At 34.6% G+C, this 57,671-nt stretch carries 55 protein-coding genes (1 of these 55 cut by a window edge); 22 read left to right on the top strand and 33 right to left on the bottom strand.

The features are described 5' to 3' along the window. From ACK2WI_RS06065 to ACK2WI_RS06035, 7 genes are all read left to right on the top strand, one after another. A protein-coding gene (locus ACK2WI_RS06065) for an HlyD family secretion protein (RefSeq protein WP_409150075.1) crosses the window boundary here: on the top strand, nt 1–809 show its 3' portion. 139 nt of this gene lie to the left of the window's left edge; the window shows 809 of its 948 coding nt (coding positions 140–948); the start codon falls outside the window, past its left edge; it ends in the stop codon at nt 807–809. A gap of 3 nt (nt 810–812) precedes the next feature. Continuing rightward, nucleotides 813–1,946: an ABC transporter permease gene (locus tag ACK2WI_RS06060; RefSeq protein ID WP_409150074.1), complete on the top strand. Its 1,134-nt coding sequence runs from the start codon at nt 813–815 to the stop codon at nt 1,944–1,946. Nucleotide 1,947: 1 nt separating this feature from the next. Beyond that, nucleotides 1,948–3,225, top strand: coding sequence for a TolC family protein (locus tag ACK2WI_RS06055; RefSeq protein ID WP_409150073.1), 1,278 nt, complete (start codon nt 1,948–1,950; stop codon nt 3,223–3,225). Between the two features lie 119 nt (nt 3,226–3,344). Beyond that, complete coding sequence (locus ACK2WI_RS06050) at nt 3,345–3,968, top strand: hypothetical protein (protein ID WP_312696771.1); 624 nt, start codon at nt 3,345–3,347, stop codon at nt 3,966–3,968. A gap of 361 nt (nt 3,969–4,329) precedes the next feature. After that, nucleotides 4,330–5,004 carry a DNA alkylation repair protein gene (locus ACK2WI_RS06045; RefSeq protein ID WP_313367824.1) on the top strand — a complete coding sequence of 225 codons (675 nt, stop codon included), beginning with the start codon at nt 4,330–4,332 and terminating at the stop codon, nt 5,002–5,004. A gap of 176 nt (nt 5,005–5,180) precedes the next feature. Continuing rightward, nucleotides 5,181–5,819: a hypothetical protein gene (locus tag ACK2WI_RS06040; RefSeq protein ID WP_409150072.1), complete on the top strand. Its 639-nt coding sequence runs from the start codon at nt 5,181–5,183 to the stop codon at nt 5,817–5,819. Nucleotides 5,820–5,821: 2 nt separating this feature from the next. Next, nucleotides 5,822–6,679 carry a hypothetical protein gene (locus ACK2WI_RS06035; protein ID WP_409150071.1) on the top strand — a complete coding sequence of 286 codons (858 nt, stop codon included), beginning with the start codon at nt 5,822–5,824 and terminating at the stop codon, nt 6,677–6,679. Here ACK2WI_RS06035 and ACK2WI_RS06030 read toward each other — a convergent pair. Then, nucleotides 6,676–7,197 carry a hypothetical protein gene (locus ACK2WI_RS06030; protein WP_093096990.1) on the bottom strand — a complete coding sequence of 174 codons (522 nt, stop codon included), beginning with the start codon at nt 7,195–7,197 and terminating at the stop codon, nt 6,676–6,678. The two genes, ACK2WI_RS06035 and ACK2WI_RS06030, sit on opposite strands and share 4 nt — an antisense overlap. A 454-nt stretch (nt 7,198–7,651) precedes the next feature. After that, entirely contained in the window at nt 7,652–8,524 is an 873-nt protein-coding gene (locus tag ACK2WI_RS06025) for a ChbG/HpnK family deacetylase (RefSeq protein WP_409150070.1), read from the bottom strand. 293 nt (nt 8,525–8,817) lie between these two features. Between ACK2WI_RS06025 and ACK2WI_RS06020 the strand changes: the two genes are divergently transcribed. From ACK2WI_RS06020 to ACK2WI_RS06010, 3 genes are read left to right on the top strand one after another with little or no spacing between them, the layout of a single operon-like run. Next, on the top strand, nt 8,818–9,663 hold the full coding sequence (locus ACK2WI_RS06020) for an alpha/beta fold hydrolase (RefSeq protein WP_197700929.1): 846 nt from the start codon (nt 8,818–8,820) through the stop codon (nt 9,661–9,663). Then, on the top strand, nt 9,663–10,133 hold the full coding sequence (locus ACK2WI_RS06015; protein ID WP_409150069.1) for an RNA polymerase sigma factor: 471 nt from the start codon (nt 9,663–9,665) through the stop codon (nt 10,131–10,133). The genes ACK2WI_RS06020 and ACK2WI_RS06015 overlap by 1 nt, the downstream gene beginning before the upstream one ends. Further along, nucleotides 10,123–10,716 carry a hypothetical protein gene (locus ACK2WI_RS06010; RefSeq protein ID WP_409150068.1) on the top strand — a complete coding sequence of 198 codons (594 nt, stop codon included), beginning with the start codon at nt 10,123–10,125 and terminating at the stop codon, nt 10,714–10,716. The genes ACK2WI_RS06015 and ACK2WI_RS06010 overlap by 11 nt, the downstream gene beginning before the upstream one ends. A 55-nt stretch (nt 10,717–10,771) precedes the next feature. Here the strand turns inward: ACK2WI_RS06010 and ACK2WI_RS06005 are convergent, their stop codons facing one another. From ACK2WI_RS06005 to ACK2WI_RS05880, 26 genes are all read right to left on the bottom strand, one after another. Then, nucleotides 10,772–13,162 carry a polysaccharide biosynthesis tyrosine autokinase gene (locus tag ACK2WI_RS06005; RefSeq protein ID WP_236736465.1) on the bottom strand — a complete coding sequence of 797 codons (2,391 nt, stop codon included), beginning with the start codon at nt 13,160–13,162 and terminating at the stop codon, nt 10,772–10,774. A 22-nt stretch (nt 13,163–13,184) separates the two neighbouring features. Then, entirely contained in the window at nt 13,185–13,985 is an 801-nt protein-coding gene (locus ACK2WI_RS06000) for a polysaccharide biosynthesis/export family protein (RefSeq protein WP_093097004.1), read from the bottom strand. Continuing rightward, entirely contained in the window at nt 13,978–14,892 is a 915-nt protein-coding gene (locus ACK2WI_RS05995) for a hypothetical protein (RefSeq protein WP_093097007.1), read from the bottom strand. The genes ACK2WI_RS06000 and ACK2WI_RS05995 overlap by 8 nt, the downstream gene beginning before the upstream one ends. Nucleotides 14,893–14,914: 22 nt before the next feature. Further along, nucleotides 14,915–16,540: an ABC transporter ATP-binding protein gene (locus ACK2WI_RS05990; RefSeq protein WP_409150067.1), complete on the bottom strand. Its 1,626-nt coding sequence runs from the start codon at nt 16,538–16,540 to the stop codon at nt 14,915–14,917. Nucleotides 16,541–16,544: 4 nt separating this feature from the next. Then, nucleotides 16,545–17,642 carry a nucleotidyltransferase family protein gene (locus ACK2WI_RS05985; RefSeq protein WP_409150066.1) on the bottom strand — a complete coding sequence of 366 codons (1,098 nt, stop codon included), beginning with the start codon at nt 17,640–17,642 and terminating at the stop codon, nt 16,545–16,547. A gap of 4 nt (nt 17,643–17,646) precedes the next feature. Next, a complete protein-coding gene (locus ACK2WI_RS05980) occupies nt 17,647–17,916 on the bottom strand; it encodes a PqqD family protein (RefSeq protein WP_093097015.1) in 270 nt (89 codons plus the stop codon). Between the two features lie 3 nt (nt 17,917–17,919). Beyond that, nucleotides 17,920–18,369 carry a S24/S26 family peptidase gene (locus tag ACK2WI_RS05975; RefSeq protein ID WP_093097018.1) on the bottom strand — a complete coding sequence of 150 codons (450 nt, stop codon included), beginning with the start codon at nt 18,367–18,369 and terminating at the stop codon, nt 17,920–17,922. A gap of 138 nt (nt 18,370–18,507) precedes the next feature. After that, nucleotides 18,508–19,623, bottom strand: coding sequence for a glycosyltransferase (locus ACK2WI_RS05970; protein WP_409150065.1), 1,116 nt, complete (start codon nt 19,621–19,623; stop codon nt 18,508–18,510). A gap of 20 nt (nt 19,624–19,643) precedes the next feature. After that, nucleotides 19,644–20,747, bottom strand: coding sequence for a glycosyltransferase family 4 protein (locus ACK2WI_RS05965; RefSeq protein WP_409150064.1), 1,104 nt, complete (start codon nt 20,745–20,747; stop codon nt 19,644–19,646). Further along, complete coding sequence (locus ACK2WI_RS05960) at nt 20,747–21,835, bottom strand: glycosyltransferase family 4 protein (RefSeq protein ID WP_409150063.1); 1,089 nt, start codon at nt 21,833–21,835, stop codon at nt 20,747–20,749. The genes ACK2WI_RS05965 and ACK2WI_RS05960 overlap by 1 nt, the downstream gene beginning before the upstream one ends. A gap of 10 nt (nt 21,836–21,845) precedes the next feature. Further along, on the bottom strand, nt 21,846–23,003 hold the full coding sequence (locus tag ACK2WI_RS05955; protein ID WP_409150062.1) for a hypothetical protein: 1,158 nt from the start codon (nt 23,001–23,003) through the stop codon (nt 21,846–21,848). A gap of 144 nt (nt 23,004–23,147) precedes the next feature. Then, nucleotides 23,148–24,134 carry a glycosyltransferase family 2 protein gene (locus ACK2WI_RS05950; protein ID WP_409150061.1) on the bottom strand — a complete coding sequence of 329 codons (987 nt, stop codon included), beginning with the start codon at nt 24,132–24,134 and terminating at the stop codon, nt 23,148–23,150. 70 nt (nt 24,135–24,204) lie between these two features. Continuing rightward, the gene (locus ACK2WI_RS05945) at nt 24,205–25,074 is read right to left on the bottom strand and encodes a beta-1,6-N-acetylglucosaminyltransferase (RefSeq protein WP_409150060.1); all 870 of its coding nucleotides are present in this window, start codon (nt 25,072–25,074) and stop codon (nt 24,205–24,207) included. 42 nt (nt 25,075–25,116) lie between these two features. Next, on the bottom strand, nt 25,117–26,112 hold the full coding sequence (locus ACK2WI_RS05940) for a glycosyltransferase family 2 protein (RefSeq protein ID WP_409150059.1): 996 nt from the start codon (nt 26,110–26,112) through the stop codon (nt 25,117–25,119). Between the two features lie 45 nt (nt 26,113–26,157). Next, on the bottom strand, nt 26,158–27,024 hold the full coding sequence (locus ACK2WI_RS05935) for a beta-1,6-N-acetylglucosaminyltransferase (RefSeq protein WP_409150058.1): 867 nt from the start codon (nt 27,022–27,024) through the stop codon (nt 26,158–26,160). Nucleotides 27,025–27,030: 6 nt separating this feature from the next. After that, nucleotides 27,031–27,951, bottom strand: coding sequence for a glycosyltransferase family 8 protein (locus ACK2WI_RS05930; RefSeq protein WP_409150057.1), 921 nt, complete (start codon nt 27,949–27,951; stop codon nt 27,031–27,033). A gap of 33 nt (nt 27,952–27,984) precedes the next feature. Beyond that, nucleotides 27,985–28,938, bottom strand: a complete 954-nt coding sequence (locus ACK2WI_RS05925; RefSeq protein ID WP_409150056.1) for a glycosyltransferase family 32 protein — start codon at nt 28,936–28,938, stop codon at nt 27,985–27,987. Nucleotides 28,939–28,955: 17 nt separating this feature from the next. Continuing rightward, nucleotides 28,956–29,894, bottom strand: a complete 939-nt coding sequence (locus tag ACK2WI_RS05920) for a glycosyltransferase family 2 protein (protein ID WP_409150055.1) — start codon at nt 29,892–29,894, stop codon at nt 28,956–28,958. Nucleotides 29,895–29,951: 57 nt separating this feature from the next. Further along, nucleotides 29,952–30,674, bottom strand: coding sequence for a WbqC family protein (locus ACK2WI_RS05915; protein WP_409150054.1), 723 nt, complete (start codon nt 30,672–30,674; stop codon nt 29,952–29,954). 121 nt (nt 30,675–30,795) lie between these two features. After that, a complete protein-coding gene (locus ACK2WI_RS05910) occupies nt 30,796–31,443 on the bottom strand; it encodes a NeuD/PglB/VioB family sugar acetyltransferase (protein WP_409150053.1) in 648 nt (215 codons plus the stop codon). After that, nucleotides 31,444–32,529 carry a DegT/DnrJ/EryC1/StrS family aminotransferase gene (locus ACK2WI_RS05905; RefSeq protein WP_312696796.1) on the bottom strand — a complete coding sequence of 362 codons (1,086 nt, stop codon included), beginning with the start codon at nt 32,527–32,529 and terminating at the stop codon, nt 31,444–31,446. Between the two features lie 37 nt (nt 32,530–32,566). After that, entirely contained in the window at nt 32,567–33,487 is a 921-nt protein-coding gene (locus tag ACK2WI_RS05900; protein ID WP_409150052.1) for a glycosyltransferase family 2 protein, read from the bottom strand. A gap of 9 nt (nt 33,488–33,496) precedes the next feature. Continuing rightward, nucleotides 33,497–35,023 carry a lipopolysaccharide biosynthesis protein gene (locus ACK2WI_RS05895; protein ID WP_409150051.1) on the bottom strand — a complete coding sequence of 509 codons (1,527 nt, stop codon included), beginning with the start codon at nt 35,021–35,023 and terminating at the stop codon, nt 33,497–33,499. Between the two features lie 6 nt (nt 35,024–35,029). Further along, on the bottom strand, nt 35,030–35,989 hold the full coding sequence (locus tag ACK2WI_RS05890) for an NAD-dependent epimerase/dehydratase family protein (protein WP_312696799.1): 960 nt from the start codon (nt 35,987–35,989) through the stop codon (nt 35,030–35,032). A gap of 14 nt (nt 35,990–36,003) precedes the next feature. Beyond that, nucleotides 36,004–37,233, bottom strand: a complete 1,230-nt coding sequence (locus ACK2WI_RS05885) for an MraY family glycosyltransferase (RefSeq protein ID WP_409150050.1) — start codon at nt 37,231–37,233, stop codon at nt 36,004–36,006. 397 nt (nt 37,234–37,630) lie between these two features. Next, the gene (locus ACK2WI_RS05880) at nt 37,631–38,056 is read right to left on the bottom strand and encodes a BT0820 family HAD-type phosphatase (protein ID WP_312696801.1); all 426 of its coding nucleotides are present in this window, start codon (nt 38,054–38,056) and stop codon (nt 37,631–37,633) included. Nucleotides 38,057–38,414: 358 nt separating this feature from the next. On the opposite strand from ACK2WI_RS05880, the gene ACK2WI_RS05875 reads away from it, so the two are divergent. Together ACK2WI_RS05875 and ACK2WI_RS05870 are read left to right on the top strand one after the other, a co-directional pair. Further along, nucleotides 38,415–39,314 (top strand): DUF3078 domain-containing protein, encoded by a 900-nt coding sequence (locus ACK2WI_RS05875; RefSeq protein WP_409150049.1) that lies wholly within the window; start codon nt 38,415–38,417, stop codon nt 39,312–39,314. Between the two features lie 738 nt (nt 39,315–40,052). After that, nucleotides 40,053–41,789 (top strand): thiamine pyrophosphate-dependent enzyme, encoded by a 1,737-nt coding sequence (locus tag ACK2WI_RS05870; RefSeq protein ID WP_409150048.1) that lies wholly within the window; start codon nt 40,053–40,055, stop codon nt 41,787–41,789. Nucleotides 41,790–41,877: 88 nt separating this feature from the next. Here the strand turns inward: ACK2WI_RS05870 and ACK2WI_RS05865 are convergent, their stop codons facing one another. After that, on the bottom strand, nt 41,878–43,542 hold the full coding sequence (locus tag ACK2WI_RS05865; protein WP_093097085.1) for an AarF/ABC1/UbiB kinase family protein: 1,665 nt from the start codon (nt 43,540–43,542) through the stop codon (nt 41,878–41,880). 49 nt (nt 43,543–43,591) lie between these two features. Next, nucleotides 43,592–44,248: a suppressor of fused domain protein gene (locus ACK2WI_RS05860; RefSeq protein WP_409150047.1), complete on the bottom strand. Its 657-nt coding sequence runs from the start codon at nt 44,246–44,248 to the stop codon at nt 43,592–43,594. Between the two features lie 283 nt (nt 44,249–44,531). Here ACK2WI_RS05860 and ACK2WI_RS05855 point away from each other — a divergent pair, with 283 nt between their 5' ends. Next, on the top strand, nt 44,532–45,173 hold the full coding sequence (locus ACK2WI_RS05855) for a hypothetical protein (RefSeq protein WP_409150046.1): 642 nt from the start codon (nt 44,532–44,534) through the stop codon (nt 45,171–45,173). On the opposite strand, the gene ACK2WI_RS05850 is transcribed toward ACK2WI_RS05855, so the two are convergent. After that, nucleotides 45,174–45,761 carry an ankyrin repeat domain-containing protein gene (locus ACK2WI_RS05850; RefSeq protein ID WP_093097093.1) on the bottom strand — a complete coding sequence of 196 codons (588 nt, stop codon included), beginning with the start codon at nt 45,759–45,761 and terminating at the stop codon, nt 45,174–45,176. A 350-nt stretch (nt 45,762–46,111) separates the two neighbouring features. On the opposite strand from ACK2WI_RS05850, the gene ACK2WI_RS05845 reads away from it, so the two are divergent. Both ACK2WI_RS05845 and ACK2WI_RS05840 read left to right on the top strand, forming a co-directional pair. After that, on the top strand, nt 46,112–46,702 hold the full coding sequence (locus tag ACK2WI_RS05845) for a YceI family protein (RefSeq protein WP_409150045.1): 591 nt from the start codon (nt 46,112–46,114) through the stop codon (nt 46,700–46,702). A gap of 148 nt (nt 46,703–46,850) precedes the next feature. Then, complete coding sequence (locus tag ACK2WI_RS05840) at nt 46,851–47,309, top strand: DUF1572 domain-containing protein (protein WP_409150044.1); 459 nt, start codon at nt 46,851–46,853, stop codon at nt 47,307–47,309. 4 nt (nt 47,310–47,313) lie between these two features. Here the strand turns inward: ACK2WI_RS05840 and ACK2WI_RS05835 are convergent, their stop codons facing one another. Together ACK2WI_RS05835 and ACK2WI_RS05830 are read right to left on the bottom strand one after the other, a co-directional pair. After that, a complete protein-coding gene (locus ACK2WI_RS05835; protein WP_093097100.1) occupies nt 47,314–48,171 on the bottom strand; it encodes an aminotransferase class IV in 858 nt (285 codons plus the stop codon). A 15-nt stretch (nt 48,172–48,186) separates the two neighbouring features. After that, complete coding sequence (locus ACK2WI_RS05830) at nt 48,187–49,218, bottom strand: RluA family pseudouridine synthase (protein WP_409150043.1); 1,032 nt, start codon at nt 49,216–49,218, stop codon at nt 48,187–48,189. A gap of 64 nt (nt 49,219–49,282) precedes the next feature. Between ACK2WI_RS05830 and ACK2WI_RS05825 the strand changes: the two genes are divergently transcribed. From ACK2WI_RS05825 to ACK2WI_RS05795, 7 genes are all read left to right on the top strand, one after another. Further along, complete coding sequence (locus ACK2WI_RS05825; protein ID WP_409150042.1) at nt 49,283–50,173, top strand: 1-aminocyclopropane-1-carboxylate deaminase/D-cysteine desulfhydrase; 891 nt, start codon at nt 49,283–49,285, stop codon at nt 50,171–50,173. Nucleotides 50,174–50,272: 99 nt separating this feature from the next. Then, nucleotides 50,273–51,562, top strand: coding sequence for a BamA/TamA family outer membrane protein (locus ACK2WI_RS05820; RefSeq protein WP_093097108.1), 1,290 nt, complete (start codon nt 50,273–50,275; stop codon nt 51,560–51,562). Nucleotides 51,563–51,600: 38 nt separating this feature from the next. Beyond that, nucleotides 51,601–53,685, top strand: coding sequence for a TonB-dependent receptor (locus ACK2WI_RS05815; protein WP_409150041.1), 2,085 nt, complete (start codon nt 51,601–51,603; stop codon nt 53,683–53,685). 61 nt (nt 53,686–53,746) lie between these two features. Then, the gene (locus tag ACK2WI_RS05810) at nt 53,747–54,418 is read left to right on the top strand and encodes a response regulator transcription factor (protein ID WP_409150040.1); all 672 of its coding nucleotides are present in this window, start codon (nt 53,747–53,749) and stop codon (nt 54,416–54,418) included. Next, on the top strand, nt 54,418–55,701 hold the full coding sequence (locus tag ACK2WI_RS05805) for a sensor histidine kinase (RefSeq protein WP_409150039.1): 1,284 nt from the start codon (nt 54,418–54,420) through the stop codon (nt 55,699–55,701). Before ACK2WI_RS05810 ends, ACK2WI_RS05805 begins: the two co-directional genes overlap by 1 nt. Before the next feature lie 76 nt (nt 55,702–55,777). Then, nucleotides 55,778–56,221, top strand: a complete 444-nt coding sequence (locus tag ACK2WI_RS05800; RefSeq protein WP_409150038.1) for a PepSY-like domain-containing protein — start codon at nt 55,778–55,780, stop codon at nt 56,219–56,221. A 36-nt stretch (nt 56,222–56,257) separates the two neighbouring features. Beyond that, the gene (locus ACK2WI_RS05795) at nt 56,258–56,707 is read left to right on the top strand and encodes a PepSY-like domain-containing protein (RefSeq protein WP_093097121.1); all 450 of its coding nucleotides are present in this window, start codon (nt 56,258–56,260) and stop codon (nt 56,705–56,707) included. Nucleotides 56,708–57,671 lie beyond the last annotated feature (964 nt).

The following is a 57,671-nucleotide window of genomic DNA, read 5'->3' as shown; positions in this document are numbered from 1 at the left end:
TTGGCAAAGTAATACCAGAGGACGGTTGGGTTCAGATCAGTTCGCCAGTCAGTGCAGAAATCAAAGAAATAAGGGTTAAGGAAGGCGATGAAGTTGAACAGGGACAAGTCTTAATGAGCTTAAAAGAGAATAGCGAAGAATTAGATGTTGCTCAGTCCCAAGCGCAATTAGAGAGTTTGAAAGCAGCGCATCAAACTAATCTCAGCGATCTGGCGAAGCAGGATATCATATTACAAGAATTAAAATCTAAATATGAGACTTCTAAGGCTCTTTTTGCCAAAAATGCGGAAACTAAAGAAAAAGTTGAAAACGATCTTTCCAACCTAAAACAACAGGAGGAACTTATTTCAGGTTTGAGGAGCCAGATAAAAGCCAATAAAGCTTCAGAAAAGGAGCAATCTATTTTAATTTCCAAGAACAAGCAAAGTTTACAGGATTATCTGATTACAGCTATCAAGAAAGGCGTCATCGCTGAATTAAATGTTCAATTGGGCCAAACTATTAATGGTACTGAAGAATTGGGTAAAATTGTGGACAAAGATAATATCATTATTGAAGCAGAGGTTGATGAGTTATTTGCAGACAGCGTGAAAATTGGACAATCCGTCGACATCAATTTTGTGGGTAAACCAACTGTCATTGGTAAAGGAAAGATTGTTTATGTCAGTCCTACCTTGATGAATAAATCTATTTTATTTGAAACAGCAAATGAAGCTGAAGATCGAAGAGTAAGGAGGATACGGATTGAACCAGAGAAAAATCCTTCTTTATTGATCAATTCGAAAGTAGAATGTAAGGTAAAATTATAAGGTATGTTGGGATTAGCTTGGAAATTCATTCGCTTTGATCGAGCAAAGAGCTTTGGAATAATTACTGCCATCGTAATCAGTGTATTTCTAATTGGCCAACAATTAAGCCTCTTATTCTTTTTAATGGGATTAATGGGGAATTTGGTAAACAATGCGCCGGTAGAAAAGAATGATTTATGGATTATAGAATCCCAAAGCAGGAATGTGAATTCCATCAATAGCATAGACCAACGAGCTGTCCAGGAAATAGGCAGTTTGGAAGGCATTGAAAAAACGACGCCAATTATCCTTGCCAATGCCCAAGCTACCTTTTTGGATGGCAAGACTGCTGCCGTAACCTTAGTTGGGGCCCCTGCCCCTGCATTTATGATGGGTCCAGAAGTTAATAAAATTGATAGCGGGTCTGTTCAGGATCTTTTACAGCCTTATGCTGTCAGTGCTGAATATTTCAATGCAAGAAGTTGGGAAACTTCTCTTTATTTAAATAAACCAATAGAGATCAATGGTAAGAGTGCCAAATTAGCGGTCATCACAAAAAACGCGCAAGCATTTGGGGCCAGTTTTATGTATACCACGCTGGAAAATGCGACTTATTTCGGAAACTTCCCCAAAGATAAGGTCAGTTTAATCATTGCCAAGCTTACTGATGGACAGGACAAAAAAGAGATGATTGAAGTAATCAATCAGAATTTTCCTCATTTAAGGGCATGGGATGCTGAAAAGCTAAGATCATCAACGGTTAAGGAAATCTTGATTTCATCAAATATGGGGATGAGCTTTGGAACTCTCGTAGTATTCGCCATGATTTCTGGTTTTTTTATAATTGGCTTAACTCTATATTCATCTGCTTTAGACAGGATCAAGGATTACGGTACATTAAAGGCAATTGGAGCCAAAAACAAATTTGTCAATCGGTTGATCATTGCGCAAGCCTTTCTATATGCATCAATTGGTTATGGGATAGCCATGATGCTGATCTATGGTTTTAAGTTTGGGGTCGAAAAAAGTGGTTTAAATATAAATGTGAGTATACCTTTTGCCTTGTTCTTATTATTGGTTACCATGATAATATCCATTGGGGGCTCTTTATTTGCCGTTAGAAAAATCTCTAAATTAGAACCAGCCTCAGTTTTTTAATATGAAGAAATCCATCTTTACCATATTACTCATAATAGGATATTCCATATCCGGAAATGCCCAGAGCCTTAGCCTAATGGACCTTTGGAATTATGCAGACCAAGGAAGGAGTTTAAAGGAAAAGAAACTGAATAAAGAAGTTCAGGAAGAGCAATTGAATGTTAGAAGATCAGAGCGATTTCCTGTGATTTATGGCGATGCCAACTTGCAAAGGAATTTAATAATTCCAACTACTCCAGTACCCGCAATAGCATTTGATCCCAATGCTGAAGAAGGAGCAATATTACCATTAAAATTTTCCACTAAATGGAATTCTAAGGCTGGTCTACAATTGGAATGGGACTTATTTAATCCCAACAGGGAAACGCAACAACAGGAGGATCAAATCGCTTTAGAAAAAGCCAAGGTTGAGGAATCTTTAGCTGAACAAGATTGGAGGACCAATGCTACACTTGCCTATGCTTCCATTGTATTGGCGACAGCGCAATATCAATTTGCCTTAAAAGATTCAGCCTTATTTGAAGAAATTAATGCCATCAATAAAGAAAGGTTTTTGGCTGGAAGAGGGAGTTCAGAAGAATATAGCCTTTCCCAACAGGAAGTACAACGAAAAAGAATCCTGATGCATGAATCATGGTCCATTTTGCAGGAAGCGAATTTAGAGCTAGGTAGATATTATTCATTAGATTCCATAACCGTTTTGAGCAATAATATGGAAGAAATAATAATGGAATTAGAAGGATATGAAAAAAAGGGTTATGATCAGAAGTTAATAGAATTAGACCAGCAATTATCTATCATTCAATTGAATGGGATAAAGCGTCAGGCCTTACCGAGCCTTAGCTTTAATGCCTATTACGGTGCTCAATACTTCAGTAATTCCTTAAACCTGGTCGATAAAAGCAATTGGTATGGCTATAGCTATGCAAACCTGGGCCTTCGAATACCTATTTCAGCCTATTTTAGCAATAGCAGTGCAATCAGGAAAGCTCAACTCAGTGAAAAAGTCTTTTTGCAGCAGCTGGAAGACCTTCAACTGAATGATGGAATCAACCAAAAACAAAAGCGGGGAAAAATAATATTTTCAAAACAAAAGATTGAAGCTTTGGAGAAAATCAAAGATCTGGCATTCCAAAACAAGGAGGAGAAATTGGCAGCCTATCAGAGTGGCAGAATTTTATTGATAGACTTTAATAAAGCCAGCAGTGATTACCTGAAATCATGTCAGGATATTTGGCAAGCCAAATACGACCTATTGAAAATCATTTTGGAACAATAACCATTTTTCGTCTTCTTTAACAAAAAGCAGTAATTATTTTATAATCAACATTTTATTTATATTTTTAGGCGAGGCCTAATTATTTTAGGTCTCTCAAACCAATATTAATTTAAAATGCCATGAGTACAATTATCAGTATAGTCATTATTGCTATAGTCATTATTGTTCTTATTGTGAGTTGGATAACGGGTAAATCCACTGCAAGCCGGCCCGAATTTTCTGAAAACGATTATCCTGAAATAAATAATGATAAAGGCATTTTAATTGAAGGCCCTATTTATAGTGAAGTTAAGGAAGCATGTATGGATTTCTGCGAAATGATCAATGAAATGGAATATCATGTCATTATCAAACTCGTCCGAATCGACCCCAATACTTGTTTACTACTATTTCCTTATGAAATTGACTTCAAATATTATTGTTATCTCTTGAATTATCTAGAGTTCCCTTTGTATTTGAAATTCAACGCAAAGGTAACTGGCTGGTTAACTTCAAAAAAAATAGACCAATGGATTGATAATCGTTCGGTCAATAAGAGAATCATGGTTTACAATGCAGCAGATAAAAACAATGCCGACCTCGTTTACTTCACGACCATGGATCAGATTGGTTATATCGTAGAGTTTAGTTCAAATGAAAAAGCAAAGGAATTACCAAGTCCTGTAAGACGTTTTGAATCGTGTAAAAGATGTGTTGATGATTTAAATATACTTAAAGGGGAATTGATCGTTTCAAAAAGTTAATTTACTGGGTGACAAAATGTACAGGCTTATAGAATGTCAGACTGACAGTCTTGTTATTCATAAGAAATTAAGCCCTATAATCAATGCATTTTATCGCTAGTCAACAACAAAATGTTAAAAATAGTTAAACGAAATGTTAATTTCCATTTCGGCACAGACATTGAATATATCTAATCAAATTTCATAATTTAGGTTAATAATTGGTTAGTTAAAACTCCTTAGGTTCCCCGCCTAAGGAGTTTTTTTATGCAATGAAATCAATCTTAGTCAATAATTCTTATTTTTACAGGAGTAGAATATTAGGTCCTATCCTTTATTTCTAAATACACTAAGTAAACCACTTTAAACTTCCTATAAAGACATGGCTAAAATAACCACACAAGAGGTTTTAGATGAATTAAAATCATTAGGTTCAGAAAAACTAGTTGCACAAAATAAAAAAAGAGGCGCCGGCGATAATCAATTTGGAGTTAAGATGGGCGATGTCCGTAAGATAGCTGCCAAAATAAAAAAAGATCAGGAACTGGGACTTGAACTATGGGAGACCAACAATATGGAAGCTAGATGTGTTGCCATCTTAATTCTGGACCCTAAAAAATTAAGTAATGAGCAATTGACGTCGATGGTATCATCAGAGAACTTTGCGAATGTAATTGATTGGCTATATAGTTATTTAATCAAAGATAGTTTAGACAAGCAGACCTTGAGATTACAATGGGAAAAAGCTGACAATGTGATGTTGCAGCGGTTAGCTTGGAGTTTGATTTCCGGAAATATTGCCAGAAATCCTGAATTGGAAGATACCCCAAAATTATTGGATTATATCGAAAAACACATGCTGGAAGCAAAGCCTGAGGTTCAATGGACCATGAACAGCACATTAGCTCAGATAGGTATAAAACAACCTCAATATAGAGATCGTGCCATAGCAATTGGACATAAGTTAGGTGTCTATAAGGATTATCCCGTTTCAAAAGGTTGCACCTCTCCTTTTGCCCCAATTTGGATTGATTACTTTGTGAGCAGAGAACAGTAAGGGCCAAGGATATTAATATATTTTTAACAATAAGTTTATATAAAGCCGATATAAAGCAGTTGAAATCCACATTTTTCAACTGCTTTATTTATTTTATTAAATATTTAGAAATAATTTTTATATTTACTATAGTTTACGGACTCACTAGCTGCTACCATTTTATTAAAAACTAATATATGACACTATTAACCAAGCGATTACCTATTTATTTTTTAATAATACCGTTCTCTTTTCTTTTTTGTATTCTCCATTCCTGCGGACCTAAGGAAATCGAACCGGAACCGGAACCGAAGCCAGCCCCAAAACCGGAACCAGAACCCGAGCCCGAACCTGTTGAGAAGCCCAAAATCATATTATATAAATATACTTCTGAAAAGAATGAGGATTTTATTGAGTACCTAAAAGGCTTTGTTGTAAAAAATCTTACTGAACCAGATATCAAACTGCATTTCGGCAATCGAGTTACTTATTTCAGGCCTGATTCCATCTTGATTAAAGAGGATTCCATGTTTGTTTATAAATCAAAAATGCCCATGGGGTCCTATCAAATAAAATGGTCGGAGCAAATCCTTCAGATCCATGAAGCTAAAAACAATACCTGGAAGAATTGGGCAAGCATTAACGCCGATTCAATCCTAACCCTAAAAGTGAGCTTTTACAAGAAAAACGCAAATAATAGCAAAAGTAGCCATCTGAGTTTCGGGCAACAATATGAAATGCCAGACAATAGGCATTTGCTTGACGCAAATCCTTTAAATAATTCCAGATTGATCTGGTTGATAAAGAATTATGTTTTTACCCCTGAAAAGAAATAAATATGAGAACTGTACTATTAACAACTTTGTTATTTATTTTGACATTTGGAATCATTTCAGCACAAGAAACAAAATCTTCCGCGACTTTATTCAGCAAAAACCCTGAACAACTTTATTTAGGAGCCGTCCTAAGTAAAAAATCTATCAATACGGAGAAACATGAATTCAAGGATATCAAGACCAAGGAGAAGATTTTTCTCCTATCCACGACCTTTAAATACGAATTTCCCGAAATTGTGCCGACAAAGGAAAATATGTACCAGGTAATAGCTGATGAATTGAAGGCAAAAGGAGCACCAACTAGTTCAGGAATTGCTAGCTATTCCTTTTATCCGATTCGAAATCTAGAGGATCTCTATGCTAATTTTGGACAAAAAATGGATTTGGGAAAATGGTTTGGATTGGACATAAATAATAAAATGCCAGTATCCAATATTTTGATTGCTTATGAGATCCCTCTATTTGATCTCTATTTAGATATTGCAGAAACAGGAATGATGAATTATAGGGAAGAATTAGCAAAATTAAAGGATGATGACCTGATCTATGTTATGAGTATCACCTGGGGAAGGAAGGCATTAATATTTGTTCAATCTGATTTTGATGAAAATAGTTTGAAAGTTGCGTTGAATAGATACCTCAACGACGAGGAATTGACGGATGAACAAAAGGTAATCTTGGAAACCGCGACCTTCTCTTACAATATTTTTGAGGACATTCCTTTGGAATTAGAAAACCCCAACCCTATTAAAACAGTATTGAATTATCTTTCAGCGCCCATTACTGCGGATAATTACGGTGCTATTATCCATTTTATGGCTGATGAAATCGATGGCTCAACCTATAATAACAACTTTTAGGTATGAGTTTTATCAAACTCGACTTTTTTAATAACGGGGACTCCAAATAAGCCAAAAGAAAGATGAACGCTTAGGGAATCTGGATGAATATTTTGTTGCCTTATTTCTTTAGAAAGTCCTATTCTTTTATGGTATCCGCCATCAAACTCAGCTTTGACCACTTTTGGGGCAATCTCTTCTCCGGGAATCCATATTTTATTGATCTTACATCTAACCTTATAGCTAGAAACTTGGGTTGTAGAAGAACAGAAAAAGAAGTTTAGGCTTAGAAAAATAAAGGTCAGGTAAGATCCTGAAAGGATAATGCTATAAAAAACACTTTCCAATTTTCCCACAGCATTAAATAAGCTATGTTTTCTGATTAGGAAATAGATAACTATCCCAAATAGAAAGAAAGAAAAGATCACTTTTAGCGACAATAAGGTTTTTTCATAGAGAAAATAATTTAAAATATTTAAAACAAATACCGAGAGAAATAATCTATCTAGCAAAGTGAGCTTCTTTTGTTTTAACCCCATAACTCGTCAAAAGTCTTAATTTTTTAATGAACAAATATATAAAATTCAACTGAAAACACTTTATTTACAAATACGAAAAGTGAGACTAAATAAAATATGTTTTTTTAATACAAGTGTCATTATTGCTAAAATTAAGAAATGTATTTTCCTATTACGGATATTTTAAATATATTTGAACACAATCGACAAAAAAGTGAAACCAATATTTGACCTAATTTATTGAATGAAAAAAAATATTTAATGGAAATAGGCACAATATGGTCATAGTTTTATTTTTCAGTTTTGTTATTTTATCCTCAAGTGTTGTGATCTATGCAAACTGGTTTATCACTGGAGATTACAGAATGAAGCAATATTTATATAGAATATGGATATCTGCATTTTTCTTGATTTCTTTATATGTTATATTCTATTCTCCTTTCCACAGATTTTTCATGTAATCTTTTCAAAGAAATTATTTACGAGCTTGTAAGGATTGAAAGTCGGTCAATTCAATTCCAAGTTCCTTAATCTTTGCTTTTATTCTAGGATCGATTAGAATTTTGGTTACATCGCACCTATCTTCACGAACATTTCTATAACCTTCATGGCCCACATTTTCCATTTCACTCACATCAAGGCCAGGATGCTCCACAAAGAGATAAACTTCATTTTCCTTTAATTCCTCTAGAGCCTTTAAAAACGCTTGGATTTTGTCTTCCACGTTTGCTTTACTTTTCAGATCTAGGTTTGGGAACATCTTGAATTCATAATCCATATCTTGAGGGAGGTTATACTCTTTAGATAGTCTAACCAACATAGCTTTTACTTCATCATTCCAATTTCCACAGCCCATATGGGTGGAAATATGGGAAATGCGTGGAAGCATCTTTTTCGCCAATTCAATCTGCGCACGAAACTCTGCCTCAATTTCAGCTAATTTCCATTGATGCTCCTGAATGGATGCATTTGGAACTTTTGGATTCGGATAAATGAAAGAGAAAAAATTCCCATACTCATCAACCAAACTTTTTGCTGCAGTTAAGGGTCGCCACTTGCAATTTTCCCATTCACTGGTAATCATCAGGTGTACTCCGACATCCAGTTTTGGATTTTCATTTAGCATTTTAACAGCTTCAGGGGCCCAAGGGCAATTTACCATCAATTCTACAGAGGATGTTATACCATTTTTGTAGGTTTCAATAATGGCAAGGTTAGCCGCATTAAAAGATCCGATATCATCCGATCTCACAATTAATTGAGGTGGCTTTTGAGCAAACAATGGAATGGATAGGATGCTGAACAATAATAAAAGGCTTAATTTTCGAAAATTTGGATTTACGGACATAGTCAGTGTTAGTTTTGAATTAGGTTACCGAATACAGGTCCAGGCTTTTGGCCCACATTCATAATAAATTTAAAAAATTAAGCTAAGATGTTCAAAGTAATTTGGAACCAAAAAACGAATAATATTTGATCAAATAAACTTCAGAACAGGAAATAAATGGCTTAAAAAAATATTTTAGCTTACTGTATTTCAATTCCTTACAGAAATATATTTCGGAAGTAATCATTATTTTCAGAAATAAGTGTAACATTCTTTTTGAAATCATATCTAAAGGAAAACAAGAAGAATTACTTATGAACTTGAAAAACATTTTAATAGCCGTTATTGCCTTTGTAGCATTGGTTTCAACAGCAGATGGACAAACAAAAGAAAATAGTTTCCGAGTAGAAAAAATAGGGAATGGAAAGCAAAATATCTTATTCATACCTGGTTTTGCATCTTCAGGAGATGTCTGGAAAGAAACTATTGAAGGCTTAGGTGATGATTACACCTATTATGTACTGACTATGCCTGGCTTCGCCTCAGTTCCTGCTCAAACTGACCCTACATTTAAAGGATGGAGGGATGAAATCATCAATTTTATTAAAACAGATAATATAAATAACCCAATAATCATTGGACATAGTATGGGTGGCGGATTGGCCATGTCTATTGCTGCTGCGGAACCTAAATTAATAAGTAAAATAGTGGTTGTAGATGCAGTTCCATGTCTAGCAGCGTTAAGTGATCCAAATTTTAAATCAAATCCTAACTATGATTGTTCTCCAATGGTCAACCAAATTAAATCATTAAGTGACGAGCAGTTTAGAGCTATGCAGAAACAAGGAATGGCAGGTATGGTACAGGATACAAGTAAACAGAATTTAATTGTAGATTGGTCTATGAAATCAGATAGGGCAACTTTTGGGAAGATGTTTTGTGATTTCAGTAATACTGACTTAAGAGATGAGATAAAAACCATAGAATGTCCTGCATTAATTTTACTTGAAAGTTCCTTTATCCGTATTAAGCCTGCCATCGAGCAACAATATTCAAATTTGAAAACTGCTGATCTAAGCTATGCTGATCATAGTTTGCACTTTATTATGTATGATGCAAAGGATTGGTATATGCAACAAGTCCAAAACTTTCTTAAATAATGGATTTCAACAAATTATATGAAGAATATTGGAACAAGATCTATCGCTTGTGCATGGGTTATATAAATGACCATGATCAAGCCAAGGATTTGGCTCAAGAAACTTTCATAACAGTTTGGGAGAAGCTCTCTACATTTAGGAATGAGGCCAGCATAGGGACTTGGATATTTAGGATAGCCACGAATACTTGCTTAAGTCAAATCAAAAAAAATGAAAAACTTTCCAAAGCCGAGATACTGGTAGCTGATGAAGACAATGACAATCCTGAATTGGACCAGGAAATAAAACTATTATATCAATTTATTTCAGAACTCGCGGAATTAGATAGGATCATAATTTCATTAGAACTGGAAGGAATCAAACAACAGGAAATTTCAAAGATCGTTGGTTTATCAGATGCCAATATCAGGGTAAAAATCCATAGAATTAAAGAAAAGTTAAATACAAAATTTAAAAATAATGGCAAATAAAGAGTTTGATCTCTCACAGATATGGCAGAAACAGCCTATTATTTCTCCAGATTTGACTGATTTAAAAAACCGGATTTCTGGATATAAAAGAGAATCGATGAAGAAGAAATGGGTATCTAATATCACCCTAGGATTAACTGCTGTTTTTATACTGTCGATTTGGTTTCTCTATGAGGCAAAAACCATATATCCGAAAGTTGGGATGTCGTTTATTATACTTGCGATTTCACTGTCATTAATTAAGTTTAATCTATTTTATAGCTCTTTTAAGGACTTGAATAAGGGTCAGGATAACCGAGCCTATTTAAACTCTTTGCTCAGTATCCAAGAGAAACAAAAGAGTATCCAAACGGGTTTTATGAATCTTTATTTTGTGTTGCTAACGATCGGTATGGTATTTTACCTCTATGAATTCAGTTTGAGAATGAGCAATACAATGGCGATTATAAGCTATGCTTTGACTTTAGGTTGGATTGCTTTTGTTTGGGTGTTTTTAAAACCTAGGATCGTAAAAAAGCAAAACAAGGAATTGGAAGGGTTTATTAACTCGATTCAGAAAATCATTGAGTCAGAAAAGGAATAGCGAAACAAAAAGCCCTGCAGAAATTCTCTGCAGGGCTTTTTTATTATGGTCTATTTTATTTCTTTCCGAAAAGTCTTGAAAAGAATCCTCTTTTTTGTTGTGCAGAATAGCCATAGCCATAGCCGTAGCCATAACCACCGTATCCATATCCGCCATAACCATAAGGGTTATTTCCGAATTTCACACCATTTAATAGGATTGCCATATTGGTCAATGCTGAAGAATCATAGATCTTCTGAACATCTGGCAATTGCCTTCTATCCATTTTGCCCGCACGCACCACAAATATAGTAACGTCGGTAATTCTATTAACGATATCAGCATCAGCAACGATTCCTAGAGGAACATTATCTACAATAATATAGTCATAACGTTCTTTAAGTTCAGCGATTAATTGATCAAGGCGTTCGCTCAATAAAAGCTCTACCGGGTTCGGTGCAATCACACCAATTGGAACGATATCTATTTCAGAATCCGTTCTATCTTTATAAATGATCTCATCGACCGTGACAGAGCTATCTGATAAGTAATGAGTCACACCAATTGGCATTGGGAATTTGGTGATATTACTTAAAGTACCCTTTCTAAGGTCTAAATCCACCAATACCACTTTCTTTTTCAAGAAGGTCATACTAACCCCTAAATTGATTACAGAGAAGGTCTTACCAGCACCAACATTGAATGAGGTAAAGGTCACAACCTTTTGCTTTTTATCACCAGAGGACATAAAGCTCAAGTTGGTTCTGAAAATCCTAAATGCTTCAGTAACCTCATCCACGCCTTGTTCTTTGATAACGATATCACTCTTAGCAGTTTTCATTTCTGTGGAGAAAGGAATTTCAGCCAAGAAAGGAACACTTACAGCATCTTCAATATCCTTACGGTTTCTAACCTTGGTGTTCAACAATAACATCAACAACAATATTGCTGCTGGAACTGCGATACCAATTGCAACACCGATAGCTACTTTTTTCAATTTGCTAGGATAAAAAGGAAGATTTGAACCCGATGCAGAGTCAATAACGCGGATATTATCATCAGTCATTGCTCTATTGATAGCATTTTCTTCACGTTTGTTCAACAAGAAAATATAAAGCTCTTCAATAACCTTTTGTTGACGTTCAGCAGATAACATAATCCTTTGTTTTGAAGGAAGGCTTTTTGCTTTACCAATAGCGGCATTCTCTTCATCCTTCATGTTGCTCATCCTGATCCTAAAACCGGAAATCACATTATCTATCGCTCTTGCAATATTCTGCCTAACTTGGCTTAAGGCGTTGTTTAAGTCTTGGACAATAGGGTTTTCTGAGCTGTTTCCGCTCATTAAGCGGTTTCTTCTCAACAATAAGGTGTTGTATTCAGAAATAATTCCTTCAATATTATTATCAACCAAGCCAGTATTACTTGGAATTAGATCATCGACACGGCTAGGGTCACTCAATCTTTGGCGCATAATTTCCACTAACTTCATTTGAGTTTCCAATTCCTTGCTGGAGCTTTGGTAGGTTCTTGATTCGGTCCAATATTGTTCCCCAGCGGATTTCACATCTAAACCTTGGTTCTGGGTTTTCATCCCTTCAAGACTGGATTCAACTGAACTAAGTTCCTTTTCAATAATCACGATCCTATCGTTGATAAAATCTGCAGTATTATTTGCTACAGTCTTTTTATCCTCAATGGTCATTTGATTATATACCTCAATCAATTTTGTGATCATATCTTCCGCTCTCAACGGGGATGCATCTTCCAAAGTCATCTGAAGAATTTCTACATCTTCCATTTGAAGGATCTTTAAATTACCCAAGAAATAACTAACCATAGACTCAATAGGGTTTTTGGTTATCGTAATTTGTTCAGATAAGTTAACGCGATATGATTTGTCGGAATTGGCTGAAATAATCAAATTTCCGACAGGGGTTTTGACTTCCGAGTTAAGTTTAACCGTAATTGTTTTATCTGGGTCTGAATTTGAAAATGAAGATAATTCAACCTGATTATTGCCTTTATATTTCAAGTTAAATGAAAATCCAGATTGCGGAGCTGCATTTCTAAAACGAACAATAAACGGTGATGTTTTATAAAGCTCTACTGACCTTAACCCTTCCTTTCTAGAATAACTGATATCAGCGTTCAAAAGACTAATGGTATTTCGCATTAATTCTTGAGATCTAAGCTGAAGGATTTCAGAATTAACATTTACCATGTTGTAAAAGTTATTTGGTCTGGTTATCCTAGAGGCACTCATGGAATTGGTGGCTGTTTTAATCATTACAGTTTGGTCCTTTTTATATAAAAATGGAGTTTTACTGTATTGGTAATAAAAATATCCACCAAAGATCAAGATCGATAATAAGAACCATTTCCAGTTCCCTAAAAGATATCGCAAGATATCTAATACATAAAGAGATTGATCTTGTTTACCTTTTCCTTGAAAAGATTTATTCATTGAATGATTAACCATTAATTTCTTAGTTTCTATTAAATAATGCTAAAAGGCTTACTCCTAATGTTAACAAACCGGTTGCAAAACCTACATATCTCCAAGTAAGGTCTTCTCGAGGAGAAGGAACAGCAGATTTAGGTTTGACATAAACGATATCATTCTGTTTCAAGTAAAAGGTTGGTGAATCAAATAGATTAACATCTTCAATATTACTTGTATACATTTTTCTATAACCGTTTTCTTCTCGGATTACAGTAATGGCATCAGTCAACGCATTTGTTGTTAGACCTCCACTACGGGTAATTGCTTCTAGAATAGAAATCTGACCATCTGGAACATTTAAAATACCAACCGAAGCAACTTCACCCATCATCATTACTTTGATGTTTAGAAGCTCAATTCTTACTAGAGGGGAATTGATCAAATTTTCATTGACTAATCTATCTAAAATGAATTTCTTTAGTTCTTCAACAGTTTTGCCTTCGGCTTGAATGATACCTAAGACAGGGAAGTCGATATTACCATTTTTATCCACTAAATATCCTTTTTCAGTTGGAGCTCCAGTTCCGGAAGTTGAAATTTCACCTTTATCACCTACATTATAAATGCCACCATCAGGGTTGAAAGGTGCTGCCAATTCAGGAGTCTTTGAACTGATAATAATGCTCAATCTATCATACTTCTGAATCTTTAAGGTTGGAATTTCCTGCATAGGATATTCAGAACCTGGAACCATATTTTCAAGGTAAGTTACCTTTTTAGAAACAACGCATGAGCTAAGTACAAACAAAGTCAATGCAAACAGGCTGATAATTAATCTATTCATTTTCAAGTTTATTTACTTTTTTAATTTCATTTAAGCATAGTTTGGCTGCATCCGGATTTGGGAGGCAATTTAATTGTCCAACATTAGTTCGCTGGATAATGTTTTCCAGTATGTTAACCATGGCAGAAAAAATATTGGAATTCCATCTGATTGCAGTAAAACTTGGCAATAGAGCCAACAAGGATTCTACACCTTTGCTTTTCCATACCATTTGGTTTTCTTTCGCTTGTGTTAATCTTACGATTGACATTAATTTCCGCTTTTTATTAATATAGCAAGCTGTTTTCCCACTCCATGGCGTTCCATAAATATAGACTTCGTCGCCCTCGATTCTTACAGCTGGGTTATCATCATTTAACAGTTGAAAACCTTCATTGGTGCTTATCCACAATCTACTATGGGTACTTTTCCCAGTTCCGCTTTTCCCTAAAAAGGATACAGCATACTCTCCATTTTCCACTACGGAAGAATGGATCAAAGCTGTATTATTTGAAAGAACTCTCTGGCCAAATGCAACCATTATCAGCCAGCTTAAAATATTGGAGTCATACAACTCCTGTTTTTTTATATGAATTTTGGAGAATCTAAATTCTTTATCGCTTACCATTCTCCAAATCTCAGTGTCTTTAGCATTCGCATTTTCCACAGAGGTGATATACTTTTGTTCTGTTTCTTCAAATTTGAATCTATCACCCCAAATGATTGAAACATCACTCAAAAGCTTGGCATTTGTCAGATCAATATCAGTCGGTTCCAAAACGATTTCAATATTCACTATGGCTTCTGCACCTTGTTCAACAGGAACCTCAAAATCAATAAATGAAGATAAACTACTTTGAATATCAATAGAATCATCATAAACGACCCTAATTAAATTCTCAGCAACTAAATAGTCCACTGTTTTCATTATTTCCTTCAAAAAAATATAATTACTGCATATAAACTGATTGACTACACTTTTCAGCCAATTTTAAGTCGTGTGTTACAAAAATGACAATTTTGTTTTTCGCTGCACTCATCAACCTCTCTATTAATAGTTCTGCTGTTTTATGATCTAAAGCCGACGTTACTTCATCAAATAACCAAATACTGTTTTCTTTCATTAATGCTCTTGCCAATGCAATGCGCTGTGCTTGTCCTTCAGAGAGACCATAACCTGACTCTCCTATTATTGTATCCAAACCGTCGGGTAGTTCATAGACAAATTCTGAACAACTGAGGTACAAGACTTCATATAGCTTTTCAGGGTTGACATTTTCAGTATCCGTCAGGATATTTTCCTTGATGGTACCAGAAAACAATTTATCTCCTTGAGGAACATAAGCTATATTCACTCGGTGATTATGGTTTATGGAGTAGGTTTTTAAACCAGTTTCCACATAGATTTCACCTTTATTGGGCTGGATAACAGCCAACAATAACCTGATTAAGGTGGTTTTCCCTTTACCGCTGGATCCAATAATTGCAGTTGGTTCTCCTTTTTTCACCTTCAAGTTAAAATCATCAATCACTAAATTGTCTTCATATTTAAAGCTTAAGTTTTTGATGATCAATTCATAAGGATCTTTAATAAATTCAGGTGAATATTCTTCTTCCACTTCTGTTTTATAAACCTCCTCAACCCTTTCTGCTGCTGTTCTAAATTTGATAAAAACAGGTATGAAACTCATAAGGAGTAATAATGGACCTTGAATCCTTCCGACTAATTGAAGAAATGCGGTCATCATCCCAAATGTGATTTCATCGGTTCTTAATTTATATACACCCCAAACAAAAGTTAAAAGGAATCCGATATTGATAAGTAACTTCAAAGAACTCTGTGAAATCGTTGAAAAATTCAACATTTTCAATTTTAAATCATATATGTTCGCTTGGCTCTCCTCGACTTTTTGCCATCTAAAATTTTGGAGTCCCAAGGCTCTTAAAACCATTCTAAATCTCAAGTTTTCTTGCACTACCTTACCCAAATTTGATTCTGCTTTTTTCAAGGACCTATTGATAAACCTCAGCTTCTTGAAATAAATTTTGGTAAATATGAACAACGGTGAAATTGCCAGTATCAATAATGCGAGCATAGGGTCCATAGACCATAACAGCGCAAAAGAGGCCAGTAATTTGATAACGGTGATCAGAAAAGAGATAAATGAGAAACCAATCATCTGAACGATTTCATTGGCATCATTATTTATCCTAATCTGCATATCCCCCGTATGCCAATTTTTAATTACTTTCCATTTTGACAACATCTGGATCTTGATCAATCTATTTTGAACTTCAATGAGCATTTTTGCTCTTGTTTTTTCATTGACCCAAGATCCCCAAGCTTTAACAATAAGTCCAAGAACGATAAAAAATACGGTTAAAATGAGCGCATTATCTACAGAGGCTTTATCCCCGCTGATTGCAAAATCAATCGCATGTTTCGACCAGATAACAAAGTATAAAGAACAAGCGATCCCGATTAACTCTAGGATGAAAAAAACTATCAGTTCATTTTTATGTCCCTTTGCTTGTTCCCAAGCCCACTTTAGCTGATATGTAATTCCTGCAAGCAATACTTTATATTTTGAACCTTGAGTAATATTGCATTATTGGAAACCAAATCGCTTCTGAAGGCGTTACCTTAACATACTTCAAAAAGCTTTTCCATATTCTACTCTTTTTATTCGCACGACCGCCATTCAAATTGACTTCTTTATCAGCGAAATTTGCATTATGAAAACCAAAATTTCCAGATACTAAAATATCCTCCATCATCCAATCTGCATTCAGATTTGTTGTCAGATTATAGGGAAGGTTAGATTCTTCTAATCCCAAATATTTCACCAACAAATGGTGTAACATATCTATCCAATTCTTTATCCCCAGTTTGGAATAAATTTCTTTTAGATTTTTACTCCTTAACTCCTCCTTATAATGAGCATAAATTCTAGCAGAATCACATAATTGTCGAATTCCTATACCGTAGGAAAGCAGATGTTTCAGAATATGAGAATTTGCTTGAATAATAGTTTCTAATGCTGACGGTAATTTAATTTTAGTGTTTTCAATATTTAATGTCGTAAAGTTATTGACCTCATCCAATCTGATTTTTTCCAATGTTTTTTGAACGAAGGGATTATGTATATCAAACATGTTTTGATGATGTTCGACTTCAAATCCTTCGAAATTATACTCGGAACTAAATCCAGGCATAGAATTGATCTCTAATCCTTTTTCGTTAATAATATTAAATGCTTTGGTATAAGATGTTTTGTCTTCAAAAAATAGATCTATATCACCGCATACCCTTCTAGAAGGATTGTCATAGCACATAGCGAGACCTTGGCCTTTTAGCAATATGCTGTTGACATGATGACCTAGGAAAACTGAATGTAACTTAATGATGATCTCATTCATTCTTTCATTCCTTTGCGCATGCTTTTCAACACGGACCGCCCAATTCAACAATAAGCTTTTACTTGGTTGATATTTAGACTCTAATTTTTGAATCCCGTCAAATACGATACATTCTACGGTTTGATTTATACTAATTTTATAAATTTCTTCCCATTCCCGGTTAGTTAAAGGAAATAACTCAGTATCTAAATTAGCATTTTTCCACAATCCAGATTTAAGTAATAAAAAAAATATATTAATAATCCTGTTTTTTAGCATTACTTTAATCTCTGATTAAACCTCCTTTTACAAAGGTTTGGATTAGCTTTTTAGCATCATTTAAAGCAATCTCCTCTTGAACATCATAATTTTCCAACAAAATCTGGGAAACGGTTTCTTCAGTAAATTCTTTACCTTGTAACTCTTCCCATAAAAATGCAGCAGTTTCATTAAGCGTAAATACTTTAGACATATCAATCATATCCTGTCCTGGATCGATGATGATAAAGTCATTACCTAATTTCCGTAACTGCAAATCATTTCTCAATTTCATTTTTCAACTATTAAATTTACTTAAGAGGTATCTCAATGGCCTTAAATAGTACCATAATATCCCTAACTTCTTATTATACCAAGAATTAACATGAAGTTCTTTTCGATCCCTATATCCGTTCATCACGATTGCTAAAACATCATTTTTTAGGATAATTTCCTTTTGATAGAGATTTCCATCGCCGGCTAAGATTAATGTATCATCTTTCATTCCAACGAGTCGATGTAAAACAATTTTACCTTCATGTTTGGCTAAAAGAATATCACCTATATTAACATTATTATCAATGGGTTGTTTGATTGCAACTTGATCTGCATGCCTCAAAAAAGGCAACATACTGTTTCCAGAAACATTAAATTTCACTGTTTTTCCAAGGTTTAGATCTTCTTGGATTAAATTGAAAAATAATTGATTTGGAACCTTATGGCTCTTTGCATTCATGTTTTCGTCCATTAATCAATATTTTTTTAGGTTAAATAATGATAATTTAGCAAGAAAGAATAAGAACAACGAAAGAATCGTAAGAAAATTTGTTGAACGTCAATAAAAAGCATCTTCTACGATTTTGCGCTAAATTAGGTATTGGCAATATTAGGCTAAAATCTTATTATATATTTGTAAACATTTATCTACCATTTTTTGTCGCGTAAAATGCTCAAAATAGCGTTTTTTCGCTCCTTCCGATAAATTTTTGTAGACATCTTCATTGGTCAAGATTGTGAGGAATGAATCGGCCAAAGAGCGCTCATCCTCTATTTCTACCGTCAATCCTGAAACCCCATTTTGGTTTACCCAACTAACTCCAGATTCAGGAATTCTCGTTGAAACAATTGGTTTTCCATAGCCCATTGCTTCGATTTGAACAATTGCAAAAGCTTCCGTTTTCAAGATTGAACTTAAACAGAACAGATCACAGGCCTGGTAATATCCCACCACCTCTTCATCAGTCATAAACCCTAATAATTTCACTTTTGATTCCAATCCATTTTCGACAATCAGGGCTTCCAAATCTTCTTTTAATGGCCCTTTTCCACCGATGACAATTTGGTAACTGTCATCCAAGTATTTAGCGGATTTAATTAGATATTCGTATCCTTTATACTCAACTAATCGACCTAATGAAAAAATTATCTTCTTATTTGGATATTCCCCTTTAATCTTTTCAACCAAAGGAGATAGCTCAGGATCTACATCGACTCCGATGGGAATAAAATCCACCTTCGATTGAACCTCTTTAAGAAATTTAGATTGCTCTACATAAATCGGGGTTGTTCCGACAACAACATCTGCCCTTTTAATTAACCAATCTTGAAGAGGTTTATATAAACGCAATAAGGTTTTCTGCTTTAAAATATCACTATGCCAATGAAGGACTACTTTCCCTTTATAATTTGACAGGTACAAAGCCAGAGCAGCCATTGGGTCGGGATGATGTACATGAATGACATCATAATTCCTGCCAATCTTCCGCAGTTTAGTGATCATCTTAGGGGCTAATTTGGTCGCTGCAGCATTGATTTGAGTGGCAACAACAAAAAGGGTAGCGAACTTATTTAAATGGATTGTGGCTTCTGAATGGTCTTCTGTAGAAGCACATAGCATATCGCAATGAACCCCTTGATTTGATAAACCAAGCATCAAATCGTATTCAACCTTTTCAACTCCTCCTCTGATTGGATAAAACTTCCCTAATTGTAGAACTTTCATATTGGTAAACTGTATGGCGTTTATTTTAGTAAAACATTAAATAATTCTTCCCAATTGTCTGCTTTCGGTTCATCAAGCGGAATAACAGGTTGTTGTTTTAGGGAGGAATAGTTTCCTTTGATCAATTTGGCCATCAAATCGGCTAATTCTCTTGGATTATCTGGATTGAAAAATGCGGTCAACTTACTTCCTTCTGCCGTTTCATGGGCATAAGGTAAATCAGCTAAAAGCATGGGCTTATCATATTTCTTAAATTCGGAAATTGGGAGACCCCAAGACTCAACTTTGGAAGAGTATATGAGGCAATTTGTCTTTCCATAAAGCTCTAACAATTGTGTCCTTGGGATAAAGCCCATGAATTCAATATTCTTAACACTCCCCCATTTTTTAAATAACCAATCAGCATATTTATTTTCATTACCTTTTACTGTAATAATAGCCTTGAAATTTTTTATTCCTTGATCCTCCGTCAGTATCCTTGAGGCTTCACAGATGACTTCAAAGTTCTTATGGCTATTTGGTGATCCTGCGAATAAAAAAGAATAATCAGCATCCGAACTTTGATCAGAGATTTCTATAGGGGTATCAGCAATCTTAGGCCTGGTAACTATAATTTTCTTAGGATCGATATTGAACATTTTGCTTAATCCCCTTCTGAACCAATCCTGTTGAACAACCAAATAATCATTTTTATGGATATTGGTCCTATAGATCAGTTTGGTAAAGATCGCGAACATTGCAATTTTTGGTGCAAAAACCAAATCGTGCATTTTCCATTTATAAAAGGAAAATGAGTTGTGACAATAGACCGCTCTTTTTTCCGCAATGACCGAGGGACTTGTATCATGTAAACCAAACCACAGCTCGACTGGTCCAATTTCTTTAGAAATCTTATTTAAAGAGACGTATTCATACCAAAGCCTATTTACCCATCTTTTCTTGGGCCATTGGGTCTCGATGTATTCAATGTTTGGGAAATCCGTTAATTCTCGCTTATACACAATAGCTACAACTCGGTATCCATGCTTTTCAGCATAGCCAGACAAGAATTTTAAGCAATCTTGGAGAATAGCCAAGGTGCCAGCTTCCACTAAATTTACGGCAGATATAACAATAGTTTTCATTAGCGATTATTCAAAGAATCGTTAAACAATTGAATCCATTTTTCCATCACCATAGCTTCAGAAAAATTGTTTGACATTTCAAAGGCTTGCTGCCCCATTGAATCTCTTAATTCAGGATCTCTGATAAGGGTCAAAATTTTATTTGCCATACCAACTTTATCTCCTTCCTCTAACAAATAACCGTTTTTACCTTCCTGAATAATATCTTTAGGTCCACATTTGCAGGTATAGGAAATCAGGGGTAATCCAGAAGCTTGACCTTCTAATAAGGCCATTGGCAATCCTTCATATCTGGAGGTCATAGCAATCATGGAACTGGACAAATATTGCTTGTCAATATCTCGAACAGGTTCTTTAAGGATTAATGTATCCTCTAGTCCTAGTTTATTAATTTGATTCTGTAAATTTTCTCGTTCAGGTCCTTTACCAAAAATATTTAGTTTCCAATCCGGTTCTTCTTGATGGACTAACTTCCAAACATCAATCAGATCTTCAAACCTTTTTTGATAATCATAACGGCCAACAGCAATGACATTTTTGGAATCTAATTGACTTCTTTGCGCTACTGGAAAGCTATTCGCATTTGGAATCACGACAATATTGGGAAGATCTCCCCAATATGATTTATCCTCTTGAGTTAAAACTACGAACTTATCAAACTTTTGAACTGTCCTAAGATCTTTATTACTTCTATATTTATCAATAAGTTTCCACAGCCCTTTCCGTCCATATTGCAACCTTTTAAATCTTGAAAAATGTATTTCTACAATTTTCTTACTGCCATCATTCATATCCGGCAAGAGGCCAACTTCATGGTCAAAAAGAGAAACACAGATATCAGGTTGGATTTCCGATAATTTTTCAGCTAGTAATTTTTTATGTAAAGCTTGTTTTCGGGGGTAGTCAAAAATCTTTTTTAAAAGACCGGAACTATTATTTTCAGTATAATTTATTCCTAAATCAATTTGTTTTATAGAAGCATGTAAATCAAAATATGGTTTTCGATTTTTCTGATCAGTGGTAATAATGCTGATATCATGGCCGAGTTTTGCAAGATAATTGGTTTTATTAGCCAATACTCGCTCCATACCTCCAGAGTTAAATGTACCTAGGATGCAATACGCTATCTTCATAAACTTCTTCTTTTTCAGCTATATCTTCTGTGACCTTTAATGAATCGATGCAATAAAAAACCGCGTATATAAAAAAGATGTCCGTGGCAACTTTAAACCAAATAATAAAGGTTAAAACCAACAAAATCAAAAAGAACATCCAATATTCAGGGTGTCTTTTCATAAACACCAATGCATTAACCACAAATAGGAGTGCAAAAACAGAAAAGCCAATTAACCCACTATAAAGGATAAAGCGGCAATAACCTATATCAGTACCATAAACAAAGTTGTCAAAAAGACCAGAACCTATTAACCAAGTCTTCTGATCCTCTGGCCATACCCACATTTCTCTATTTAATTTATCTGTAGAATCGGTTCTCCATTCCCCTTTTTCAACGTAATTAAAGAATCCTTCAAAGGCAAATCGCATTTGATCATAGAACTCAATGTTGGTATTATAAAGATAAATTGATATTCCAATTGCTACGGCCAGGAATAACCCAAACAATAGGCTTAATTTTCCAGAATACTGTTTGATTGCTTTTCTGAAAACAGATGAACCAAATAATAAATAACCTAAAGAAGCTCCTAAACCCAAAATAGTAGTTCTAGAGATGGCATTTCCAATAATTGCGATAAAGAAAAAGGAGATTAATAATAAACTAATAGACCATGCATTATTCCTAACTTTTTCATCATTATTTAGGACAGCAGTAATCATCAATAAAACTATTGTAAACCTTACTCCAGCAGGGTCTAAAGCAGCGCCAATCCCATAAAGCCTTTCTACTTCATCGAAGAATTCTTGGCCTTGAGATACATAGCTGTCAACAAATTGCTTAAAACTAGGAATATTATCAATCATTAATGCAGCAGCACATTGAAAAACACAAACTGCCGTTACATAATATGTAACCAACTTAAAGTCAACTTTTCCATGAACAATTTTGATCATTGAACAAATTGCATAGGCTCCAAAATACCAGACGGCAAAACTCAGAATGTAAGAAGCGTAAGCATAATCGGTCGTTTTATTAATGTCGGTAGAATAATAGCAGATAAATGAAAACAACAATGCTAAAATAACGGATAATAAAAATCCCTTTGAGATTTTTATTTCCCTTACAGTCAACCAATTCATACCAGCGAACATTACCCCAAGGACAGCAAGGACCATTTTGGTATTTAGACTGGGAAGGAAAGTAAAAGCTATCGGGAAGAGGAAAAAACTCACCGATACACCTAGAATTATATAAAGCAAAAATCGAATCATAAAGTACAATGATTATTTATACAATATCCCGTAAACAATTTTTAAAACTACTTTATTATAGATTTTAACAAGCCAAAATTGCTTTTTGACTGCCGCTAATTGCAAAAGTCTAGTACGCAAAGGAAGAGCTGTGTTTTCCATTACATATGGATTGGCCTCTGGAAACCAGTTTAACCACTTTTCATATTGAGAGACTTTTTCAGAAATTAATAATGGTAGTTTTATATTTAATTTTAAATAATACATTAAGTTACCTAACTTATCTGATATTACACTGCTTTTTAAATAGTTTTCAACTTCAGATACGTTTGCAGTTACTTGCTCAATATGGCTATCTGAATAGGTTTTAGTTAATGAAGCAGTGTTACTTTGACCGTAATGATAAAAATGCCGATCTAAATAGGCTACTTTTTCAGCATTAGAGAACAATTTGATTGCAACCATTAAATCCTCTCCCATGTTCTTGCCTTCCATAAACCTAATATTGTTTTCAACAAATAACTTTGTTCTGAATAAAAACAACCAAAGGTTCCACCTCATGGTTCCCCTCATCATCTTTTCAATAGCATCTAGTGGTGTTTCAAAATTTGGTTGCTTCATCTTTCTTTCATTTTTCTCAAATGTCAGGTACCAACTAAAACCCAGAATATCGAGATTATTTTTCTCTGATTGGTTTATTGACAACTCCAAAGCATCAGGATCTATTTCATCATCAGCATCTACAAAATAAATGTACTCACCTCTTACAATGTCCAAACCAGAATTTCTAGCAGCTGCAACTCCCCTATTAACTTCATGATTAATAATTTCAATTTCAAACTGAGATTGTGCTTTGAACTTTTCCAAAACTTCTAAGCTTTTGTCAGTACTACAATCATTGATGAAAATTATTTGTACTTCTTTGTAAGTCTGGGAGGATAAGGATTCCAAACATATATGCAAAGTTTTCTCTGCATTATATACTGGAACAATTATCGAAATTAGTGGTTTTCTTTCCATTATAAAGTTGCTACAAAACTAAGCTTTATTTATCTCTCATACCTGTAAATTTTTATCTACGAATAATAATTTACCTCTGTCTATTAGAAATAATTTCCATGAGTGATCTATTAAAATCTATTGCTTCATCAGAAAACTTTCTGCCAAATAAACAATGAGAATTCAACAATTCCTCCTGATGTGAACTATTGTAGAATTTGGTAGTTGCTCCTTCAAAAGTACATTTCAATAAATAATCATTGTAAAAAATCTCATTTTTAAGGTTAGAATTTTCTAATTCTGTTGGTATAAAAAACTCATCCGAGCAAAAAGAGTATTTAAAATTAATCAAGATTTCCTCCTTTCTCATATTTAAATATTTTGCTGATTCGGGATTTAAAGAAATCCATTGTGAGCCTTTTGAAAAATAAGGGTATTTTTTCTCTCTAAAGAGCTTAGTTCTCTTCTGAATAATTAAAGGTATTTTCCAAAAAAACTGGATAAGTTTTTTTATGTTGGGATTTTTATGCATAAATCCCCTAACAAAAAAATTATAACTTCTGAATTTGAGATTTATCTCATCCTCATTAGTTTCCATTTTTTGGATTTGCGTTTTTCCAAATTTTTCAAAAAAAGTATAAATGTATGACTTTGAATATAGGGGTAAATGATTACCTGAAATTATATGAAAATAAGAATAAGGGTTTTCTGAAATAGACTTTTCTATCGCCATTTCTAAAAGTGCCAATTCAACTTTTATCAAAGTTATATCTCCCCACCTTACGTCAAGCCTTTCATTTAAAATGAAGATTTTAGAAAATTTGGAATTCAATTTTGGAAGAACCTCAATTTTTTTATCAAAATGAATAAAAAAATCATTTTCAATACCATCCAACGTATCAATTAATAGCTGCAATGTTTGAAAATCTGCATGTGCAATTATTAAATATGCCTGTTTCATCAAAATTTTCCTGAGTTATTATTTTGGATTTATTGACAACCTTTATTTTATAGAGATACGATAAAGAAGACCTAAATTCTTCTTCCAAAACCAAAGAAAGTGCTTATAAGTTTTCCCTGGTAATTTCATGGTAAAATACATTAATTTAAAGTACCAAGGTACTTTTTCACTATTTAATGCCTGGCTTAAACATTCATCAAAATTTGTTTTAAAATAATTCTGATTTTCAGGAAAAAACACCAAAAGTTTATTGTGCATAAAATGTTTCAGGACAGCAAAATTATCGGCCAGCTTGTTCTCGTCATCAATTTCACTAATAAAAACTTTGAGAATTTTTAGATACGAATTAATACGCTTTAACTCATTCTTCGGAGAATTCATCACAGAGTTTAAATTGGTTTTATGCAGATAGGTCACCTCATGATTAAATACAATACTCTTGACACTTTTTCTTAACCGAAATAACCAAAGAACATCTTCATTTACAATACCTTCATGAAAATATAAGGATTCCTTTCGTAATAATTCTACTTTGATTAACTTATTCCAAGGAACAATAGGTAAACTTAAAAACAAATGATTTCGAATCCAACTTTTGTCAGTGGAGAAATCGGGAAAACCCTTGCCATTAAGAGAAATATCAGGCATTAAGACTTCATTTTCGCAGAGTACATTCCCCTGGACCAAATCGGCATTGGGGTGATTTTCTAAATCGGCAACCAACAAAGAAATGCAATTAGAAGTTATTTCATCATCGCTATCTAAAAAATATAAATAGTCTCCTGATGCAAGCGAAATTCCTTCATTCCTAGCTCCCGAGGCACCTTTATTCTCTTCAAGGATAATAAGTTTGAAATCTATCTCGCCTCGATATTCTGCTAATATATTTTTTATTAATTCAATTCCATAATTTTCTTTACTTCCATCATCAATAATTAAACATTCAATATTCACATAACTTTGATCCATAACAGATTTCAGGCAATCTATTATATAATCTTGCGCATTATACACAGGAATAATTATTGAAACTTTCATCGAAAATTTTTTAATTCTTTAAATACCGATTTTAATAATCTGGGATTATTTAAGAATATATTTAGTTAGTCTATTTATTATTCGCATATCATGCGAATTGAATTTTCTTGCAAAAAAAGATTTTGTATTCACTAAATAATCAAAATCTTTATATGTCCAGGCACGAATTTCATTTTCATGCCAACCAATCTCTCTCAAGCACCCTTGCCCTTCATCCACAATATTATAAATTTTCTCTTTAAAGTCAGAATTCCAACAAATGGTCTGCATAAATATTTCATCAGAGCAAAAGGTATTACGAAAAATTTTCTTTAACTCCTTTTTCTTATTTATTACAAAATCAGCTAATTCACTGGTTATACTAATCCATTGAGTTCCTTTTTTAAAATTAATTTCTTCATTTCTATTAATCTTAAAAATAACTTGAAATTCTATAAATATATATCGCAACAGTCGTTTTCCTAAAGAAATAAAATTGCCATTCCCCCTAAAATCTTTGGGAAATAGATGAAATTTATTAACTTTTCTATTTACCTCATTTTGATAGTTTGTAGAGTTAAACCCAATAAACTCCTTCCCCTCAGCATTTTCAAAAAAGTTATAAATTTCATCCATAGTTTTTATTGGAAAATCAACCCCAGATAAAAGATGTAAATATTTATATTTACTATTATTAAGGGCAGCTTCAAATAAGCTTATTTCAGCCTCTACGATGGAATAGTCTCCCCATCTTACATCAATCCTATTATTTAATATATAAAGACCTGAATGATTAGTTTTTAATACTGGGACTTCCTTATTTTTTTTATCAAAATGAATATAAATATCAAACCGTGGATCATCTAAAACCCCCACTAATCTTTCCAAGATTTCAAATTCGTTATGAGCTAAAATTAAAAAAGCTTGCTTCATTAAATACTAATATTTTAAACGTCTATATAAGTTTAAAGCAGAATTAAACAAACTATATACAATTTTATTCTTCAATAATTTATAATTATTATACAACTTGTGATTTACTGTCATTTCCTCCCTTATTGTTAGTGGTAGTTTTTCATATACATTCCACCAATCAACAAATTTTATTGTGAAGGTATTCCAAGGTTTTTCACCAGTATAATGAATATTCCCAATATGTTGTACCTTTTCCCAATCGCTTAATGAAAATCTTTTTAAAAAATCCGCTTTATATTGAACTAAAAAATATGTTCTAATGCTATTGCACCAAACTGGTAATCCAAGTGTTCTACCAGAACATATTTTATTTAAAGCATCCTGATCAGGAAACATATAGTTAGGATTGTTTGCTTCTTTTAGCAATTTTTTAGTTAGATCATCTTTCCTCATTAAACCAGTATTCATCAATAAAACACCAGAGTTAAAATATTGACCTGGCTTACATCCAATTGATTCCAAATAATCAAATTGTTCTGGAATCGCAGCTTCGTATACCGCACCTAAATAATTATTTTGCAGATCAATCTCATAGATCTGCCCAAGGTCATTTTTAATAATAATATCGCAATCTAAATAAATGACTTTATCATATTCCTCTATAATTTCCGGAATTAATAATCGGTAGGATGCTGCAATCGTATATCTTTCATCAATATAAATATCTTGTAACAATCCATTTAGATTTTTTAATGTCAATCTATGCTTATCACCAATCAACATTTTTAACTTCCCAACCAAATTTTCATCCAAATCTTCTTGAAGAAGACATATAAAATTAAATTGTTCTTTAGAATTTGAAACAATAGAATAAATACATGTGCAGGCTGGAACAAAATAATTTGAAGTAAAAGCCAGAACAATTGGAATATGTTTATTATTCATTTTAAGATTTTTCAATTAATTATTGTTTCATATTTACCCATTCTGTAATAAATTCCCGATCAAGCTATTTTTATTTATCAACCCTAGCATTCCATATTCTTTTATCATAGACCTGTCAGTGGAAGTTAACTTAATAAAGGGATAAAAATTTCCATCAATAGGTTTTCTACAGAAAGTATAATTAATCAGGTATTTATCCCAGTTCAAACTTTCTTGAATTAAAAAACAACAATCTTCACATTTCTTCAGATATAAATTTAATCCAGATGATTCTCGCATTGCTATTTGACAAGCTAAATAGACTAAAAGATATGAAGGATCAGTAATTTTTTGACGGATTAGTTCATAATCATCTCTTTCTTGTATTCTATCAAAATATGCTTTATTTCCAATATTGCCAAGAGGTCTTAAAATATCTAGCCACAATTTAATAAAAGAATTTTTAGGATAAGTAGCTAAAAACCAAGATTCAATTACTGGATAATTCTTATCAGTGGTAGATACTTCCCTATAGTATCCTATCAAATCATAATGATTATCATTTGATAAGTTAATTACCCAATCAAAATTCTCATTAATTATTGCAGTGCTATCCACCCAAATCCCTCCAAACTCATAGAGTAATTCTAACCTAATAAGATCTGATTTATTTGCTAAAGGAATGTTTGATTCGCAGACAAAAGACGGCAAGTAATCGGATAGGTTATCTTTATTTAATAATACAACCTTAAAACCCAAATTGATTCTTGTAATTCTTTCGACCGACTTTTGAACCAATTCGGGTAAATTTCCATCTTCCCAGTACATCCAAATAATTTTAGGAATTGGAATAGCAGAAACTTTGCTACCTGTATTAATAACCAATAAGTCCTCTTGTTTTGGAGTAGGAATTTCCGAATGATGAAGTTGACCTAAAATCATAGATTTAACAACTTTTATTAAAGGGATGATTTTCCTTCTAAAATATGGCAAATTTTGGTCCTTCATGAGAATCTAAATAATTATTATTTATTTTGTAGCCGAACTTTGTCAATAATTATTTTAACAACTAAGAACCAATCATATTTATTAGCTTGAATAAAATTATTGACCTTTTCTGAAGTCGTTGAAGCTGGATGAAAGAAAATTTTAAGATGTAATTGTTTTAGAATATTCTTGATTATTTTAAGATTCGATTTTTCGTTGAATGCATTTTTAAATGATTCCATATGCAAGATATATTTTCGAAAAAATGAAACATCTTGAGTTTGATTTGTTAAACCTCCAGAATGCCTTCTATATGTCGAAGTAGTATCAGTAATTCCATAACTCTTACCAGCCTTCATCATGTATAGAAATAAAACTGTATCTCCATACATAAATTTATGCTTACGAAAAAAACTAGGGAACTTTTTAAAATGATCAGAATTTTTCATAAAAAAGGATGACGTATGCGCTATCCAGTCCTTAATAATCTCATCACTTTTAAATTCTCTATTTATTTCAACCTTAGTTAGTTCGTTAGACTGATTATACTCACCATCTTCGATTTTAACATTTACATTTGAAAAAACTATGGAATATTCATCATTCTTACTCAAGAAATTATATTGTTTTGTTAATTTATCATTATCTACCCAAAAATCATCTCCTTCACATATAGCTACATATTCTCCCTTAACATTTTCTATTGTCCATAAAAAGTTCTCTAACGCTCCAAGGTTTTTTTCCTGATTAACATAATTAATAATAAAGTTTTCAGGAACTTTAACGTTTGAAAAATATTCTTTTAAGATTTCATCCGTGTTATCTGGAGACTTATCATTAGAAATTAAGATTTCTACTATACCTTCGAAATTTTGAGAAAGTATTCCATCCAAAGCCTGTACTATATAATTAGCATGACCATAAGTAGTCATAATTACAGAAACATCAATTTTTCTGTTAATAATTGGGTTTACCATAGAATTTATAAGATAATTAAAGTAAATAGCTTGCAAAAAGGTCTGGCAATTGCAACATTAAACTAACTTAATCTGATCTAACATTTGATGAATTTCATCTTTTGAATTGAACATCAATGCATCCAAAATTGATAGCGCAGGCTCAAATTCTCTATATCCTTGTTTATAATCTTTGAGTTTAATTTGATGAAAATACATATCAATATCAGCATTAATATATTTATCTCTATTAAAGAATACTTGGCCTCCAATAGGATTAATATAAGTTAATTGTGCTCCTAAGCTTTTACAAATATTTAATGCCCATTCATCAGGATTTTTCGGTTCATCAATCTTTAATCCCATTTTTGAAAAGACTAAAATTTCCTTAGGCATATCAAGAAATAAACATAATTCCGTAAGGATATGTTTGTTTAAAGAAGTAATATCATCAAAATCCTTTGAGAAAACTTTTCTCAGAAAATCCATGACTACATCATAATTTGGCGCAATTTTTTTATAAATCTGAAATTGTGCTAAAATCTTATCTTTCCAAGGTTTAGAATTATCTAATTTACAATCTTTAATCAAGGTTGATCTACCATTTTCTTTTTTCAATGGTACCTGAATGTACAACCATCCTTCCTTTTGTTTTAATATTCTATTTCGCTCAATCCAACCCTTTCTAATAAATTGGACAGTATCTAATAAAATAAACTTATCAGTATGTTTTATTAAACTGATATAACCCAAATACGGAAAAAAATATGGCTGCATTATACCTATTTTTTTTCTAAGCATAATGAATTTGTTCTAAGATGTTAAAATTACTAGTGTGTGTTTAGTCTGCGTGATTTCTGTTTTTTTTTGTTTTCTTTTTTTAATCCATATCACAAAATTTAATACCCTTAAAGTTTTACTATTATTTTAAATAATTATTGTTTTCTTTTATTATTTTACCTGGAACCCCGACTACTGTGCATCCATCCGGAATGTCCCTATTTATAACTGAACCAGCACCAACAACTACTCCTCTGCCAACAGTAATATTTGGAAGAATTGTGCAATTAGTGCCTAAAAATGTTAATTCACCAATTCTACAATTTCCTGAAATAGCAGAACCTGGACAGACTTCAACAAAATCATCAATTAAAACATCATGGCCAATTGAAGCCATTTGGTTAACCAAAACCCCTTTTCCTAGTTTAACATCATTGGTAATTACGGAATTCAACATTATGTTTGACGCGGCACCAATTTCCACACCAAATGATCCTATTTTACTAGTTGAAGATATTATAGAATACGGAATTCCACCAATATTTATAAATTTTTGATATGCAAAAGATCTCAAAAAAGGACCACCTAAACCTAAAACAAAACGATTGTCAATTTTCTTAAAATAGTCAGTTGCTTCTTCAAGGTTTCGGAGGATTTCGAATTCATTGTAAAGTTTATTAGGAAGATCAGATGAAATATCATCAAAAAATACAATATCACTCTTATTTTCCTTTTCTAAGCAAACTTCCAAAACTTCCTTGGCTAAGCCTTTTGCTCCAAATATTAACATTTAATTGTTATTTTGACTCCTTAATATTAGCCTACATATCCAGTCTACTTCCTCATCAGTCAATTCATAAAACAAGGGAAGACACAAGACCCTCTTCGCAATATCATCTGTAACCTCACATTGAATTGGTGTTAAATATGGCAAACTTGAAGATAGACTTGGATAAAAATATCTCCTTGTAAAAATTTCATTGGTATCTAAAGTAGTTTTGATTTTTAACAATAGTTCCTCTGATTCTAAAATATATACCAAGTAAGCTCCATTTTGTGTTGATTTACCATGCCACTTTGGAATCCTTGCATTTAACCCCTTAAGATTATCTTCATATTTTTTAATAATCTCCAAGCGTCTGTTTATTATTCTATCTAACCAGTTGAAATTAACCAATCCCATGGCAGCATGAAATTCAGAATTCTTTCCATTTAATCCCAGTTCATCAAAACTGCTGTATCCTGAAATCCCAAAATTTCTCATATATGCAATTTTCTTTAGTAAATCTGGATCTTTGGTAATGACGAGGCCTCCTTCAATACTATGATAGAGCTTTGTAGCATGAAGACTGCAAGTACTTATATCACCATATTCAAATATTGATCTTCCATTCACTTTTACCCCAAATGCATGTGCTCCATCATAAATAACTTTTAGCTTATGCTTCCTAGCAATAATTTCTATCGCTTCCACATCACAGGGATTGCCATAAACGTGTGTTGCCAAAATTGCACTTGTATCTGGACCAATCGCTTCTTCTATTTTTCTTGGATCAATATTTAATGTATCTGGGTCAATATCAACAAACTTTGGTATGCAACCTTCCCATACAATCGAGGAGGTCGTAGCAACAAAAGAAAATGGTGTGGTAATAATTTCTCCCTTGAGATCTAAAGCTTTAATAGCCAATTGCAAAGCAACTGTTCCATTCGTAACATACAACAAATGTTTAATGCCTAAGTAGTTCTTAAGCTCCATTTCTAATTTGCTTGCTAAAGGCCCCATGTTAGTCAACCATTTTCGTGACCAGATGCCGTCTAAATAATCTTTATAATCTTCAATCGGAGGTAAAAATGGTTTGGTAACTGGTATCATTATTAATTATTTAAATAACAACTAAAATTAAAGTTTTCTACATTATCTTACTAAGAATAAAACGAAAAGCCATCTTAATCTTATCTCTCCTTTTAACTAATACACATTTATTAATCACTAAAATCTTGCTGATTGGCAAAAACTTTATCACCTGATTATAATAATCATAGACACATTTTTCGTACAATCTACTTTTGGAAGTTTCCTCAAAATAATAAGCATCAAATCTATTGGATGGTCTATCATAATTTAAATTAAACAGCCATAAGTATAATTTTGTAGTCGCCTGTAACTTTTCGAACAGCAAATTTTGATTACTTGACAAATGATAACTTGAAATTCTAAATTTAAATAACATTTGGTTAGTGTTGGCAACTCCGTTTTCTGAATATAATAGGGTTGATGCTACATCTGAACCAAAAGCAAATGGAAAGTCTATAAATCCTTTGCTTTTCAAAACACTAGATTTGAACATATAATTTCCTATACAAGTAAATATAGAAGCTTTATACCATGAATATAAAAACTCATATTTACTACACTTTTCAGGGATTATGCCATCGACTCCTATAGTATTATTATTCTCATCAATTTGTTCGACCATAGATCTAATAATATCTACTTCAGGATATTTATTAGCTAAATCTACACAATTTTGAAGAAATTCCGAATCATATAAATCATCATCTGCAGCTAATACAATATAATCTCCTTTTGCAAATTGAATACAATGATTCCATTGCTTTACAAGACTTTTCCCACCAATATTTTCAGCATTTTTATGATATGTAATCCTCGGATCCGTAATGGAATGTAACAAAGAGTCTAAATCCTCTGGGGAAGCATCATTAACAATTATCAACTCAAAGTTGGTAAAACTTTGATTCAAAATACTATCAATGGCCGCTTCTAAAAATTTTAGTTTGTATGCGGGCAATACAACAGAAACAAAACTCATAATTATTAATTAATTACTCACACCAAGTCTTGATTGAATCACATTCTTTAGGTATAACCTTTCAGTATCATTCATTCCTAAAAAATATGAAGAAATCAATACGCCAAAAATTGAAGATAAAACAACCAATAATAACCGAATGAATGAATCATCCATAAAAAGCAATAATATTATAGGCACTAAAACGGCAATCGCAAAAATCAATAGACAATTGATCACAACTTCTTTTACATAGGTTAATTTTGACATCTTTATTAAAGGAGAAACAATAATCAATCGGAAAATCTGACCAACAATTTCAACTATAAAATGTACAATAAAAACAGTAATAACTGGAAAATTATTAGCAAGTAAGAAATACGAAATTGGAACAATTGTCAATGATATTACGCCTACTACAATTTCATACTTTCGGATTACCCCAGTTGCTTTAACTGCAAAAACTAATGGGTTTGCAAAGGCATTTATTAAAGTAATTAATAAAATAATCCTTACAAATCCAACTGTATAGTCTGGAACAACCTTTAACCAAATTGACAATATCATCTCAGTCTCGATTAAAATCGGCAGCGATAATATTAAAAATAAATAAAATGAAAATTTAGAACTAGCATAAATCAATTTATGCATAAAATGAAAATTTTCACTTGCATAACTTTTAGTAATTTGAGGATTAATTGCTGTCTGAAAACTACTAATAAACCTAATAACTAAACCTTGCATTTGCATAGCTACTCCCCTTGCAGCATTTACAGTTGTTCCAAAAAACACATTAATTAACAGGTTAATCCCTTGGTTCTGCAAAATAAATGCTGAATCTCCGAACAAACTCCATCCAGCAAATGAAGACATTTCTTTGAATAAACCCCGATCCCAAAATAATTTAGATTTAATTTCACGAAATGTTGAGTAACAATAGATAATAATCAGGATCTGAATTAAAATTTGGATAGCCAAAAGTAAGACTCCGTAAAAAATTAATTTATCGCCCGAATAAGTCTTCAAAAATATTATTAATCCAAGTTTTAATGCTAAATCTATTAGTGAAAAATAAGTGAAAACTGATATCTTTTCATGGGCAATAATTACTCCCGAAAAAGGTACGCCAATTATATTTATGGCTGTAATTACAACTGAACAATGAAAAATAACATTAGCAGCGTCCATCCTATTATCTGCAATTTGCATCTTATTCTCCATGAACCATATTCCAGTAGGTTCAGCAATTATTACAATTACTACTGCAATTAATAAATGCACTAATAAGGATGTACTAAAAATCTTCTGAAAATTTTTAAGATCCCCTTTCCCTAAGGCAAATGTTAAATATCTTGTGGAAGATGAAGTCATCGACCCACTTAATATTACAAACATAGCGACGATTCCCCCTACAACATTGTAAATCCCAAAATCTTCAACCCCTAGTTCAGTTAATAATACCCTAGAGGTATACAATGACACTAACATGCTCAAAAACATTTGAACATATAGCATAAAGGAATTCTTCGCTATTCTTTTTAAATTCTCTGAAGCCATTCTAGTTTACTTCCCAAATTCTGCATTCAACATCCTCCTTAAGCCTTCTTCCATCGAATAAGGTGGAACAAAACCCGAAGACATCGCCTTTGTAGAATCATATTTAGTAACTGCACAGAATTTCTTGACACGAACAGAACTGATCGTCAGTTTTTTTCGGCTTATAAAGGCCAACACATCAAACCCATAACCCCCTAACATCCCAATCCAATATGGAATATGGGTTGTAGGTATTTTCTTCCCTAAAATCTCACCGGTATGATAAACCAAATCATTTGTGGTAAAATCAGGTTTGTCTACATAATTATAAACATTATAACCTTCGCGTTTGTGCTGAATCAAAAACTCAAGGAATGCTACAACATTCCCAACATAGGACATAGATTTTTGGTTCTTTCCATCCCCTATCATCATGAATTTCCCTGAAGCAATTTGATTCAAAAGGTTAAATACATTTCCTCTATTTCCCTCTCCAAATATCACGGTAGGACGAACGATATTCACATTCCAATCCGAATGGGTCTTATACCATTCCTGTAGCACTTGTTCAGCCTCCCACTTACTCTTTCCATAATGGTTAAAGGCATCCGCAGGGAAAGATTCATCCGGATTATCCTTATCTAAACCATAAACCGCAACAGAGCTCGTAAAGATTAACCTATTGACTCCATTGGCTTCCATCGCTTCAAGGGTATGTCTCATCCCCTCTACATTCACATCATAATAAAGTGAAGTTGGAGAAACATCATCCCTATGCTCGGCAGCTAACAAAATAACAACATCCTGCCCCTTCAAAAGCTCTTTTAATCGAACTTTGTCGAGCACATTTGCAATCTTTGTTATTTGCGGATAACTAGAACTTTGTTGTTTATCAATATTGATAAGGTTTAGTGTGGGAGTATCAATGAGGTTTCCAATTAGCTTTGTGCCAACAAAACCTGAACCACCGATAATAGCTATATTCATCTATGATCTAAATGTTATATTTTTTTTGTTAATGTGACGGAAACTGCATTTGAAGCTACACCAGTTTTCACTTCTTTTAATGGATCCTCAGCAAATTGAACCGTTTCTACTTTAATAATTTCTTGCTCCATTTCTTGATTAACAAGTTTTGCGTTTCTTTTGTTCACAAAATAATTGAAAGTCAATGTAAATAAAAACCATAAAACTAAATCCAATAGAACAACAATATTATTGCTAATAAATTGGACCGTGATAATATTAAAAGCACAGAAAAACAAAGAGAGACCGATGATGCTCATCATTGCACTTTTGTGTGAAAGTCCAGAACGAAGTAATTTATGGTGTAAGTGACTACGATCAGCTTTAAATAAGGGCAATCCTTTAAACCATCTAATAAATATAACTCTTGCTACATCAAATACAGGAACAATTAAGGTTGAGAAAGCAACAACAATTGCACCTTCTGAAAAAGGCTTGATACTTTTATTGTTCATTGCAAAACTTATTGCTAAGAAGGCCATTGTATAACCCAAAGTCATACTTCCCGTATCCCCCATGAATATCCTTCTTCTCCTTTTGGATGCCCCAAAAACATTATAATAGAAAAATGATATTAATATACCGGTTGTAATAAATGCCAATAAAGCATGGATCCAGGCATGGTAAAATGCAAATAACGTACCTAATACTAGGCACCCTACTCCAACCAACCCTGAACACAAACCATCTAGACCATCAATTAGATTGATGGCATTGATAATTAGAACGACGGCAAAAATCGTGAGGGGAATACCTGCCCATGCAGGAAGGTAAGTTAGGAACATTAAACCATATAGGTCATTGATCCATAAACCAGCTAAAGGAAAAAATGTAGCCACTAATATCTGAGCTACAAACTTCCATTTATAGCTTACTCCAATTAAATCATCCGCAATACCAATGATATAAAGAATAACCAACCCACAAATCAGCATGATAAACATGGGAAACACTTCCCATGTCACAATCCCCAAATTGACAAAATTGGTTTTATAAACTAATACAACGGTAATGGCTAATAAACAACATTGAATGGGAACAAATGCAACTCCACCTAACCTAGGTACTATACTTTGATGGACTTTTCTAGCATCGATGGGGTCAAATAGCCTCTTCCTATATGTAATAAGCATAATGTATGGGATGATAATCTTCCCAAGAAATATGGCTAGTAAAAAAGGAACAAGTAGAATGATAAACTCCATCGACTTAATTATTTAGACTTTTTTTTGTCAGTAGATTCAGTTACACTATGTCTAACCAACAATTTAATTTTGCTATAACAATTAGCATTTGTTTGGAACAAATTTATAACATATTTACAGGGCAAACGAGTGTTTAACCCCTTCTATATCTTCTTTTTCTCTATTTGTAGCCCAAACCTTACACCCCTATTTACGTGCTTAAACATTTAATTTTAAAGTTTTATCTTTTGAGGATAGCCTTTATTAATACCATTAAGAAAGATTTAAAACCCATATTTTTTGGGCGTTAGAATAACATTTAGGATATTGTTGAGGAATTATTACCACACACCTCAACATTAAGGATTGAAATCGTTAATAATATTATAAAAATAGAAATTTTAAAGTAATAAATAAATTATTTGAAGAACTTTTTCCAAGCTGAACCTTTAGAAGGTCGGTGGCCCTCTTGGTATATTTCATCTGTATTGAACTGCAGCTCATGGGCCATTTTCCGATTGATTGCTCGATAAATTATCCCCCAATCGGGCAACCCACCAAAGTTCCGGTCATCGATAAATAGATCTGCACTTAGCTTTCTGGAGCCTTGGCTCCGATCTTCTTCAGGAAAATTGGAATTGTGAGCATAGAAAACCAGCCCCTGATCTTTACAATAATCAATTGCCTCTTGTAACAACTCGCCTTCCCTTACGGTCCACAAAATCAAAATATGAGAATCATTCTGTAACTGCTTCAAAGTATCAATTGCAAAAGGAATCTGTTTTCCGATCTTAGGATATCTATGTTCAACTATGGTTCCATCGAAATCTACCGCAATTACCATCTTTCATTATTTTTTATCTAATACAACAAATTCTAGTCCAAATATCCAATAAAATTTCAGCTCTTTGCGATCATATCGTAAAGAATATTTTATATTTTTTCATAATGAAAAATCCTTTTATTCAAAATATAATTTTGTAAAAGTTACAATCATTTATTTTTTTCAAAATATAATTAGGAAAGAATCCAAAATCATATAACCTGCTCCTAAATGATTTAAATCAAGATTAGTTTCCCAATTCCTATTACTGAAAAACATAGACTTCAGTCCTCTTCAATTCCATCGGCTTGCATAGATATTAAGATTTAATAATTTAGCGCCGCAAATTTCACAACTATTCACAAAATAATTATCAATCATGAAAGTATTAAAAGTTGCTTTTTTATCTGCTGTTACCTTTTTCTCTTTTCAAGTTTCAGCCCAAGAATCCGAACAACAAGACGCCCCACAGGCAGACACGACCAAAACTTGGACGATCAAAGGAGAAAATACATTCTTGTTAAACCAAAGCTCTTTTTCTAACTGGGCGGCAGGTGGAGTTAATTCCTTAGCGGGTAACCTAATTTTCAATTATGACTTCAATTACAAAAAAGACAAATGGAATTGGGATAATAAATTGATCGCAGCCTACGGACAGACCTACCAAAAAGAAACAGATTGGAGAAAAAACGACGATCGATTCTCTTTAAATAGTTTACTTGGTTACCAAGCTGCTGAAAAATGGTATTACACTTTTTTCATGAACTTCAACACACAATTTGCAAACGGTTATGAGTATGATGGCGCAACTAGAGGTAGAAAAATTTCTGCTCCTTTTGCTCCAGCATATTTAAGCTTTGGTCCAGGTATTGCCTATAAACAGTCTGACAACTTTAAAATTAACATCTCTCCTGCATCAGCAAGATTCGTTATGGTAGGTGCAGAAAGCTTAAGACCTGATTTCGGAGTTGATCCGGATAAATTCTCAAGAAATGAATTCGGTGCTGCTTTAGATGCGTATTACAAAGTCGGATTAATGGAAAACATTACTTTTGAAAATATCCTGAAATTATATTCCAATTATCTAGAAGATCCACAAAATGTCGATGTGGATTATTTAGCAAACCTTAATCTTCAAGTAAACAAATTTATCACGGTCAATGCAGCTGTGCAATTAGTATATGATGACAACGTGAATGTTCCTAAAAGTGATGGCACTAAGGGACCTGGACTTCAGGTAAGACAGATTCTAGGTGCAGGGGTTACCTATAAGTTTTAATATCCTTCTATAATAAAATATCATTACGAAAAGCGGCCAAATGGCCGCTTTTTTTATACCTCTATAACCTAAGTCATTAAGTTAAGGATTTTATGTACTAAGGTTCATTTGAAGCATCTCGGAGAGATGCGAACCTTCAAACTCAACGACGGCCTTTATTGAATTGAAGATGACAAAGCCTCTAGGAGGAGAACCGTACAGATTCTTCACTAATCCGTACAAAATTGGAAATGAATTCAGTAGGGATTTTCAGAAAAATATTTCACCCACACTGTGGGTTATTCGATTAACGATCCGATTTTCTACAAAGAAGTCACCCCCTCTGAGGGTTTTCTACAAACATTTATCCTTCCGCATGAAGTCCTTTAGCATCCGGCTCATTTCCAGTGGCGGAAAAATGGATAGAATGCCGATGCCCTGCGCGATGGGATTGGCCTTGGAATGCTTTCAGAATATCATCCCTTTTAATGGGATGATATTCTGAAAGATATTCCCGACAACAAGGCATTCTATCCATGTGTGGGAGCCTGTGCGAAATGCCACCTTAAATGGGCCGAAGCCTTTTGGTTACTTTTGGGCTTCAAAAGTAACGAAGAATCTAAATTTTTGTTTTTTCATTAACTTAATGACATTGCCCTATGGCCTAAGTCCTATTCCGTATTATTTGAGTTTTACGAAACCAAAAGATTGAATCCCTGTTATTTAAATAAGGAAATAAAACATAAAATCTTATTCAAAATGGCTAAAATAGTTGCAGAACAATTGGTAGAAATGCTCGTAGAAGCAGGAGTTAAACGGGTATATGCAGTAACAGGTGATAGTTTGAATTTTTTCAATGAAGCAATTAGAAAAGATGGAAGGATACAATGGGTCCATGTCAGACACGAAGAAGTAGGTGCTTATGCCGCCGCTGCCGAGGCAGAGCTTGATGGCTTAGCTTGTTGTGCCGGAAGCTGTGGTCCTGGGCATATACATTTAATAAATGGAGTATATGAAGCACATCGAGCACATGTACCCATGCTCGTCATTGCATCGACCATTCCAACTAATCAGATGGGAACCGGCTACTTCCAAGAAACCAATACTTACAAGCTTTTCGATGACTGTAGCGGATATAACCAACTGATCACGACTGCTGAACAAGCACCACGAATTATCCAATCTGCAATTCAACATGCCATTTCTCAAAAAGGAGTAAGTGTAATAGGCTTGCCAGGAGATGTTTCTGAATTGAAAGCCAAAGAATCAGTCACTTCAACCCAAATTTTCCGTTGCAATCCATTAATCAGGCCTTCTGATAGAGAACTTCAAACCATAGCGGATCTCATTAATAAAGGCTTAAAGATCACATTATACGCAGGAATTGGAGCAATAGGCGCTAGATCAGAATTACAGCTATTGGCAGAAAAACTAAAATCTCCAGTAGGTTATAGCTTTAGGGGGAAAATGAATGCCCAACTTCCTCCTCCATATGATGTAGGAATGACTGGCCTATTAGGCATCCCATCTTGTTACCAAGCTATGAAAGAAGCTGATGTTTTGGTTTTACTCGGCACGGACATGCCTTATGACGATTTTATGCCGACGGACAATAAGATTATCCAGATTGATACCGCAGAGGAAAGACTTGGCAGAAGATGCAAACTTGATATTGGGGCTGTAGGTGATATCAAAGAAACGATTCTTGCCTTATTGCCACTCCTTGACCAAAAAGTTGACAGTGCTTTTCTGGATTCCTTTGGAAAATTCTCGAAAAAGGTTCAGGAGAACCTTCATGAATATGTTGATGATATCGGGACTCAAGATGCCATCCAGCCTGAATTTGTTGCTGATGTCATAAACAAACACGCGAGCCCAAACGCCATATTCACCCTTGATACTGGAATGACCTGTGTTTGGGGTGCAAGGTATATTCAACAGACTGGGGATCGCAAGATGTTAGGATCTTTTAACCATGGTAGTATGGCAAACGCCATGCCTATGGCAATTGGAGCAGCTTTTGCTCACCCAGAAAGGCAGATCATAGCAATGTGTGGAGATGGTGGCCTTTCCATGTTATTAGGTGATTTGGCTACTATCAAACAATACAATCTGCCCATTAAAATTATCGTGTTCAACAACAGAGCCTTAGGTATGGTAAAACTTGAAATGCAGGTTGCTGGTTTGGTTGATAATCAAACCGATATGCTTAACCCTGACTTTGCAAAAGTGGCTGAAGCATTCGGTATTCCAGCAATGAATATCCATAAACCTGAGGAGATAGATGCAGTCATTGCAGAAACCTTACGAGTCGAATGTCCATTCCTGTTGAACATCTTCACTAACCCAAGTGCCTTGGCAATGCCTTCCCACATCAGCGCAAACCAAGTCGTAGGCATGACAGAAAGTATGGGCAAGTTAATCCTTGGTGGCCGAATGGACGAAGTTTTCGAAACCATTAAATCAAACTACAAACATTTAAAAAGCATATTCTAACAAAAAACAGGGCAAACCCACCGTTTGCCCTGTTTTTCTATTTTTAATAGACACATTTTCTCATATCTCACATCTCAAATCTATTGTCTCATTTACTCTTATACAAATGGCTCAATAAGGCGAAACATAAGATAAAACTCATTATAAACCCAAACCAAGAAAGTACAGGGATTCCCCAAATCAAATAACCAACGCGACCATGAGCAAGAATACTTGCTCCAACACCAAAGGTCATTGCCAAAATAGACAACAAGAACTTATTCCCCATTCTATGCAAGATCAATTGAAGGTTATCAAAATCTTGCATCTTATGGTTCACAGTAATCTTATCATCCTTAACCTTTTCTAAAATAGTCAATAGATCCAAAGGAACTTCGGTTAAGACATCCTTCGCAAATTTTGCTTTCTCTTTCAGTTGACCTAGAATATATTCCGAAGAAAATTTCTCTGCTGCTATCTTTTTCGCAAATGGCTCAATACTTTCGGGCACATTGAGGTCGGCATCCAATTGTCTGCCGGTACCTTCCAAAATGGAAACTCCACGAAGTAATAAATAGACAAAATCAGGCAATAAGATATGGTTACTCTGTAATACGATATTTAGCTTTTGGAGCATCACGGAGATATCGATATCATCCAATGCATTTTGCTTGATCATTTCAAATATTTCATAAGCATCTCGCTCCAATCGCCTTTCATCTTCAATATGATGAGCTACCGAAAGCCTTTTTATGTTTTTGATCAGGCTTTTCGCATCATTTGCTAAAAAATCCAACACCATTGCTTCTATGATTTTTCTGTCTTCTGGAATCATAAAACCCATGGCACCAAAGTCAATAAAGACAATTTGGCCACGCTGATTTACAAATACATTTCCAGGATGAGGATCGGCATGGAAGAAACCATGCATCAATACCTGTTCCAGATAAAGATCCAACACGTTCTGCAAAACAGATTTTGGATAAAGCCCATATCGCTCAAAACCTTCTAGATCATTCACCTTTACGCCATCGATGTATTCCATGCAGATCAAGGTATCCGTACTATACTTCCTATAGACTTTAGGAACATATACATCTTTGTTCTCCTTAAAATTCCGCCTAAAGCGCTCAATGTTATTTATTTCATTGGTAAATGAAAGCTCATTCAACAATGAACTCTCAAATGAAAGAACAATCTGATAGAGGTTCATTTTATAAACCACTTCATATTTCCGCTGCAGTAACTTGACTAAATCCTTGATAAAATCAAGGTCAGCTTGGATTACCTCATCAATTTCTTCCCGTTTTACTTTTAATACGACTTCCTTACCATTGCTTAGTGTTGCACGGTAAACTTGGGCAATTGAGGCAGATGCAATAGGTTTTTCATCGATGGAAATAAAATGCGCATCTAGGTCAATCTCCAATTCATTGGATAGCCTTTTTCGGATATCAATTCCTTCATCAGCCACCTCATCTTGCAATTTTACCAGCTCTTCTTGTAAATCTTTTGGAATAATATCAGGACGATTGCTAAGTAATTGACCCAACTTAATAAAAGTTGGCCCCAGCTCTTCAATCGCCAACCTAACCCTTATATTAAAATCTTCTTCAAAAACTTTCCGAGCATGATTATTCCAGAACAAAAAACTATCTGGCAAAATCCTGTCCAGGTTGGATCTTGAAACAACCTCATCAAACCCATGTTTTGATAGGATTTTCAGAATCTGTCCAACTCGCTTTATTTTTTGAAAACCATTGATATGCTTCATGCTAAAATTTATATCCTAAAAGAGACAGACCTTTCCAACTACAGCCTAATTATTTTCTATTTAAATCTGTAACCAACAAAGGGTTACCCTTCTTCATTTCTTCTAAAAAATCAGCAACTTTTTGAGTGGATGGCGACTCCATTAGATAGTCTAGTTCTTTTTGTGTGATTCCAACTAATTGAATAAAAGATACTTCACCATGAGCTGTTTTTATCCTCCCTAATTGAGGATCCAAGCAAGTAGCAAACCCTACTATATCAGTTTCCGTATTTAACCTTATTGGCCCCCTAGCTGGAATAAACTGATTCTCTTCAAACCATCTTCCACTTTGGTATACATATCGAGCTAAATTATTGAAAACTTGCATTGCCCAGCCTGGATCGCCCTCATCTTCTGAAAAAGGCACCAACCTAAAGGTAAACTCAAAACCCCATTTACTGAATTCACTTTCCGCCATTTCTGGGTTATAGTAAAGCTCGCTCATTCCATAGCTAACCAAATGTAAGTGTGAAGGCTCATGATTATTTTCATAAACGCTTATTCCATCAATAGGGTCTGTTCCGCCAGCTGCAAAATGCAAACCACATAAAGGACCATAATGCCTTGCCTCAATACCCTCATAAATAGTAGCTAGCTGCCCATCTATTGCAGTCCAACCTACCGTATCATCTTCATTATACTTCGATAAATATTCTTCTTTTTTCATTCTCTTTATTTAATAATGCATTACAAACCTAATTGTTTGTGCTCTTTAACAAATAGGGACTATCATTCCCTTTTTATATTGAATTACATCTAAAATCAAGCCATTCATCCTAATCCATAGATCAGCAATAGATTTAATTTCAGTCGGATATAAGTTAATCATCAAAAATCATAGATTAATGGTTTATTTTAAATTATTCCCTCAAAATCAGCATATAAATTCTGACATTCAATAAGAAAACAATCCATTTTTCCCTTAACTTACAGCATCAAACCTTGAAAAAATGGTAAAAGAAAGATTAGCATCGACCTTAGGTAGACGTGATGAGGAACCAAATATCCTATTAGCGCAAGAAATCGCGAAAACCAAGGATAGCAAGTCTGTCGAGGAACTGATACAATTGATCAAAGGCAATCAAAAAGATTTGCAGAATGACAGCATTAAAGTACTTTATGAGATTGGGGAAATCACTCCTGAACTGATTTCCTCCTATTGGAAAGATTTTATCGAAGCCTTAACAAGTAAAAACAACAGACTTCAGTGGGGTGCTATGTCCGCATTAAAAACAATATCCTTGATAGTGCCTGATCAGATTTTCAACAATATCATCAGCCTTGAAAACGCTGTTGAACAAGGTTCAGTTATAACTAGAGATAATTTTGTGGCTATTTTAACGAATCTCCTAGATCATCAAAACTATGCTGAGGAGGCATTTAATGCCTTAATCAAACAACTTTCTTCTTGTCCAACAAACCAATTACCGATGTATGCTGAAATGCTAAGCACAAAAATAACAGCACAGTCGTCCAAAAAAGTTATTGAAACTTTATCACTTCGATTAGATGAAATCGAAAAAGATAGTAAAAGAAAAAGAGTGGAGAAAGTTATCAAGAAAATAACCTCATCCACCCTCACAAATATCTAATTAATACATCTGCAGTAATTCCGCTATTTCTGAAAAACCTTTCTCTTCGGCATGGTCCAATGCAGATACGCCATCCTTATCGGCAATACTTTTGTCTGCCCCTCCTTTCAGCAGGATACTTACGATATCTACATAATCTTTACTTCCATCCCCTAAGACCACAGCTTCCAGTAATGCAGTCCAGCCTAACTTATTGATATGGTTTATAGGGAAATTCTTGGTATGGCACAATAAACGAACAACTTCAACATGCCCTTTCTCTGCAGCTGGAATCAACGCAGTCCCATTAAAGCGGTTAAACACATCAAAGCGAGCTCCATAAGCCAGGTACAATTTCACTAGATCTAAATAACCTGAGGCCGCAGCATACAGAAAAGGACTGTTCAACAATTCATCTTGTTGATTGGGATCAGCCCCCCTCTTTACCAAAAAAGCAGCCATTGGATAATCATTTTGATAGGTCGCAATCATCAATAGGTTTTGCGACTGTTCATTAACTTCATTGATGTTGCTATCATTGAGGTTCTTTTCAAGGTAAACAGTATCTCCTCTCTTTACTGCACTTTCAATCTCTGGTCCTAATTTCATGTTTGCTTTTCATTGTATTTTTTTCAGATTTTGAATAAACAACTATATTGTCAATTATATTAATTTCAAAATCTTCTATTAAACAGCTCTTTTTAATCCAATCTTCATTGAATTTATTAACTTCAATAATAAGCCCTCTACTACCTAAAATCACAATAAATATATTTAATTTTTACATCACATCACAGCATTCGTCAATCTATATTTTATTGTAGCTAATCAGCTTCAAGACCTCTCATTTTAAAACATTTTCTATCTATTTTCATTTATTATCATAGATCAATGTGCATGTTTAATTTTATCCCAAAATTTGCAGTATTAAACAAAAACGAAATTAAAATATATTGAATATGAAAACTCTATTAAGCTTTATTACAGCCCTGATTTTAATTAGCAACGTCGCATTCGCGCAAACGAAATGGTCAGTCGATCCAGCACACACGAACGCTCGTTTTGAAATCAAACACCTAGGAATCTCTTTCGTTGATGGAGATTTTACCAAACTAGAAGGTCAAGTGGAATCTAAAGATTCAGTGAACTTTGACAATGCTACAGTTTCATTTGATATTGATGTAAACAGTATAGATACCAGAATTGAAGCAAGAGACAATCACTTAAAAAGTGATGATTTCTTCAGTGCAGAGAAATTCCCTAAAATGACCCTTAAAAACGCTACGCTTAAGAAAGCCGGCAAAGGTAAATTCAAATTAACTGGAGACCTTACTATTAAAGACGTGACAAAAAATGTAACCTTTGATGTAATCCAAAACAACGGAACAATCCTAGATCCTTGGGGAAAAACTAGAGCTGGATTTACAGCAACAACTTCGATCAACCGTTTTGATTACAATATCAAATATGCCGATAAAACCGCTGCCGGAATCGATGCAGTAGCTCCTGAAGTAGCCATCACTGTAAATGTGGAATTGGTTAAAAACTAATTCTTAAGAGGGGAAATTAATCTACATTGATTTAAGCCTTGAATCACAAATAACTATATATTAATGTAAAAGGGATAGTGTAATGCTATCCCTTTTGTTTTTATATTTGGTTTATCAACTGGATTACAGCTATTTAATAAACCGATATATGAGCAAATATCTTGCAAATAGATTTAGGGAGGTCATGCTTTCCGGAACCTGGATCGCAAACACGAACTGGCAAAAAGAATTGAAAGATGTCAATCTCGACCTGGCTATGAAAAAGATCCCCAATATCAATCGCATATACGATCTTACTTTCCACGTCCTATATTACATAAAGGGCATAAACCACTTTTTCGAATCAGGACAACTGGACATAAAAGACTCCCTGAGTTTTCCTTCTAGCGAATTACTAAACGATGAAGAATGGCAACAGCTAAAAGATGAATTAATGGATCAATCTGAACTCTTCGCCAAATCCATTGAAGATTTACATGAATCTAAACTTCAAGAAAAATTCTTCGATGAAAAATATGGATCATATATCCGAAATATCGATGGGCAGATAGAACACGCCTATTATCACCTTGGACAAGTGATCCTGCTTAAAAAGATGTTAATGTGATAAATTATTCCTCAGTTTCATAAGACCAAGACAAAAGTCGATCTTGGAATATCCTAGATACCTTATTGAAATAGCGTTTGTGCTTATAGCCCATCACCCATTGTATACCTTCCACGGCGTTGGTACAGAATATCTCATCAGCGACCTTTACGATATCTGGTTTTATTTCTGCCTCAACGACCTCAATCCCTTGCTCCTGCGCCATATCCATTACCACTCGACGCATCACACCGGCAATACATCCTTCAGATAATGCAGGGGTGTACAAAACCTTGTCATAATAGATAAAAATATTCGATGCCAAAGCCTCACATAAATTACCCGACTGATTCAGGATCAAGACTTCGTCGAATGCATTCTTTTTCTTAAACAAGCCTGCCATAACATAGATCAGGGCATTATTGGATTTTATCTTAGAAAGCTCTGAATAAGCCTTTTTATACTCAGTATATATATCAATGATTAAACCAGTTTTTTTATCCCTTAGGGTCTCCGGTTTTCGATCAACCTGCAAAATGTAAGCAGCCTTATTGGATTCTGGACTGTAAAGGCCGCCGCCTTGCCTGAATACAATTAGTCTTACGCGAGCTTGCTGACCAACCATACTGTTTTTACGAAGCAATTCCTCCACTTTACTGCGAATAAAGAATGCATTGAATTGATCTGCATCATCAAAATGCAACATACTTAGGCTCTCCTGCAATCGCTCCAAATGAAGATCTAAAAATCGGATATCGCCATCCTTCCATAGCATGGTTTCAAAAATTCCATCACCATATCTGAATGCGCGGCTATCGACGTCTAGAATAGCCATATCTTGAGGTACCACAGTACCGTTGTAGTTAATAAAATGTGTGGGCATAAATATTTTTAGAATCTAACTTTGATTAATTGAGCTGTAACTTCTCCATTTCTCTAATGCTAAACGGAAATCTTCCGGCATTGGTACCTCAAAATGCAAAAATTCTTTAGATTTTGGATGAATAAATCCTAAACTCTTGGCATGCAGGGCTTGACGTGGAAGCAAGGCGAATGTATTCTCAACAAACTGCTTGTACTTAGAAAATGAAGTCCCTTTTAAAATCTTGTCACCACCATAGGACTCATCATTGAACAAGGGATGTCCAATGGATTTCATATGGGCACGGATCTGATGCGTCCTACCTGTTTCAAGTTGACATTCGATCAAGGTCACATAGCCTAAACGCTCCAGGACCCGATAATGAGTAACTGACCATTTGCCCTTTTCTTCATCATCATACATGTCCATGATCCTCCTATCCTTCAGGTTGCGACCTATATAACCTGAAACAGTGCCGTCTTCTGCAATGTCACCCCATACCAAGGCTACATATTTCCTGGCTATGCTATGTTCAAAAAACTGTTTTGCTAAAAAGGTCATCGCCCATTCATTCTTGGCTATGACGAGAAGGCCAGATGTATCCTTATCAATACGGTGAACCAAACCCGGCCGACCTGTATTGCCCGGTAAAGTTGGCAATTGATTTAAATGAAAAGTCAAGGCATTGACCAAGGTTCCAGTGTAATTGTTAAAGCCTGGATGTACCACCATACCTGCCTCTTTATTAACCAATAACACATCATCATCTTCATAAATGATATCCAATGGAATATCTTCTGGATAGACCTCAGTATCTCTTGGAGGATCTGGCAATACCACCGTAATAACATCAAATGGCTTCACCTTATAGCTCGCTTTGATCACTTTGTCATTCACCTTCACCGTTCCGGCATCAATGGCATTTTGAATTCGGTTTCGCGAAGTATTTTCCACCCTATTCATCAAGAATTTATCGATGCGCAATAGGGCTTGCCCCTTATCCGCAACAATCCTTAAATGTTCATAGAGCTCCTGCTCCTCTTGTTCGTTTTCCAAATGATCTACCATGCTGCAAAAATAGCATTTTTATAATCATTCTATTTCCTGCAAGAAAAAAGCATAATTTTAACCCATGCATTTGCCATTTCAAATTTTCAGCCCCGAAGAAGAAATAATCGACCCTATTTTCGAAGAAAAGGAAATCAGGCTTTTCATCAAACGTGATGATAAAATACATCCCTTTATTTCTGGGAATAAATGGCGTAAATTAAAATATCAACTGGAGTACGCAAAATCTAAAGATATCAGCCATTTGGTAACCTTTGGAGGAGCTTGGTCCAACCATCTCCTCGCCTGCGCAGCAGCGGCGGCGAATTTCGGGTTTAAAGCTATCGCTTATGTCCGTGGAGAAGAAGTCAGGAACCCCGTTCTGGATATGTGTAGGATCTTTGGTCTCCAACTTATCTTTGTTGACCGTGAATCTTACAGAAATAAAGAAAAGCTATTTTCCGAAAATCATGACCCCAAAACCAGTTTATTTATTGATGAAGGTGGTAAATCTGAACTCGGATTATTAGGCTGCGCTGATATAATCAAGGAACTCAAACAACATTACGATCATATCTTTGTAGCCTCAGGAACAGGAACTACCGTTGCTGGACTTCAACTGGGAATTGAACAAAATAACTTTCATAGTCAAGTGCATAGCATTCCTGTCTTAAAGGGTGCCGATTACCTACTGCAGGATTTTTCCCAATGGAATATAGATCCTCAAAAGATCTACATGCATCTTGATTACCATTTTTCCGGCTATGCCAAAACAAAACCAGAATTGATAGAATTTATAAAAAATTTTGTCAGCTCTACAGGAATCATGATCGAACCAACGTATACAGGCAAGCTCATGTATGGGGTATATGACCTAATTCAGAAAGGTTATTTCAAACCGAAAAGCAAAATATTGGTTATTCATACAGGTGGGATCACTGGCCTATTGGGCCATCTCGATCTTTTCAGCAAGTAAAATGACATTAATCTTAAAGTGGATTCACTAATTAATAATATTTTTACGGCCAAATGGATCAGCATATACCACTAAATCAACCAATAATAAAAAAATAAAATGCGCATAAAGCTGTCGTTACTTCTATTATTTGTCTTAGCTCAATTACCTTCCTTCGCGCTGCAAATACAAATCCATGATACAGTAAGTACAAAAGAACAAAGGGATAGTGTCCTACCAACAGCCCATCTTTACGACATCGTAGATGCATTTAGGGATATCAATCCATTTAAAAAAGACAACAAAAAGCCCTCTGGGAAAAGATCCGCAATTTCCTATTTACCCAATATCAACTATAACCCCTCCATCGGCGCACAAATTGGAATAAAAGCGGTGGGCGGAAAAGTACTTGGCAATGAGCCAAACACCACCATGTCCATTGCTGCTACTGCTTTAAGTGCCACTACCCGAGGGATTATCGTAGGCTACCTCTTGCACGATATCTATACTCCCGGCAATAAATGGAATATTAAGGGTGGTGCCATGGTAGCAAAAGCCGTAGGCCTTGATTATGGTTTAGGAATAGGCGGAACCTTGGAGAACCCAACAGAGGAAGAACTCATCATGAATAACCCCGAAAGACAGCGATTTGTCAATCGGTATATGGCATATACCATCAATGAGAGGGTATATAAACAGCTATTCCCCGGAGCGTTTGTAGGTGTCGGTGTATTTTTCGAACTAAAAAGACAATTAAGCACAGTTGGAAGTGCAGAAAATATGGCTCCCGTCGAAATTTACAGCAGATGGAATAATTTCGATCCTACACGAGTAAACAACAATGGTTTTATGCTGAACATGCAATACATGACAAGGGACAATCCAAACTCAGCATATAAAGGCTATTATGTCGACATGGTCCTTAGAATGAACCAAACTTGGTTAGGCAGTACACATAACGCCTATCAATTGCAAACTGATTTCCGAAAATATTGGCAATTATCAACAGATAGACCTAATCATGTTATTGCCTTTTGGAACTTTGGCTCTTACAATCTCGGCGGAAAGCTTCCCTATATAGATTTACCGGGTACGGCAAAAGACACCTATGCCCGCAGTGGCCGGGGATATACTATGGGATATTTTAAAGGAAGCTCTTTCTTTTATTCTGAAGTAGAATATAGGTACCCGATCTTGAGAAATCAATTCTTGAGCGGAGTGGTCTTTGCGAATATTCAAACCGCCAATGACCAAATGGGAACCAAGTTATTCCAAACTTGGCAGCCAGCAGCCGGCGCAGGCCTGAGATTATTATTTAACAAAGCTACCCGAACTAATCTTTGTATTGACTACGCTTTTGGTAAATTTGGGCAGCACGGTTTATTCTTAGGTCTAAACGAAGCATTCTAATTATTTATATATTAATATTTTAAACAATATTAACCTACATGTATTTAAAACAACTTGGCTTAATCAGCCTTACGACGTCAATTTCCCTCCTTTCGGCAAATGCACAAACTATCACAAAGGATACCAGTATAAATGAAATAGCTCCAATCGAAATAAAAGCTCATTTCAATTCTCAAGCCATGCTTGACCTGACAACCTCAGCAAAAGTAGTGACCAAAAAATTAATTGAATCCCAGGCTCCCAGCAGTTTCTTGAGCGCCATCAATACAACCAGCGGTTTAAGGATGGAAGAAAGATCTCCCGGCAGCTACAGACTTGCCCTTCGTGGAAGTATGCTCCGCTCTCCTTTTGGAATCCGCAATACCAAGATATATTTGGATGAAATCCCTTTTACCGATGCCAGCGGGAATACCTATTTAAACATCTTGGACCCTGTAGGGATCAACAGCATTCAAATCATCAAAGGTCCTGATGGTTCTTTATATGGACCAAATTCAGGTGGTGTTATCCGATTTATCCCTGAAGGTTTTGGCCAAATAAACAATGAAAAGTCCTTAATGATTTCTGGAGGTTCATTTGGCTTATTCCATGAGCAGCTGCAAATTAACCATCAAGTCAATGAAAACTATAACTTTTCATTTGATCAAGCTTACTTGAGGTCCGACGGCTACCGACAACATACTGCAATGGACAAATTGTTTTTCCAAACCGCACATCAATGGAAATACAATGCCAATGCCAAATTAAAAGGATTCGCCCTCTATTCAGATATGGGCTATCAAACTCCTGGAGGATTGACCCAACAGCAGTACGATGAGGACCCAACACAGTTTAGACCAGCAGGTGGACCTTTCCCAAGCGCTAAGGATCAAAAGGCTGCCATTTATAACAAAACCTTTATTGGAGGCCTTAGCAATGAATACCAAATCAGCAATAGATTGAAAAACGTGGTTTCCGTCTTCGGAAGTTATACTGACCTTGAAAACCCATTTATCACAAATTACGAAACAAGAATAGAAAAAAACCTAGGATTTAGAACATACTTCTCTTATGAAAACAGAGATAAAGAAGATTTCTTATGGGAGATGCAACTAGGCGGAGAAGGCCAGAAAGGTTGGTACAATGTCAACAATTACAAGAACAATTTGGGGGTTAGAGGATCTCAAACAGATGATGATTACTTAGAAAATCTACAACATTTTTATTTCTATAGGTTCAAAACCAAACTTTACCAAAAACTTACAGCAGAAGCCTCTATTGGACTTAATTTCAACAACATAAACTTTAAAAAATCAGCTGAAGGCGAAGATAATGTAAATGGAGAAATCAATTTTGACAAAAGCTGGATGCCAAGGCTAGGTCTATCCTATGCAGCGACCGACAACTTTGCCTTGAGAGCTTCCATATCCAAAGGCTACTCAACTCCTACCATTGCCGAAGTTAGATCTTCCGATAATAAGATCAACCAAAACCTAAATGCTGAAACAGGAATCAATTACGAAGCTGGGATCCGTTTTGAAACCCATGACCGCAGATTTATTGCCGATCTTGCCGCATATAACTATCAAATGGATAATGCTATCATCAGACAATTGAATGAAGCCGGAAATGAATTCTTCCAAAATGCTGGAAAAATTGATCAAAAAGGAATAGAAGCTCAGATATTGACCCAATTGATTGCCAACGAAAATGCTCAATTCCTAAACGGTCTGATTCTCTCCAGCAACCTTACTTATCAAGATTATAAATTCAAGGATTATGTAATTGGAGAAAACAACTTCAATGGAAACAAAGTAACCTCCGTTCCAAACTGGATTTGGGCAAATACTTTATCCTTCAAGTTCATTAAAGATATAGATTTAAACCTATTACATAATTTTACTTCAAGCATCCCATTAAACGATGCGAATACCGTTTCTGCCTCCAAATACCATGTGTTACAAGCCAAAATTTCTTGGCTTACCCCAATCTCAAGCAAATATAAATTACAGGTATTTACAGGAGCAGATAATATACTGGACGAAAAATACAGCCTTGGAAATGACATAAATGCAATGGGAAACCGTTATTTTAATGCAGCGCCTACTCGGAATTTTTATGCCGGTGTCAAAGTGATTATGTAAAGATCCTACTTATTCCAGAATCTTTCCAGAATCTATTGGCTTTATTGTAAACTGAATTAAGATGAAGATACTAATTATTGAAGACGAGAAAGAGCTATTGCTGACCATTGAAGAATTCCTTAAATCTGAAAACTTCCTGATTGAATCAGCTATGGATTACAAGACAGCCCTAGAAAAAGCCATGAATTATCAATATGACTGCATATTGCTTGATATTATGCTACCGGGTGGAAGTGGCTTGGACATTCTCCGAACACTAAAGGATGAACATAAGAAACAACCTGTATTGATTCTATCTGCAAAGGATTCCGTTGAAGATAAGGTATTGGGTCTGGAAATTGGAGCGGATGACTACCTTTCCAAACCTTTCCATCTTGCTGAATTACTAGCCAGGGTCAAATCAATCATCAGAAGGAATTCCAATGATGGCGAACAATGGGTTAAATATAAAAATGTCAGTTTAAATCCAGAAAGCAGGATTATTCTCATCAATGATACCGATATCGCCTTTAATCGCAAGGAATTTGATTTATTCCATTATTTCCTCCTGAGACCAAATAGGCTATTGGAGAAAACAAGTTTGGTGGAGTCCGTTTGGGGCGACCATACCGACCAAGCCGATAATCTGGACTTTATCTATTCACAAATAAAAAACATCCGTAAGAAATTGAAAGACTCTGCAGCTGAAATGGATATTCAAGCGGTGTATGGAGTCGGATATAAACTAGTATAATGTCGGTTTCGATTAAATATTACACCAATAAGTTTCTAGCGATTGCCATCCTGATCATTATGGCAGTTTGGGCCTTGCTGTTCTATGCCTTCCTCATGGACGAAGTTTATGACAACATCGATGATGGGTTAAAGAACCAAAAGCTAGAAATCATTCGTGAAGCCTACAACAACCCCGATATTATCAACAATAACCAAGAATATGGAATAAACCAATTCAAGATATACCCCATTCAACCCAAGGAAGATATTGATAAAAACCATTTTTCTAGGGAATTGATGTATATGCCCTATGATGATGAAGATGAACCCTATAGGATCTTAAAGACTGGTTTCTATTCCAAGGATAGAAAAGCCTACGGTTTAGATATCAGGACTTCCACTGTCGAAGAAGATGATTATCTGATCAATCTCGCCATCGCTCTTGCTGTTTTATACCTAGTCATTGTATTGAGCATCCTAGTTATCAACTACTTCGTGATGAGCAAGGGTTGGCAACCTTTCCAGAAAATTTTAAGAAACCTGAGCAATTACCGGTTTGGTCATAGCAAAACCTTCGAACCAACCATCACCAAGGTAAAGGAGTTTGAAGAGCTAAATTCCCAAATCAAACAAATGATAGATCGTAATGAAGGTCTTTTTGAAGAGCAAAAGCTATTCTTGGAGAATGCATCACACGAATTGCAGACTCCCCTAGCGATAACCATTGGAAAATTAGACCTACTATTGCAAGAAGGAGATCTGCCAGAGGAAAAAACCATTAAAATAGCAGAAGCAAAGCAAGCTTTGCATAGAATGGTGGCATTAAATAAATCCTTATTAATGCTATCAAGAATTGAAAACAACCAGTACAGTAGCAGCACGGAAGTCAACTTCAATGACCTTATCATCAAAAAGCTAGAGGAATTGGAAGATTTCATCCAGTTTAAGGAAATTAAGGTCGATCTTGTACAAAATGAACAATTTATTGCAAACCTGAATTTGGATCTTGCCCATATCTTAATATCCAACCTCCTCAGGAACGCCATTAAATACAATTTCCAGGAAGGTCATATTAGAATCACCATCAATAATAATGTAATTGATTTTGCCAATAGCAGCGATTCGGGAGCTTTAAATCCGCAATATATTTTCAAACGTTTCCATAAAGGCAACCAAGATAGCCAATCTAATGGCTTAGGGCTTTCCATTGTCCAAACGATCCTAGACAAATACCCCCATATCCATATAGAATATGAATATGCCCAGGCGGAACAGCATTTTAAATTAAAAAAGTTTAAATAATTCTTAAAAAAACTTCTTTTTCCTAATTCTTTCCAGATTTGACATAGAAATTTGATTAAACAAAAAATTAAACGACATGAAAAATCTAATAAAAACACTTATGGTATTGTTTATTGCTGGATTTTCTTTCCAAGCAATGGCACAAGAAAAGGTTATAGAAGTTGCAAACTTGCCAAAAACAGCACAAAGTTTTCTACAAAATCATTATAACAATGACAAGGTTGCATTGACCAAATCTGAAAAGGAAACTCTATCTCCAATCGAATATAAAGTTGTCTTAGCAAGTGGAACTGAAGTAGAATTCGATTCTAAAGGAGATTGGACTGAAGTAGATGCCAATACTGCGGCTGTACCTCAGGATATTGTACCTGCAAAAATCAAATCCTACGTTCAAAAGAGCTTCCCTGACAATAAAATCGTTCAGATCAAAAAAGATAAAAAGGGATATGAAATTGAATTAACTAACGGAATCGAAGTTAAATTCAACAAAAATGCAGACTTCATCAAAATTGATGACTAATTGAATTACACACAATAATCTTAATAAAACTTTATAATGAAAAAATTACTTCTAGCACTAACTGTCCTGTTTTCAATCGCAACATTAACGATGTCTTGTGATAAAGAATCAGTAATCACTGAAGATCAACTTCCTCAAAGCGCAAATCAATTCCTAAAGGATAACTTCAGCGGGGTGAAAATCCTTTCTGTAGTTGAAGAAAAAGAAGGCCTTTCTGGAAAAGAATTCGATGTACTTCTTGATAATGGGATCGAGATCAAATTCGACAAAAACGGTCAATGGTTAGATATCGACGCTAAAGCCGATACCGCCAGACTACCAGAAAATTTGATCCCTACAGCTATCAACGACTATGTAAAACAAAACTATGCTAATGCTGGCATCAATAGCATCGAAAGAGAAAACCACGGCTACGATGTCGAACTTACAAACGGTCTAGACCTCGTATTCGACAAAGACGGTAAATTCGTTAGGATAGATCCGTAGTGGGAGTATCTAGTAGAAAGTATTTAGTAGAAAGTATTTAGTATTTAGACAAAAAGGTCCTGTGGAACATCATAGGACCTTTCTTTATATCATTAATTAGTATTTAGTAGAAAGTATTTGGTATTTAGACAGTTTGTTACTGTAGAAAAAGAACTCAGCTGGTTGACATCTTTATAAAAATTGTATGTTTGAAATGGCCAACCCACTGCGTGGGTGAAATATTTATAGAAAGGTAAATCGTCAAAAGGACAACCCCTAGCGGGAGTGAAATATTTTTCTATAACCCTTTTGTGTCACCCTGAGAAGTAAAAATTTGAGCTAAATTTATCGGAAGGTGATGATAGGAAAGTGGAAGGCAAAAAATGTTTTTTTTATTATAGAAATACAACCCCTTTTGGTGTTCCATTATTTTAGCAGAAATAGTACGTTAGCCTGGAAGTCGCGCAAAAACGATGTTCGATTAATCGAACATCGTTTTTGCATTAATCCTTTATAGTTCAATACCAATTCTAAAATAATTCTGCCCTTCCAGGGCAGTAGTTCGACAAAAGAGAAATTAATCAGGAAAATAAATATGGGACTAAATGGCTAGAAACACAGTTCTACCAAACTTGTCATTGGTTGGCCTGCCCGAAGGGTCTCGGAACTATGCAGGCTTCACAAAAAACAGTTTTCTCATCTTGCGATTCGAAATGACCCGCATCCCTAAATAAATAAGAAATAGATTCTTCGTTTTACTCTAATTCCCTCTCAAGAGGGTTCCAATTCTGAACGATTAGTGAAGAATCTGTACGTGAATGCCTCAACATGTTCTTGTCATTCTTGATCGAAGATCAAGGACCTGTTCGCCTATGAAATTAGGTTTGCATAGTTCCAAGATTCTTCCTGCGTCAGAATGACACCGTGGCGGAAACCGAAAATGTAGGAAAGCACGTATTACAAACCTATTATTTATTCGAAATAT

The organism is Sphingobacterium sp. BS-2 (assembly GCF_046161205.1).
Lineage (GTDB): Bacteria > Bacteroidota > Bacteroidia > Sphingobacteriales > Sphingobacteriaceae > Sphingobacterium > Sphingobacterium mizutaii.
The sequence above is the reverse complement of the archived record's forward strand: the minus strand, read 5'-3'. Positions and strand labels throughout refer to the sequence as shown.

Bases quoted from the DNA above. Each gene is read 5' to 3' on its own strand.
- ACK2WI_RS06060 (WP_409150074.1), top strand. From the start codon at position 813: ATGTTGGGATTAGCTTGGAAATTCATTCGCTTTGATCGAGCAAAGAGC.
- ACK2WI_RS06055 (WP_409150073.1), top strand. From the start codon at position 1,948: ATGAAGAAATCCATCTTTACCATATTACTCATAATAGGATATTCCATA.
- ACK2WI_RS06050 (WP_312696771.1), top strand. From the start codon at position 3,345: ATGAGTACAATTATCAGTATAGTCATTATTGCTATAGTCATTATTGTT.
- ACK2WI_RS06045 (WP_313367824.1), top strand. From the start codon at position 4,330: ATGGCTAAAATAACCACACAAGAGGTTTTAGATGAATTAAAATCATTA.
- ACK2WI_RS06040 (WP_409150072.1), top strand. From the start codon at position 5,181: ATGACACTATTAACCAAGCGATTACCTATTTATTTTTTAATAATACCG.
- ACK2WI_RS06035 (WP_409150071.1), top strand. From the start codon at position 5,822: ATGAGAACTGTACTATTAACAACTTTGTTATTTATTTTGACATTTGGA.
- ACK2WI_RS06030 (WP_093096990.1), bottom strand. From the start codon at position 7,197: ATGGGGTTAAAACAAAAGAAGCTCACTTTGCTAGATAGATTATTTCTC.
- ACK2WI_RS06025 (WP_409150070.1), bottom strand. From the start codon at position 8,524: ATGTCCGTAAATCCAAATTTTCGAAAATTAAGCCTTTTATTATTGTTC.
- ACK2WI_RS06020 (WP_197700929.1), top strand. From the start codon at position 8,818: ATGAACTTGAAAAACATTTTAATAGCCGTTATTGCCTTTGTAGCATTG.
- ACK2WI_RS06015 (WP_409150069.1), top strand. From the start codon at position 9,663: ATGGATTTCAACAAATTATATGAAGAATATTGGAACAAGATCTATCGC.
- ACK2WI_RS06010 (WP_409150068.1), top strand. From the start codon at position 10,123: ATGGCAAATAAAGAGTTTGATCTCTCACAGATATGGCAGAAACAGCCT.
- ACK2WI_RS06005 (WP_236736465.1), bottom strand. From the start codon at position 13,162: ATGAATAAATCTTTTCAAGGAAAAGGTAAACAAGATCAATCTCTTTAT.
- ACK2WI_RS06000 (WP_093097004.1), bottom strand. From the start codon at position 13,985: ATGAATAGATTAATTATCAGCCTGTTTGCATTGACTTTGTTTGTACTT.
- ACK2WI_RS05995 (WP_093097007.1), bottom strand. From the start codon at position 14,892: ATGAAAACAGTGGACTATTTAGTTGCTGAGAATTTAATTAGGGTCGTT.
- ACK2WI_RS05985 (WP_409150066.1), bottom strand. From the start codon at position 17,642: ATGCTAAAAAACAGGATTATTAATATATTTTTTTTATTACTTAAATCT.
- ACK2WI_RS05980 (WP_093097015.1), bottom strand. From the start codon at position 17,916: ATGAAATTGAGAAATGATTTGCAGTTACGGAAATTAGGTAATGACTTT.
- ACK2WI_RS05975 (WP_093097018.1), bottom strand. From the start codon at position 18,369: ATGGACGAAAACATGAATGCAAAGAGCCATAAGGTTCCAAATCAATTA.
- ACK2WI_RS05970 (WP_409150065.1), bottom strand. From the start codon at position 19,623: ATGAAAGTTCTACAATTAGGGAAGTTTTATCCAATCAGAGGAGGAGTT.
- ACK2WI_RS05965 (WP_409150064.1), bottom strand. From the start codon at position 20,747: ATGAAAACTATTGTTATATCTGCCGTAAATTTAGTGGAAGCTGGCACC.
- ACK2WI_RS05960 (WP_409150063.1), bottom strand. From the start codon at position 21,835: ATGGAGCGAGTATTGGCTAATAAAACCAATTATCTTGCAAAACTCGGC.
- ACK2WI_RS05955 (WP_409150062.1), bottom strand. From the start codon at position 23,003: ATGAATTGGTTGACTGTAAGGGAAATAAAAATCTCAAAGGGATTTTTA.
- ACK2WI_RS05950 (WP_409150061.1), bottom strand. From the start codon at position 24,134: ATGGAAAGAAAACCACTAATTTCGATAATTGTTCCAGTATATAATGCA.
- ACK2WI_RS05945 (WP_409150060.1), bottom strand. From the start codon at position 25,074: ATGAAACAGGCATATTTAATAATTGCACATGCAGATTTTCAAACATTG.
- ACK2WI_RS05940 (WP_409150059.1), bottom strand. From the start codon at position 26,112: ATGAAAGTTTCAATAATTATTCCTGTGTATAATGCGCAAGATTATATA.
- ACK2WI_RS05935 (WP_409150058.1), bottom strand. From the start codon at position 27,024: ATGAAGCAAGCTTTTTTAATTTTAGCTCATAACGAATTTGAAATCTTG.
- ACK2WI_RS05930 (WP_409150057.1), bottom strand. From the start codon at position 27,951: ATGAATAATAAACATATTCCAATTGTTCTGGCTTTTACTTCAAATTAT.
- ACK2WI_RS05925 (WP_409150056.1), bottom strand. From the start codon at position 28,938: ATGAAGGACCAAAATTTGCCATATTTTAGAAGGAAAATCATCCCTTTA.
- ACK2WI_RS05920 (WP_409150055.1), bottom strand. From the start codon at position 29,894: ATGGTAAACCCAATTATTAACAGAAAAATTGATGTTTCTGTAATTATG.
- ACK2WI_RS05915 (WP_409150054.1), bottom strand. From the start codon at position 30,674: ATGCTTAGAAAAAAAATAGGTATAATGCAGCCATATTTTTTTCCGTAT.
- ACK2WI_RS05910 (WP_409150053.1), bottom strand. From the start codon at position 31,443: ATGTTAATATTTGGAGCAAAAGGCTTAGCCAAGGAAGTTTTGGAAGTT.
- ACK2WI_RS05905 (WP_312696796.1), bottom strand. From the start codon at position 32,529: ATGATACCAGTTACCAAACCATTTTTACCTCCGATTGAAGATTATAAA.
- ACK2WI_RS05900 (WP_409150052.1), bottom strand. From the start codon at position 33,487: ATGAGTTTTGTTTCTGTTGTATTGCCCGCATACAAACTAAAATTTTTA.
- ACK2WI_RS05895 (WP_409150051.1), bottom strand. From the start codon at position 35,023: ATGGCTTCAGAGAATTTAAAAAGAATAGCGAAGAATTCCTTTATGCTA.
- ACK2WI_RS05890 (WP_312696799.1), bottom strand. From the start codon at position 35,989: ATGAATATAGCTATTATCGGTGGTTCAGGTTTTGTTGGCACAAAGCTA.
- ACK2WI_RS05885 (WP_409150050.1), bottom strand. From the start codon at position 37,233: ATGGAGTTTATCATTCTACTTGTTCCTTTTTTACTAGCCATATTTCTT.
- ACK2WI_RS05880 (WP_312696801.1), bottom strand. From the start codon at position 38,056: ATGGTAATTGCGGTAGATTTCGATGGAACCATAGTTGAACATAGATAT.
- ACK2WI_RS05875 (WP_409150049.1), top strand. From the start codon at position 38,415: ATGAAAGTATTAAAAGTTGCTTTTTTATCTGCTGTTACCTTTTTCTCT.
- ACK2WI_RS05870 (WP_409150048.1), top strand. From the start codon at position 40,053: ATGGCTAAAATAGTTGCAGAACAATTGGTAGAAATGCTCGTAGAAGCA.
- ACK2WI_RS05865 (WP_093097085.1), bottom strand. From the start codon at position 43,542: ATGAAGCATATCAATGGTTTTCAAAAAATAAAGCGAGTTGGACAGATT.
- ACK2WI_RS05860 (WP_409150047.1), bottom strand. From the start codon at position 44,248: ATGAAAAAAGAAGAATATTTATCGAAGTATAATGAAGATGATACGGTA.
- ACK2WI_RS05855 (WP_409150046.1), top strand. From the start codon at position 44,532: ATGGTAAAAGAAAGATTAGCATCGACCTTAGGTAGACGTGATGAGGAA.
- ACK2WI_RS05850 (WP_093097093.1), bottom strand. From the start codon at position 45,761: ATGAAATTAGGACCAGAGATTGAAAGTGCAGTAAAGAGAGGAGATACT.
- ACK2WI_RS05845 (WP_409150045.1), top strand. From the start codon at position 46,112: ATGAAAACTCTATTAAGCTTTATTACAGCCCTGATTTTAATTAGCAAC.
- ACK2WI_RS05840 (WP_409150044.1), top strand. From the start codon at position 46,851: ATGAGCAAATATCTTGCAAATAGATTTAGGGAGGTCATGCTTTCCGGA.
- ACK2WI_RS05835 (WP_093097100.1), bottom strand. From the start codon at position 48,171: ATGCCCACACATTTTATTAACTACAACGGTACTGTGGTACCTCAAGAT.
- ACK2WI_RS05830 (WP_409150043.1), bottom strand. From the start codon at position 49,218: ATGGTAGATCATTTGGAAAACGAACAAGAGGAGCAGGAGCTCTATGAA.
- ACK2WI_RS05825 (WP_409150042.1), top strand. From the start codon at position 49,283: ATGCATTTGCCATTTCAAATTTTCAGCCCCGAAGAAGAAATAATCGAC.
- ACK2WI_RS05820 (WP_093097108.1), top strand. From the start codon at position 50,273: ATGCGCATAAAGCTGTCGTTACTTCTATTATTTGTCTTAGCTCAATTA.
- ACK2WI_RS05815 (WP_409150041.1), top strand. From the start codon at position 51,601: ATGTATTTAAAACAACTTGGCTTAATCAGCCTTACGACGTCAATTTCC.
- ACK2WI_RS05810 (WP_409150040.1), top strand. From the start codon at position 53,747: ATGAAGATACTAATTATTGAAGACGAGAAAGAGCTATTGCTGACCATT.
- ACK2WI_RS05805 (WP_409150039.1), top strand. From the start codon at position 54,418: ATGTCGGTTTCGATTAAATATTACACCAATAAGTTTCTAGCGATTGCC.
- ACK2WI_RS05800 (WP_409150038.1), top strand. From the start codon at position 55,778: ATGAAAAATCTAATAAAAACACTTATGGTATTGTTTATTGCTGGATTT.
- ACK2WI_RS05795 (WP_093097121.1), top strand. From the start codon at position 56,258: ATGAAAAAATTACTTCTAGCACTAACTGTCCTGTTTTCAATCGCAACA.